Source organism: Methylosinus sp. R-45379, from assembly GCF_001644125.1.
Lineage (GTDB): Bacteria > Pseudomonadota > Alphaproteobacteria > Rhizobiales > Beijerinckiaceae > Methylosinus.
The window spans coordinates 56,483-114,153 of the sequence record NZ_LUUM01000201.1; the positions used below are offsets into that span (position 1 = coordinate 56,483).

Genomic DNA, 57,671 nt, shown 5'->3' on the forward strand with positions numbered 1-57,671 from the left:
GACGGCGCCGTCGCCGCTCGTCGCCGCTTGCGTTCGCGCCGCGCTGCCGATCGTGGAGCAGGCGGAAGGCCGCCGCGTCGCATTGCGCTCGCGCGTCGCGGTCGCCGCGCGCAAATTGGAGGGGGCGGGGCTCGCGCCGCCGCAATCGCAGATCGCGCCCGTCATCGTCGGCTCCAATGCGCGCGCGTTGGCGCTGGCCGCGGCGATGCAGGCGCAGGGCTATGATATTCGCGCGATCCGCCCGCCGACTGTCGCAGAAGGAACCGCGCGTCTGCGCATCTCGCTCACTCTGCATGTGAGCGAGGCGCAGATCGCCACTATGGTCGACGATCTGGCGCATGCGCTCGCGGATTTGCCGGCATGACGCGCCTCGTCGTCGCGGGAACCGACACCAATGTCGGCAAGACGGTGTTTGCCGCCGCGCTCGCCGGCGCGCTCGGAGCCTATTATTGGAAGCCCGTGCAATCGGGCCTCGAGGGCGAGACGGATACAATGGCTGTCGCGCGGCTCTCGGGGCTTTCCGAAGAGAGGCTTCTGCCCGAGGCCTATCGCCTCCGCACGGCGGCCTCGCCGCATCTTTCCGCGCGCCTCGACGGGGTGGAGATCGATCCGGCGCGTCTCTCGCCGCCGGATCGCGCGCCGCTCGTCATCGAGACGGCCGGCGGGCTGATGACGCCGCTGACGGAAGCGTGTCTGACGATCGATCTGCTGGCGCGCTGGCGGCTTCCGGCCGTGCTCTGCGCGCGCACGACGCTCGGAACGATCAATCACAGCCTATTGTCGCTCGAGGCGCTGCGACGGCGCGACATTCCGATCCTCGGCGTCGCCTTCATCGGCGAGGAGAATGAGGATACGCAGCGAATAATCGCGAAATTCTCCGGCGCGCGCGCGCTCGGCCGTCTGCCGTTCGTCGCGCCGCTCGACGCCGGGACGCTGCGCGAGGCTTTTCTCGCGCATTTCCGGCTCGCCGATCTCGATTCGAGTCTTCCGCAATGACGCCCCTTCGTCATTGCGAGCGCAGCCACTCAATCCAGAGCCATGAGGCGGCTCCTGGATTGCTTCGTCGCTGCGTTTCTCGCGCGGACGAACTTCGGCGCTCCGGCTACGTCGCGGCGAACGACAATGCGCGCCGCATCGACGAGCGCGCGGCATGATGGCGCGGCGTTCGTTCCTTTCCATTGCGGCGTCGCTCGGCGGCGCGTTGGCGCTCGCGGGCTGCGACAAGCCGGGTTCCGGCGCGGCGTATCGCTACCGCCTGACGCTGGACGTCGAGACGCCGGAAGGCGCGAAGACAGGTTCGAGCGTCATCGAGGTGCGGACATGGGAAACGCATTTCGAGGGCAAAAGCACCAATCACGAGGTGATAGGCCAGGCGGTCGTCGTCGATCTCGGCGCGCGCGGGCTACTGTTCGCGCTGCTCGCGGGGCGCGGCGAAAATGGCGGGCTCGGCTCAGTGGACCATGCAGCCTATCTGCCGGCGCTTGTGGCGCTGCGCGGGGAAAAACTGCAAGACGCCGATCCGGCATTCCAGAAAAACTTGTCCTCGACGGGCGGCGGCGACCTGATCGACAACGAAATCCCGTTTCTCGTGCGCTTTCGCGACATCGATGATCCGAAGACGGTGGAGGCGGTCGATCCGAATGATCTCGCAGAGAGCTTCGGCCTCAGCGTGCGCTTGAAACGTGCGACGATCGAGATGACCAGCGATCCAGTAACGACAGGTATTGAGAAACAGCTGGGGTGGTTGGCCGCGCTCAAAGGCGGCTACCTTGATGGTCAGTTCGCAGGGGGTGGGCCGGCCCTGTCGAACATCCTTCATGGCGGCAATTTTAAATCATCAGGGGGCCAATGACATGGCGGTCTCCGATAATCTCTTTCTCGCTATTCTTGCGATGGACGCATATAATCGAGGCTATGGTGCCAGAATTCTAATGACGACAGCCAAAGGAGACGGTAATGACATCGCCGGTCTGGCGGCCTTTCACACAGCATGCGCTGCAGAAAGACGCGATCCTCGTCGCGCGCGGCGAGGGGGCTTGGCTCGAATGCGCGGATGGCCGCCGCATTCTCGACGCCATTTCCTCCTGGTGGGTCATCACCCATGGCCATCGCCATCCGAGGATCGTGCAGGCGATCAAGGATCAGGCGGATCGGCTCGATCAGATCATCTTCGCCGGCTTCACCCATGAGCCGGCCGAGTCGTTGGCGCATCGGCTCGTCGCGCTGACGGCGCCGGGGCTCGATCATCTGTTCTATTCCGACAGCGGCTCCACATCGGTGGAGGTCGCGATCAAAATGGCGCTCGGCTATTTCCGCAATCGCGGCGTCGCGCGCAATCGCGTCATCGCTCTCGAGCATGGCTATCACGGCGACACCATCGGCGCCATGTCGACCGGCGCGCGCTCCGTCTTCAACACGGCCTATGAGCCGCTGCTCTTCGATGTGACGCGCATTCCTTTTCCGAGCGCAGGCTACGAGCAGCAGACGCTCGACGCGCTGGAGGCGGCCTGCCGCGGCGCCGACGCCGCCGTTTTCGTCGTCGAGCCGCTCGTGCTCGGCGCGGGCGGCATGCTCGTCTATGGCGCCGATACGCTGCGCGAGATGCGGCGCATCTGCGCCGCGCATGGCGTGCTCTTCGTCGCCGATGAGGTGATGACCGGCTTCGGCCGCACCGGAACGCTCTTCGCTTGCGAGCAGGCGGGGATCGTTCCCGATATCGCCTGCTACGCCAAGGGCATCACCGGCGGCTCATTGCCGCTCGCCGTGACCATGTGCTCGGCGGAGATTTTCGAGGCGCATTATTCCACCGATCGCGCGCGCACTTTCTTTCATTCGAGCTCCTTCACCGCCAATCCCATCGCTTGCGCGGCGGCGCTGGCCAATCTCGACATATGGGAGAGCGAGGATGTGCGCGGCCGCATCGCGCGTCTTTCGGCGATGCAGGAGGAGCGGCTGCTGCGCTTCGCGAATGACGCGCGCTTTACCAATGTGCGGCGCATCGGCACGATAGCGGCGCTCGATCTGCGCGCCCGCGACGCCGGCTATCTCGCGACCATCGGGCCGGCGCTCTATGAATTCTTCATCTCGCGCGGCTTGCTGCTGCGTCCGCTCGGCAACACGATCTATATTCTGCCGCCCTATTGCATAGAGGCGAGCGAGCTCGACGCGCTCTATGCGGCGATCGACGAGGCGGGAGATCGTTTCTGCTGAAAGCGCCGCAGGCGCTCGGGCGGGGGTGAAGCCCCGAGTCTTTGCCATTGAACCCCACCCCGTCCGGCCATAGGGCGTTCTGCGAAGAACGCCCGTCGCAAGCGCCGGGGCTATCGCCAGCCGACCCTCCCCCTGAAGGGGAGGGTGGAGCGGGTTCATTACGGCCTCTTCACCCTCACTCCGCCGCCATCTTCAGATCGGGCTTGATCGCGTAATATTCGCCATAGAGCCGCGCGATTTCGGCGCGGGCCTCCAGCACGCTGCGGGCGCGTATATGGCCAAAGCCGCGAATCTTCTCCGGTATGCGGGCCAGCGCCACAGCTGTCGCATGATTGGCCGGCGACAGACGCGGCAGAATATCGTCCAGCAGCAATTGATAATCGGCGAGCATCTTGCGCTCGGCGATGCGGTCGCTGTCGGGACGGAAGGGATCGAGGATGGTGCCGCGCAGGCCCTTGAAGCGCGCCAGCCATTTCAGCACATGGAACATCCACGGGCCGAAGGTGATCTTGCGCGATCCGCCAATGTCGTTCTTGCGCTGGAAGGCGACGAGATTGGGCGCGAGATGCAGCTCCATGCGCAGATCGCCCTCGAAGATCTCGGCGAGCTGGCGCTGGAAAGAGCCATCCGTGTAGAGCCGCGCCACCTCGAATTCGTCCTTGGCGGACATCAGCTTGAACAGCCCGCGCGCCACCGCCTCGGTCAGCTCCTTCGTTCCCGGAACGCGCTCCTTCTCGAGGCGCGCGACGGCGTCGACGCGTGCGCGATAGCGGGCGGCGTAAGCGGCGTTCTGATAATCGGTGAGGAAGGCGACGCGGCGATCGATCGCCTCTTCCAATGAATGTGACACATCCCGCGCGGGATTGCGCTCGCGCAATGAGGAGACGACGGTCGTCACGCTCGGAAGATCATGCGCGGCGCGGCGGCCCCAGGCGAAAGCGGAATGATTCATCGCCACCGCCTCGCCATTCAGCTCGATCGCGCGCAAGAGCGCGGCCTCGGAGAGCGGCAGCAATCCCTTCTGCCAGGCGTAGCCGAGCATGAACATATTGGCGGCGATGGAATCGCCGAGCAGCGCCAGCGCCAGCTCCGTCACATTCAGGAAATCGACGCGCTCGCCGGCGGCCTCGCGTATTGCGCGCTCGATGAGCTGCGCCGGCAGCACGAAATCGGGATCGCGCTCGATATCGCCGGGAAACACTTCGGCGCTGTTGACGACGACATGGCTGCGCGCAGGATCGATCGCCGCGAGAATCTGCTTGCCGCCGGCGACGACGAGATCGCAGCCGAGCACGAGATCGGCCTCGCCCGCGGCGATGCGGATCGCGTGAACTTCGTCGGGCGTGCGGCCGATCTTCACATGGCAATAGACGGCGCCGCCTTTTTGCGCGAGGCCGGCCATATCGATGACGCCGACGCCCTTGCCCTCGAGATGCGCGGCCATGCCGAGAATGGCGCTCACCGTCACCACACCCGTCCCGCCTATGCCGGCGACGAGCACGCCATAAGGCGCCGCGCCGATCTGCGGAACGGCGGGCTCCGGCGGCGGCGGACATTGCGTCTCGCTGGTCGGCGCGGCTTTCTTCATGCGCGCGCCATGAACGGTGACGAAGCTCGGGCAGAAGCCCTCGAGGCAGGAGAGATCCTTGTTGCAGCTCGATTGATCGATGCGGCGCTTGCGGCCGAATTCCGTCTCCAGCGGCTGCACCGACACGCAATTGGAGGCGCGGCCGCAATCGCCGCAGCCTTCGCAGACCAGCTCGTTGATGACGACGCGCACATCCGGGTCTGGATATTCGCCGCGCTTGCGGCCGCGGCGCTTTTCCGTCGCGCAAGTCTGATCGTAGATCAGAATGGTGACGCCATCCGTTGCGGCCAGCTCGCTCTGCACGCTGTTGATGACGTTACGGTGATAGATGTCGAGACCGGGCGGCCACTGGATATCGGAGGCGTATTTATGCGGCTCGTCGGAGACGAGCGCGATTCTGGCGACGCCTTCGGCCGCCACCTGATGCGCTATGGCCTCGACGGTGAGATCGCCCTCATGCGCCTGTCCGCCGGTCATGGCGACGACGCCATTGAAGAGAATCTTGAACGTTATGTTCGTCTTCGTCGCGACGGCGAAGCGAATGGCGAGCGAGCCGGAATGATTGTAGGTGCCGTCGCCGAGGTTTTGGAACACATGCTTGCGCGTCGAGAAGGGCGCCTCGCCGATCCAATTGGCGCCTTCGCCGCCCATATGCGTGTAGCCTTCGGTCGAACGGTCCATCCATTGCGCCATATAATGGCAGCCTATGCCCGTATAGGCGCGCATGCCCTCCGGAACATGGGTGGATGTCGAATGCGGGCAGCCGGAGCAGAAATGCGGCACGCGCACGCCGACGTCGGTCAGTGATTTGCGCCGCTCCTGCATTTGCTCGAGCCGGCGCACGCGCCCTTCGAGATCATCGGAGCGGACATAATTCAGCAGGCGCCGGCCGATGGCGATGGCGATGTCATTGGCGTCGAGCGAGCCCTTGATCGGGAAGAGCCATTCGCCGACCTCGTCCTTCTTGCCGATGCAGATGGGCTGATGCGAGGAGCCATAGAGCTGCTCGCGCAGCTGCACCTCGATCAGCGAGCGCTTCTCCTCGACGACGATGACGAGATCGAGCCCGCGCACGAACTCGCGCAGGCCTTGCGGCTCCAGCGGCCAGGGGCAGGCGATCTTATAGAGGCGCAGGCCGTAGTCGTTGGCCTTCACCTCGTCTATGCCGAGATCGTCCATCGCCTGGCGCACGTCGAGATAGGATTTGCCGACAGTGATGACGCCGATCTTGGCGGCGGGGCCGCCGGAGGTGATGATGCGATTGAGGCGATTGGCGCGGATGAAGGCGAGCATGGCGTCGCGCTTGCTCTCCTGCATGCGCGCTTCCTGCGTCAGCACCGGATCGCGCGGACGTATGTTGAGGCCGCCCGGCGGCAGCAGAAAATCGAGCGGCGCGATCGGGCGCACGCGATCGAGCGAGCCGTCGATGGAGGCGGTGGACTCCACCGTGTCCTTGATGAGCTTCAGGCCGACCCAGACGCCGGCGTAGCGCGACAGCGCGAAGCCCATGAGGCCGTAATCGAGAATCTCCTGCACGCCGGCCGGCGAGAGGATCGGCATCATCATATCGACGAAGACGAATTCGGATTGATGCGCCGTGGTGGAGGATTCCGCCGTGTGATCGTCGCCCATCAGCGCCAGCACGCCGCCATTGCGCGAGGAGCCGGCGAGATTGACATGACGCAGCGCGTCGCCGGAGCGATCGACGCCCGGACCCTTGCCGTACCAGACGGAGAAGACGCCGTCATATTTGCCGTCGCCGCGCATCTCCGCCTGCTGCGCGCCCCATATGGCGGTGGCGGCGAGATCCTCGTTGAGGCCCGGCATGAAGAGAATGTCGTGCTTGTCGAAGAGCGGCTTCGCCTTGTGCAGCTGCGCGTCCATGCCGCCGAGCGGCGAGCCGCGATAGCCGGAGACGAGGCCCGCCGTGCGCAGGCCGGCGCGACGATCCATCTCCTTCTGCATCAGCAGAAGACGCACGATCGCCTGCGTGCCGTTGATGAGCACATGCGTCTTGGAAAGATCGAAACGATCGGCGAGGGACACGTCGCCGAAGGCGGGGCCGGTTGTCGTGGCGCCGGCGACTACATCCGCCATACGTATTCTCTCCTCGCTCGGCGCGATGCCCTCGCGGGGCGCCCCGCTCGCGCAGGGCCGCGCGACGTCATCGTCTCGGAGAGCGGCGCGAGGCCGGCTCCCCATATGAAGCGTTGCCGCTCGAAAGCTCTCGCGCGAGGCGCTTCCGAAAGAGTCATATTGCGGATTTGCGCGTCGGCGGAAAGACTCCCGTCCTCCTCATCCGTGAAAATCCGTATCCCATCCGCGAGGGACGGCCGCCGCCGCCCCCGGCGCGACCCGCCCGGCTTGTCCTTGCGGCGCCGGGCGTGACATTATACGTCACGACGCGCGACGCCAGCAAGCGAGCCTTCGCGGGCGCCAAAAAAGCTGTCGAAACAGAGCGCCCGGCCCTGTTTCCGCCGCCTTCCGCGACTAGAGGGTCCGCGCGTGGAGCCGGAGCGATTCGCGGGACCGGAGACGAGCGCCGCGGCCCCATCGAGGCGAGAGCCCCTATGCCGAGAAGATTCACATTCGCTTCGCTGACCCTCGCCATGGCGCTCGCCGCCGTCCCGGCCGCTGCGCATCCGCATGTCTGGGTCGCCACGCGCAGCGAGATCGTGTTCACGCCGGACGGTAAGATCAAGGGCGTGCGCCACGCCTGGACCTTCGACGAAATGTATTCCGCCTTCGCGCTGCAAGGGCTCGGCAAGGACGGCAAGCCGCCGAGCCGCGAGGAGCTCGCGCCGCTCGCCAAGACCAACGCCGAATCGCTCGCCGAATTCGATTATTTCACCTTCGCGAAATATCAGAACGCCAAGGCCGCCTTCGGCCCGCCGGAGGATGTGTGGCTCGAGGCCGACGACAAGCGCATCGTCACCATGCATTTCACGCTGCCGCTGGAGAAGCCGCTGCCGGCGCAAAAGCCTTTCTCCTTCCAGACCTATGATCCGACCTACTTTGTCGCCTTCGATCTCGAGAAGCAAAATCCGGTGACTCTCGCCGGCGCTCCGGCGGGCTGCTCGACCAGCGTCGTGGAGCCGAAGCCGCTGCTCGCCGTCGACACGCAAAAGCTGAGCGAAGCCTTTTTCGCCAATATGTCGCCCGGCGCCGATTTCGGCATGAAGCTCGCCGCGCGCATCGTGGTGGCCTGCCCGTGAGGGTTTCTCCGCGGGATCGCGCGCTGCTTCTTCTGGCGCTGGCCGCGCTCGCGCTGTCGCAGGACGCCGCGCTGGCGCAGGCGGCGCGTCATCCTTTCGCCGTCGGCCCTTCGGAAGCTCCGGTCGGCGCGGCGAGCGGCCTCGCCGGGCTGCTGCTCGCCTGGCAGAGCAAATTCCATATGGAGCTGCAGAACGCTGCGCGCGCGCTGAAGACCGACAACGGCGCCTTCTTCACTCTGGCGGCCGCGAGCTTTGCCTATGGCGTTTTTCACGCCGCGGGGCCGGGTCATGGCAAGGCCGTGCTCACCTCCTATATGATCGCCAATGAAACGGCGCTGAAGCGCGGTCTGACGCTCGCCGCTCTGGCGGCGTTGCTGCAGGGCGTGGTGGCCATAGCGCTCGTCGGCGTGGCGGCCATTGTCTTCGGCGTCACCGCGCAGCGCATGACCGAGGCGGCGACATGGATCGAGACGGCGAGCTACGCCGCCATCGCCGCCGTGGGCGCGCGCCTCGCCTATGTCAAAGGGCGCGCGCTGCTCGCCGCGCTGCGGGAGCCGGCGCCCGTCCTCGCCGTCGCGCGCCGCGGCGCCTTCGCCTGCGAAGCGATCGACGACGACATCCGCGACGATCCCGCCCACATCCATGGCCCGGGCTGCGGCCATATGCATGCGATCGACGCCGCCCGCCTCGGCGCCGGCTTTCGCTGGGGGGACGCGCTGGCGACGGTCGTCGCGGCGGGCCTTCGTCCCTGCTCGGGCGCCATACTCGTGCTCGTCTTCACCCTGTCACAAGGCGTCTTCATAGCGGGCGCCGGGGCGACGTTGCTGATGTCCGCCGGCACGGCGATCACCACCGGCGCCTTGGCGGCCACGGCCGTATTCGCCAAGGATTTCGCCGCGCGTCTCGCCGCGCGCAGATCGTCGCGCGCGGAGGCGCTGCTGCGTGCGGGCGAGCTGCTCGCCGCTCTCCTCGTGCTCGCCTTCGGTCTCGCGCTGCTGCTCGGCATGCGCGCGGGAGCCGTCGGCGCCTGAGGCTTCCAATTTCGAAAGTTGCGGCGATGCTGCGCTGCGACGACGATCGTCGCGCGCCCGGGGCTGCGCTCGCGCCCGCGGCGCGCTATATTTTCGTGAGCGGATTGGCGCTATCCCGAGTTGTCGCTATCACGAGCAAACGCTAATCCAATGAGCGGACCGCTGGGCCGCGGTCGATCGCGCCCATGCCCGGAGGCCACGAATGACTGCCGCCACTCTCGCGTCGGACCCTTACGCCACCCGCCCCTGGGTCGCATCCTATCCGCCTTTCGTGCCCGCCGAGATCGACCCGGCGAGCTATTCGACCCTCGTGGACATGTTCCGCCAGAGCGTCGTCGAATTTTCCGGCCGCACCGCTCTCGAGAGCTTCGGCGCCAAGCTCACCTATGCCGAATTCGGCAACGCCGCGCGCTCGATCGCGGCTTGGCTGCAATCGCAGGGAATCGCCAAGGGCGATCGCATCGCGATCATGGCGCCCAATGTGATGGCCTATCCGCCCTTGATCTTCGGCGTGCTTTTCACGGGCGCGATCGTCGTCAACGTCAATCCGCTCTACACGCCCAAGGAGCTCGCGCATCAGATCGACGATTCCGGCGCGCGCATGATCTTCGTGCTGGAGAATTTCGCTCATACGGTCGAGGCCGCATGGCCGTCGATGAACCTCGAGAAAGCCGTCGTCATCGCTCCGGGCGATCTTCTCGGCCTGCGCGGCCCAATCGTGAATTTCGTCTCGCGCTATGTGAAATGCGCGGTGCGGCGCTATCGCCTGCCGCAGAGCCTGCCCTTTTCGCGCGTGCTGCGCGCGGGCGCCCGGGCGCCGCTGCGCGACGCCGACGTCGGCCCGGACGATCTCGCCTTTCTGCAATATACGGGCGGCACCACCGGCGTCGCCAAGGGGGCGATGCTGCGGCATCGCAACATAGCGGCCAATGTCACGCAATCGGCCGCCTGGCTCTGCCCCTATCTGCCGACGCCGCTCGATCAGGTGATGGTGACGGCGCTGCCGCTCTATCACATCTTCGGCCTCACCGCCTGCTGCCTGCTGATTGTGAAGATCGGCGGCTCCTGCCTGCTCATCGCCAATCCGCGCGATATCCCCGGCTTCGTGAAGACGCTGCGCAAATCGCGCTTCACCATGATCTCCGGCGTCAACACGCTCTATGCGGCTCTCGCCAATCATCGCGATTTTCCGCGCGTCGATTTCTCCAATCTCATCTTCTGCATTTCCGGCGGCATGGCGACGCAAGACGTCGTCGCGCGCAAATGGAAGGAGATCACCGGCCATCCCATCATCGAAGGCTATGGCCTTTCGGAGACATCGCCGGTCATCACCTGCAACCGGCCCGATCTCGTCGAATTTTCCGGCGCCATCGGCTATCCCTATCCCTCGACGCAAGTGTCGATCCGCCTGCCTTCCGGCGAGCCCGCGCCTTTCGGCGAGCGCGGCGAGCTCTGCGTCAAAGGTCCGCAAGTGATGGCCGGCTATTGGAACAGGCCGGAAGAGACGGTCGCGGCGACGACGGAGGACGGCTTCTTGCGCACGGGCGACGTCGCTGTGATGATGCCCGACGGACTATTGAAGATCGTCGATCGTCTCAAGGAGATGATCCTGGTCTCCGGCTTCAACGTCTATCCCAATGAAGTCGAGAATGTGCTGACGCGCCATCCCAAGGTCAGCGAGGCGGCGGTGATCGGCATTCCCGATCCGCATTCGGGCGAGGCGCCGCTCGCCTTCATCGTGCCGCGCGATCCCAGCGTCACCGGCAAGGAGCTGCATGATTTCTGCCGCGAGACGCTGACGCATTACAAGGCGCCGCGCCATTTCGAGTTCCGCGACAGCCTGCCCAAGACCAATGTCGGCAAGGTTTTGCGACGCATTCTGAAGGAGGAGTATCTCGCGCGCGGAAAATAGAGTGGCGCCGAGCGCTTTTCCGGTTCAGATCGAACCGGAAAAGCGCTCGATTCCTTTATTTATGTCATGTTTTCTTCACGCGAACCGGTTCCCACGTCGCTCGAAAACACTCCAGCCGCTCACCGCACCCGCGTCCACTCCTCGCCGCCGCAGATATTGGTGCCATTGACGCAGCCCTCGAGGAGCAGCACCTTCTCGCTGCGCAGCGCGAGGCTCGCGGCGTAGCTCTGGCCGTCCTTGGCGTTGTAGATGGTGCCGGTCCATTGATTGTCGCCGGTCAGCTTCAGATTCAGGATCGGCAGGCCGAGCAGAGAGCGCTTGCGCTGGCGGGGGTCGGGATTGTTCTCGTCGACGCCCTTCTCGGACAGCCAGGCGATCTTGCCGCAGATCGCTTGCCCGCAGCGGCTGATCTGAATATGCGCGGTGCCGTCGGCGACGCGCCACTCGCCGATCGGATCGGCGAGCGCCGCGGTCGCGACGACTGAAAAAATCGACGCGCACATCCAGGACCGCTTCATCTCGAGCCTCCGTTTGAATAATCACGGGCGGGAGTATAGGGCTAAGCCATGCCTCAGACCAATACGCCGGCCGCGGCGCCCCTCGCTGCGCTGCGGCAAAAGGCCGGGCCGATCCGGGCGCTCATTCTGGGCGGCACCAGCGAGGCGCGCGCGCTCGCGTCCCGTCTCGCCGGCGACGCGCGCCTTGACGCGGTGGTCTCGCTGGCGGGCCGCACCAGCGCGCCGCTCGCCTCGCCGCTGCCGGTCCGCATCGGCGGCTTCGGCGGCGTCGAGGGGCTGACGCGCTATCTCGTCGAGGAGCGCATCGAGCGCGTGATCGACGCCACCCATCCTTTTGCGGCGCGAATTTCCGCCAATGCGCGCGCGGCCTGCGCGGCGCTGGGCCTGCCGCTGCTGGTCTACACGCGCGCGCCTTGGAGCTCCGTGGAAGGGGATCGCTGGATCGAGGTCGCGGACAATGCCGGCGCCGTGGCCGCGCTGGGCGAGGCGCCGCGGCGCGTCTTTCTCACCATCGGCCGTCTGGGGCTCGCGGATTTTCTGTGTGCGCCGCAGCATTATTATCTGATCCGAACGATCGATCAGCCGCAGGAGAACGATCTACCGCAACGCTACCAATTGATCCTGGAGCGCGGTCCTTTCACAGTCGAGAGCGAATTGTCCCTGATGCGCGCCTCGGCGGTCGATGTCATCGTCTCCAAGAACAGCGGCGGCCGCGAGACCTATGCGAAGATAGAAGCCGCGCGCATGCTCGGCCTGCCGGTCGTGATGGTCACGCCGCCGCGCGGCGGCGAGGCGCACATCGTTCATGACGTCGCGGCGGCCGTCGATTTTCTCTTCTGCGAGGCGGCCTAGATGAGCGTCACTCTGATGTTCCAAGGCACGGGGTCGGATGTCGGCAAATCGCTGGTCGTCGCCGGCCTCGCGCGCGCGCTCACGCGGCGCGGCTTGCGGGTCGCGCCCTTCAAGCCGCAGAATATGTCCAACAACGCCGCGGTGACGGCGGACGGCGCCGAGATCGGCCGCGCCCAGGCGTTGCAGGCGCGCGCCGCCCGTCTCGCGCCGACCGCCGATATGAATCCCGTGCTGCTGAAGCCCCAGGGCGCCGCCGGCGCGCAAGTCGTGCTGCGCGGAAAAATCGTCGGCTCGGCGCGCGCGCGCGAATATCAGCAATGGAAGGCGGGGCTCATGTCCGCCGTGCTGGAGAGCTATGAGCGCCTGCGCGCGAGCTGCGATATCGTGCTGGTCGAAGGCGCCGGCAGCGCGGCGGAGATCAATCTGCGCGCCAATGACATCGCCAATATGGGCTTCGCTCGCCGCGTCGACGCCCCGGTCGTGCTGGTCGGCGATATAGATCGCGGCGGCGTCATCGCGCAGCTCGTCGGCTGCAAGGCCGTGCTCGATCCAGATGATGAAGCGCTGATCTGCGGCTTCATCGTCAATAAATTCCGCGGCGATCCCTCGCTCTTCGACGAAGGCATGCGTTTCATCGCCGAGCGCACCGGTTGGCGGCCGCTCGGCCTCGCGCCCTTTTTCGCGGACGCGGCGCGTCTGCCGGCGGAGGACGCTTTCGGCCTGCGCGCCGGCGCCTCGAGCGGGGAGGGCGGTCTGACGATCGCCGCGCCGCTGCTGCCCAATATCGCCAATTTCGACGATCTCGATCCGCTGCGGGCGGAGCAGGGCGTGCGCTTCATTCTGGTGCGGCCGGGCGAGCCGCTGCCGGCGGAGGCGCGGCTCGTGATACTGCCGGGCTCCAAGGCGACGATCGCCGATCTTTCCGCCTTTCGCGAGGCCGGCTGGCACATAGACCTCGCCGCGCATATTCGTCGCGGCGGGCGCGTTTTCGGCATTTGCGGCGGCTATCAGATGATGGGCCGCCGCATCGCCGATCCGCAAGGGCTCGAGGGGCCGCCCGGCGCGGTGGAGGGGCTCGGCCTCCTCGATATGGAGACGGTCTTCGAGACCGAGAAAGTGCTGAAGCAGGTGAGAGGCGCGACCATCGCCGAAAATATCCCCTTCTACGGCTATGAGATGCACGCCGGCCGCACAGAGGGGGCCGATTGCGCGCGTCCGCTGCTGCGCTTCGAGGATGGGCGGCGCGACGGCGCGGCCTCAGTGGATGGGCGCTGCGCCGGCGTCTATGTGCATGGCTTTTTCGCCGATGATTCTCTGCGCGCCGGTTTTCTGCGCGATCATGGCGCGAGCGCCTCGGACCTCTCCTATGAGCAGTCGATCGAGGCGACGTTGGACGGTCTCGCCGAGCATTTCGAGCGTCATTTGGACGTGGACGCGCTGTTGGAGCTGGCGCGATGAGCGTTTCGCCGCCGATCCTGCCGTCGATCCTGCATGGAGGCCGGCTCGATCTCGCGCGGGCGCATTTTCCGCAGGCGCCGGAGCCCTGGATCGATCTCTCGACCGGCGTCAGCCCCTATCCCTATCCGTTTCCGCCGCTCGCGCCGGAAGTCTTCACCCGCCTGCCGGATGTCGCCGCTCTGGCGGGGCTGGAGCGCATCGCCGCCGCCGCCTATCGCGCCGGGCCTGGGGCGCAGGTCGTCGCGGGGGCGGGGACGCAGGCTTTCATTCAAAGCCTGCCACGCTTGCATTGGCTGCCGCGCTCGAGGCCGGCGACGCGGGTCTCCGTCCTCGGCCTCACTTATGAGGAGCATGCGGCCGCCTGGCGCGCCGCCGGCGCCGAGGTCGCGCGCGTGGAAACATTGGAGGAGATCGCGGCGGCCGAGGTCGGCGTCGTCGTCAATCCCAATAATCCCGACGGCCGCCTCGAGCTCGCCGCGCGCCTCGCCGAGACGGCGCGGGCCATGGCGGCGAAGGGCGGGCTGCTCATCGTCGATGAGGCTTTCGCCGATTTTCTTCCCGCCGAGGCGAGCCTCGCGCCGCACGCGGGGGAGGATGGCCTCGTGCTTTTGCGTTCTTTCGGCAAGGCCTATGGGCTGCCGGGCGTCCGGCTCGGCTTCGCCCTCTGCGGCGCGGCGCTCGCCGAGCCGTTGCGGGCGACGCTCGGACCCTGGAGCGTCTCCGGCCCGGCGCTGGCGATCGGCGCGGCGGCGCTCGCCGATGCGCCCTGGCTCGCGGGTCGCGGCGTCGCGCTCGCGCAGGAGGCCGTCCGGCTCGACGGGCTGCTCGCCGCCGCAGGCTTCGAAATCATTGGCGGAACGTCGCTTTTTCGGCTCGTTCGCCATGCGGCGGCGGATCGATGGTTTGCCCATTTCGCCCGGCGCGGCATATTGACGCGTAGGTTCGGCGAGCGGCCGGATCGGCTTCGTTTCGGCCTGCCGGCTGCGCCCGCGGCCTGGGAACGACTGGAGCGCGCATTGGAGAGCGGACGAAATGGTCTTTGATCCCGAGCCGTCGCTCGTCGCCAGCGCGCCATTCTCGGAGGAGGAGCGCGCCGCCGTCTATCGCGCCATCCACACGCGCCGCGACGTTCGCGACGAATTCCTGCCCGATGAATTGTCTCACGAGGAGGTGCTGCGCCTGCTGGACGCCGCGCATCACGCGCCATCCGTGGGCTTCATGCAGCCTTGGAACTTCCTGCTCATCCGCGATCGCGGCTTGCGAGAGGCCGTGCATGCCGCCTTCGAGCGCGCCGCCGAGGCGGAGGAGGCGTTGCTGCCGCCGGGGCGGCGCGCGCAATATCGAAGCTTGAAGCTGCAAGGGATTTTGAAAGCGCCGCTGAATATCTGCATCACTTGCGACCGCTCCCGGCAGGGCCAGACCGGGCTCGGCCGCACCCAGCAGCCGGAGGCCGATCTCCTCTCCACCGCTTGTGCGGTGCAGAATTTCTGGCTGGCGGCGCGGGCGGAAGGAATCGGCGTCGGCTGGGTGAGCATATTGAGAGAGCAGGATTTACGTGCGATTTTCGACATCCCTGCGGAAATCGCCATTGTGGCCTATCTCTGCGTCGGCCGCGTCGCCAAGGCCTATGCGCAGCCGGAGCTCGAAATTCGGCAATGGGCCAAGCGCCTGCCGCTCGAGGAATTGATCTTCTCCGACCGCTGGGGAAATCGCATAAATAATTCCGAGGGTTGAGGTGGTTACAAAATTGACACGCTTTTGTGATTTTTTGGACCCTGAAAGCCGCGCACTCCTTTTGACCTTCGTCTTGAGGGGTCTATAGTGAGCGCAAGGCGCAGGGCGGATGCGCTGCAGCATGGTCTAGCTGCTCCGCCTGCGGTATGCGTCTTGCTTGCCATTAGGCCGGCAATCGTGGGGTCGGATTTATGAAACCAGCAGATTATGAGCTCGTTTACGATAAGGCCCGCCCTCTCTCGAACACGACAACGCTCACTGTCGCGGAAGTGCCGGATCGACTGGAAGATCTGCTGCATCTGCTCGGCGAGGCGATGATCGAGGGGCGTGACAATCATTCGCGACTGACGGAAATTCATCTTCCCATGTCGCGCTTTCCGCAGATGGACTCGAAATTCTGGCACATTCCGGTCGAGGATTGTGGCGAGCATCCAGTCCTGCGGCTGTTCTTCGAGACGCAGGGCGACTTCACGCACTGATCTTAAAAGGGCTTCTCGCAACCTTCGCAGTCTTCCTTCTCCCCGCATGCGGGGAGAAGGGGACGTCGCGATGATCGGTCGGACATCAGACGCCGCCGCGCTGCAAGTCCGATGTTTCGGTGGAGCGACGACCGCGCTTCACGAAGCTTTCGCCGTCTGCGGCTCTGGGATCGCAGCCTCGCGGCTCGGCGTTTCGGGCGCCCGCCGCGGCCGCCGGCTCTCCAGCTTGCTCATCAATAGATAGATCACCGGCGTCGTGTAGAGCGTCAGCATCTGGCTGAGCAGCAGCCCGCCGACGATGGTGACGCCGAGCGGACGCCGCATTTCCGCGCCGATTCCGCCGGCGAAGGCGAGCGGCAGGGCGCCGAGCATGGCGGCGAGCGTCGTCATCAAGATCGGCCGAAAGCGCTCCACGGCCGCCTCCAGCGCCGCATCGCGCACGGAATAGCCCTTGTCGCGCTCGGCGTGCAGGGCGAAGTCGACCAGCATGATGCCGTTCTTCTTCACTATGCCGATCAGCAGCAGAATGCCGATGAAGGCGATCATCGTGAATTCCGTGTCGAAGGCCTCGAGCGCCAGCAGCGCGCCGAGCCCGGCCGAGGGCAGGGTGGAGATGATCGTCACCGGATGGGCGAGGCTCTCATAGAGCACGCCGAGGATGATGTAGACGGCGAGCAGCGCGGCCAGGATCAGCCACGCCATCCCCGATGAGAGCTTGCGAAAATCCTTGGCGTCGCCGGCGAATTCCGCCTGCACCCCATTGGGGAGCTGCATTTCCTCGGTCGCCGTGAGAATGGCTTTCGCCGCCGCGTCCAGCGTATGGCCAGGCGCTATGTTGAAGGTGATGGTCGCCGCCGGCAGCACGCCCTGATGATTGACGACGAGCGGCATGGTCCCGCGCTCTATGCGGGCGACAGCGGTGAGCGGAACCTGGGTTCCGTCGCTGGCCGAGACATAGAGGCCGGAGAGATCGCGCGGATCGCGCTGGCGCGACAGCGGCGCCTCGACGATGACGCGATATTGATTGCGCTGCGTGTAGATGATCGAATCCTGACGCTGGCCGAAGGAGCTGTTGAGCGCCGCGTCGATCGCCTGAATAGGCACGCCCATGCGCGAGGCGGCGGTGCGGTCGATGACGACATTGGCCTTCAGCGCGCCCTGCTGCCGATCGGTGGTCACGTCGGCGAGATCGGGCAGCCTTTGCAGCCGCGCGAGCAGCTTGGGGGTCCATTCTTCCAAATCGTCGACCGTGGAGGCGGTGATGGTGAACTGATATTGCGCTTTGCTCTGGCGCCCGCCGGAGCGCAAATCCTGCGACGGCGTCATATAGACGGAGAGGCCGGCGATCTTGCCGAACGCCTGGCGCAGGCGCGCCAGCACCTCGAAGCTCGACGCCTTGCGTTCGGTGGCGGGCTTCAGCGCCAGAAACAGCCGGCCCTGATTGCCGGACATGCTCTGATTGGAGCCGCCGATAAAGGAGCCGACATTGACGACGTCCGGGTCGGCGGCGGCGATGGCGGCGGCCTTCTTCTGCAGCGCGACCATATCGCCGAAGGAAATATCCGCCGAGGCTTCGGTCGTGCCGTTGAGCAGGCCGATATCGTCCTGCGGCAGATTGCCCTTGGGGACCGAGGCGTAGAGGTGAACTGTCCAGCCGATCGTCAGCACGATGACGCCGAGCGTCGCCCAAGGATGGTCGACGACCGGCCGCAAGCTGCGCGCATAGAGGCCGATGAGCCGCGCCAGAGCGCCCTCGACCAGACGGTCGAAGCGGGACGGCGTCTCTCGCTTGGGCGAGGGCAGATGCGCGCAGATCGTCGGCGTCACCGTCAGCGAGACGATGGTCGAGATGACGATGGCGAAGGTGAGGGTGAAGGCGAATTCGCGCAGCAGCCGCCCGAAAATGCCTTCCATCAGCAGCAGCGGAATGAAGACGGCGATCAAGGACAGGCTGATCGAGACGACGGTGAAGCCGATCTGCTTCGCGCCGGTGAGCGCCGCCTCCAGCCGGTCCATGCCGCGCTCGACATTGGTCTCTATGTTCTCGATCATGACGATGGCGTCGTCGATGACGAAGCCGACCGCGATGGTGAGCGCCATCAGCGACAGATTATTGATCGAGAAGCCGGCGAGCCACATGGCCGCGCAGGAGCCGACGAGGGACAGCGGCACTGTCACCGCCGCGGCGAAGACCGGCGTCGCCCGGCGCAGGAAGACGAACACCACCGCCATGACGAGGGCGATGGAGACGAGCAGCGTGTTCTGTATTTCCGAGACGCTGGCGCGGATCGTCTGCGTCCGATCGGAGAGGATGGAGACGTCGACGCCGCTCGGAATCCATGTCCGCAGCTCGGGCAGCAGCGCCTTCACCTGATCGACCATGGCGATCACATTGGCGTTGGGCTGCCGCGTCACGATGATGATGACCGCCGGCTTGCCGTTGAACCAGCCGGCCGCCAGTCGATTGCGCACGCCGCGCTCGACAGTGGCGATATCGCCGAGCTTGACCACGGCGCCATTGCTCGCCGAGACGACGACATTGCGAAAGTCGCGCGGCGTCGCCAGCTGATCGCTGGCGCCGATGGTGCGGCCGAGCTGCTCGCCATTCAGCGCGCCGAGCGGCGAGAGCACATTGGCGGAGACGATGGCGTTCGCCACCGCATCGACGCCGAGGCCCATTGCGGCGAGGCGCGCCGTATCCATCTGCACGCGGATCGCCGGCTGCTCGGCGCCGGCGATGCGGACCTCGGCGACGCCGGGCACTTGCGAGATGCGCTGGGCGATGACCGTATCGGCGGCGTCGAAAATGGCGCTGGTCGGCAAGGTCTCCGAGGTCAGAGCGAGGACGATGGAGGGCACCGTCGCCTGGCTCGCCTTGCGGAAGACCGGCAGCAGCGGCAGATCGGAGGGCAGATCGGTGGCGGCGGCGTTGATCGCCGCCTGCACGTCGCGCGCGGCGGCGTCGATGTTCCGGCCGATGTCGAATTGCGCGACGATCTGCGTCTGGCCGAGCGAGCTGACCGAGGTGAGCTCGGTGACGCCGGAGATGCCGGCGAGGCGGCGCTCCAGCGGCGCGGCGACGGACGCCGCCATTGTCGCCGGATCGGCGCCCGGCCGCGCCGCTATGACGCCGATCGCCGGAAAGTCGATCGCCGGCAGGCTGGCGACGGGCAGGAAGAAATAGGCGACGGCTCCGACCATGAACAGCGCCGCCGCGAGCAGGCTCGCGCCCACCGGCCGGCGGATGAAAGGCTCGGAGATGTTCATGGCGTCGGGGCTCGATCGGCGCGTGGGTGGGCGAGCCTGAAGGCTCGCGGTCCGAAGCGCGCCCTGGACCGCGAGCCTTCAGGCTCGCATCGCGCGAAATCGCTGGGAAACCCCATCACTCCGCCGCCTCCTTGCGCTCGGAGGGCGGCGCTGTCGGGGCGGCGGCCTGCGGCTGCGACGCCGGCGATCCATGCAGCCATTCGCGCAGCCGCGCGCGCAGGCGATCGACGGCGAGATAGATGACCGGCGTCGTATAGAGCGTCAGCAGCTGCGACAGAATGAGCCCGCCGATGATCGAGACGCCGAGCGGAATGCGCAGCTCGCTGCCCGGACCATGCGCCAGCGCCAGCGGCAGCGCGCCGAGCAGCGCGGCCAGCGTCGTCATCATGATCGGCCGAAAGCGCAGCCGGCAGGCGCGCACGATGGAGTCGAAGGGCGTCAGAGCCTCTGCCTTCTCCGCCTCCAGCGCGAAGTCGATCATCATGATGGCGTTCTTCTTGACGATGCCCATCAGCAGCACGACGCCGATCAGCGCCACCAGCGACATGTCGAGCCCGGTCGCCATCAGCGCCAGCAGCGCGCCGACGCCGGCCGAGGGCAGCGTCGTCAGCACGGTGAAGGGATGCGCATAGCTCTCATAGAGCACGCCCAGCACCACATAGATGGCGATGGCCGCCGCCAGAATGAGCCAGGGCTGACCGGCGAGCGATTTGCGGAACTCCGCCGCATCGGCGCTGAACATGCCGATGATGGAGGAGGGCAGGCCGATCTCACGCTCTATGCGGGCGATCGCCTCCACCGCATCGCCGAGCGCGGCGCCGGGCGCGAGGTCGAAGCTGATCGTCGCCGCCGGAAACTGCTCCTGATGCGCGACGGCGAGAGGCGCCGTCGTCTGCTCCACCGAGACGAAGGTCGAGATCGGCGTCTGCGGTCCGCCATTGGAGGGCGAGACATAGAGCTTGTCGAGCGCGGTCGGGTCGCGCTGATATTGCGGCGCCGCCTCCAATATCACGCGATATTGGTTGGACTGGGCGTAGATGGTGGAGATCTGCCGCTGGCCGAAAGCGTCGTTCAGCGTGTCATCGACATTCTGCGCGGTGACGCCGAGCCGCCCCATCAGCTCGCGGTCGATGTGCAGGAAGGTGCGCAGCCCGCCGTTCTGCGTCTCGGCGGCGACATTGCGGAACACGCCGTCGCGGCGGATCGCGTCGATCAGCTTCTGCGACCAGTCCTGCAGCTCGGCCTGATCGGGCGCGGTGAGCGTATATTGATATTGCGAGCGGCTGGCGCGCGTCGTGATCTGTATGTCCTGCACCGGCTCTATGTAGACGGACGCGCCGGGAATGCGCTCGGCCGCCTTCTTCAGCCGCTCGGCGATCTCATCTGCGCCGACGCTGCGCACATCACGCGGGCGCAGCGTCACCGACATATGGGCGACATTGGTGGTGGCGTTGAGCGGGCCGACGCCGAGCACCGAGGCGGTCCCCGTGGCCTCCGGCTCCGCCTCGAAGATTTTCGAGACCTCGGCCTGCAGCCGCGTCATCGCCTCGAAGGAGGAATCGGGCGAGGCCTCCAGCACGACATTCAGCTGGCTCGTGTCCTGGCGCGGCAGGAAGCCCTTGGGGATGAAAGCGTAGAGCGCGATGGTGAGCGCCAGAGTGCCGAAGGTGAGGACCAGCATCAGCTTTTGCCGGCCGAGCGCAATGGCGAGAGTCTTGGCGTAGAATTCGTCGAGCCAGGCGGAAAAGCCGCTCGCCGGCGCATGGGCGGCGTGGCCCGCGCCCGGCTTCAGCAGCTTGGCGCAGAGCATGGGCGTCAAGGTCAGCGAGATGATCGCCGAGACGACGACCTGCGCGGTGAGCGTCAGCGCGAACTCGCGGAACATGCGGCCGACGAGGCCGGTCATGAACAGAAGCGGGATGAAGACGGCGATCAGCGAGACGGTGAGCGAGATCACCGTGAAGGCGATCTCCCGCGCGCCGTCCAGCGCGGCGCGATGCGGCGTCTTGCCGAGCTCTATGTTGCGGACGATGTTCTCGATCATCACGATGGCGTCGTCCACGACGAAGCCGGCGCCGATGGTCAGCGCCATCAGCGACAGATTGTCGAGCGAGAAGCCGGCGAGCGACATCAGCGCGAAAGTGGCGATGATGGAGAGCGGCAGGCTGACGCCGGCGATGACCGTCGCCCGCCAGCTGCGCAGAAACACCAGCACCACCAAAATCACCAGCGCGGTGGCCAGCACCAGGGTGAATTCCACATCCTCGATCGAGGCGCGGATCGTTTGGGTGCGGTCGTTCACCACCTCGAGCGACATGCCCTTGGGCAGCGCGCGCATGACATTGGGCAGCTCCTTATGGAGCTGATCGACCGTGCTGATGATATTGGCGCCCGGCTGGCGCTGCACGTCGAGGATGATCGCCGGCTCGCCGCGATACCAGCCGCCGACCCTGGCGTTCTCCAGCCCATCGAGCACCGTCGCCACATCGCGCAGCATGATCGGCGCGCCATTGCGATAGGCGACGACGACGGTCTCGAACTGCCGCGCCGCTTTCAGCTGGTCATTGGCGTCGAGCGTGTAGGATTGGTGGAGCCCGTCGAGCGAGCCCTTGGCGCCGGCGACATTGGCGGCGGCGATGGCGGCGCGCAAATCCTCCATGCTCATGCGATTTGCGGCGAGCCGGGCGAGATCGGCCTGAATGCGCACCGCCGGGCGCACGCCGCCCTCCACCGCCACATGGCCGACGCCCGGCACTTCCGAGAGGCGCGGCGCGATCAGCGTGTCGGCGACGTCGCTCATCTGCCGCATGCTGGCGGTCTTGGAGCGCAAGGTGAGCGTCACCACCGGCGTGTCGGCCGGATTGACCTTCGAATAGACGGGCGGATAGGGCAGCGTGCGCGGCAGCGTCGAGGCGGCGGCGTTGATCGCCGATTGCACATCCTGCGCGGCGGCGTCTATGTCGCGATCGAGCTCGAATTGCAGCGTGATCTGCGAGAGGCCGAAGGAGCTCTGCGACGACATGGTCTGCAGCGACGGAATCTGCCCGAACTGCCGCTCGAGCGAGGCCGTCACCAGCGCCGCCATCGTGTCGGGATTGGCGCCCGGCAATTGCGTCGTGACCTGAATGGTCGGGAAGTCGACCTGCGGCAGCGGCGAGATCGACAGACGCGCATAGCCGAGCAGGCCGAACAAGAGCACGGCGAAGCTCAGCAGCGAGGTCGCCACCGGCCGTTCGATGAAGGGCGTCGACACGCTCATCGCGGGAGCGTCACCTCTGTTGCGGCGGGCCGCCGACGTCGCCGCGCTTCTCGCCGCCGGCCTCGCTCTTTTGTTCCTTGCGCGGACGCTTCGCAGCATCCGCGCCGCGATCGGCCGTCGGCTCCATCACCTTGACCTGCGATCCGTCGACGAGCCGCGAGAAGCCGGTCGTCGCCACCTTCTCGCCCGGCTCGAGGCCGGAGACGACCACCGCCTGAACCTCGTCCTGCCGTCCGACGGAGACCGCCTTCATCGAGACGGTCTCGTCCTCGTTCAGCGCATAGACGAAGGCGCCATTGGGGCCGCGTTGAATGGCCGAGCTCGGAACCACACGCGCATCGTGTAGCACATCGACTGTCAACCGGACGTTGACGAACTGGCCCGGCCACAGCGCGAGGCCCTTATTCTCGAAGGTCGCCTTTATCTTCACCGTGCCGGTGGTCTGGTCGATCTGATTGTCGATCACCGTCACCACGCCCGTGTCCAGCACGCTGGAATTGTCCGGGCCGAGGGCGGCCGCCGGCGCCGGGGCGCGGGACTGCGCCTTCTGCACCGCGGGCAGAAACTGCTGCGGCACGGTGAAGACGACATAGATCGGCTGCAGCTGGGTGATGACGACGATGCCGGTCGCGTCCGAGCTGTGCAGAATATTGCCGACGTCCACGAGCCTTATGCCGGTGCGGCCGTCGATCGGCGAGCGTATGGTGGCGTAATCCAGCGTCGCCTTGGCGTTGTCGATCGCGCCTTGATCGGCGCGGATCTGCGCCTCGAGCTGGGTGACGAGCGACTCCTGCGTCGCAAATTGCTGCTGAGAGCCGAAATTGCTCGCCGCGAGCTTCTTATAGCGCGTCACATCGACGCGGGCGTTGGCGAGATTGGCTTCGTCCTGCGCCTTTTTGGCGACGGCCTGGTCATAGGCGGCCTGATAGAGCGTCGGATCGATGAGGGCGACAATATCGCCCTTCTTGACGCTCTGCCCCTCGTCGAAGCCGAGCTTCATCAGCCGCCCATCGACCTGCGTGCGGACAGTGACCGTGTTGAGCGCCTGCGCCGTGCCGACCGCGTCGATCGTCACCGGCACATCGGCGATCCGCACCGGCGTCGCCGTTATGGAGACGGGACCATCCAGGCTGCGGCGGCGCCCCTCGCGCTTGCCGCCCGACACTGCGGCCGATTCTTGCGCCCCGTCGCCGAAGATCCAGGGACGGGCGACGTAATAGCCGGCCGCGAGCGCGGCGATGACCCCCAGGGCGACCAGCGGCGACGGCCGCTTCGCGCGCCAGCCGGCCGGCCAGGAGAGCGGCGGTTTCACGGCCAGGGACCCTTGTCCGACTCATAGGCGCCATCTTCGGCGGCGATCTCGAGCGCGCGCGTCGCGCCGGACCAGCCGCCGCCGAGCGCCTGATAGAGGCTGGTGGCCGCCTGGAAATATGCGAGCCGAACCACGGCCAGCGCGTCCTCGGTCTGGAACAAGGTGGTCTCCGTGGTCGAGAGGGTGATGATATCGATCGTTCCCTCACGGAGCCGCGCTTCGGCCACCTCATAGGCCCGTCGCGCCGCGGCCGCCGCCTCGCCCTGCAGCTTCAGCTGGCGAGAGGTCTCCTGTATGGCGATGAGCGCATTCTCGACGTCCGAGAAGGCCGTCAAAATTTGTTTTTTGTAAGCCTGCGCCAGCTCGGCGAACTTGCCCTGCTGCAGCAGATATTGGCCCTGCAGATTATAGCCGTCGAAGACCGGCTGCGTCAGATTGCCGGCGATCTGCCAGGCGATCGCCTCCGGGCGGAACAGCGAGCGCAGCGCGATGCTCTGCACGCCGTAATAGCCGGTGATCTTGATCGACGGGAAGAAGGAGGCGCGCGCCTGCAGCACCGAGAATTCGGCGGATTCGAGCTTGGCCTCGGCCTCTGCGATATCCGGGCGGCGCAGCAGCAGCTCGGAGGGCAGGCCGGGCGAGACTTTCGGGAAGCTGAGCCGGGTCAGCGAGCCGCCCTTGATGACGGCGCTCTCCGGCGGGACGCCGAGCAGCACGGCCAGCGTGTTCTTCGTCTGGCGCAAAGTCTGCTCCAGCGGCGGCACGGAGGCGCGCTGCTGCGCGACGACCGAATCCTGCTGCGAAAAGTCGAGCGCCGTGGCGGTGCCGACGTCGAGCCGGGCCTTGATGGCCTTCAGCACGGTTTCGGCGATCTTGATGTTGTTGTGGGCGATGCGTAGCCGGTCTTCCGCCGTCAGCACCTGAAAATAGGCGTTCACCACCGAGGCGATGGTGGAAATCTCGACCACGTCGCGATCGAAGCGGCTGGCGTCGGCGAGCAGCCGCGCGGCGTTGGAGGCGTCCTGATTCTTGCCCCAGAAGTCGATCTCATAGCTGGCGTCGAGCTGCAGCTGCAAGAAATTGGCGCGGCGCGTGCGCAGCACGCTCGAGCCGGCGGCGCCGGTCGTCGTCGTGGCGCTGGTCGAGGCGCTGGTGCTCGTCGCGCTGGTGATGGTCGCCGGCGTCTGGGTGCGCCGCGCTATGTCGTTCATCGTGAGCGACGGCCACAGCGGCGAGCTGTTGATCCGCGCGGTCGCGTCGGCTTGCTGGATGCGCGCCACCGCGGCGGCTATGTCCAGATTTTGCTCGAGCGCCTTTTCGACGAGGCGGGTCAGCTCCGGCGAGCGGAAGCCCTGCGACCATTCCTTGGCGGCGCGAATCGGCGCGGCCGAGCGGGCCGGCTTGGCGGCCTTGAAGGCGGGCGGGGTCTCGACCGTGGCGTCCGGCTTCTCCCAATCGAGCACGCAGCCGGAGAGGGCCGTCGCGGCGGCGAGCGCCGCGGCGCGACCGAGGAACAGGGGCGGCCGTGGTCGTCGTCTCGGAGACAAGGACAATTCCGTTCTATCCGCATCTGCGCCCGGGCGGGCGCGTGGCCCTGTGACAGGGCCTAGACCAATGAGCGCCGCCGTTAAAGCGGGCGCGTGAATTTTCCACCGGCGCGACTCGATCGAGAGCGCCGATCCCACTCGACCCCGCAAAAATGGCCTCGCGAGGGCGCGTGGAAGAGCCGCCGAAAACCGATTCCTTCGCCGCGGCTCCGCTCGACCCTGCGAGGCGAGGCCGTTATGGTCAAGTTACGGATTGTTAATTTCTTCGCCGCGGCGTCGGCGTCTTTTGGGAAGGCGTCGGCTCGCCGGGCATTTTGTTCCAGCTTTCGCTCTGACACAAGAATGCGATCAGGCAGCCGGTGAGCGTGAGCTGGGTCGGGCTGTCCAAAGTGATGATCCCGATATAGATTTTGCCGTTCTCTGGATTGAAGAGATCGCCTTTCCAGCGATTGGCCTCGATCCGCGCCGCATGGCGCAGAATCAGCATCGGCTGCTGGCCGGGCGGGGGCGGCGGAAACACGCCGCGCGCGCAGAGCTTGCCGTCGCAATCGAAGAATTCGAGCTTTTGCTGATGGCCGCCGCGCATCCATACGCCATAGATCGGCTCGGTCGGCGCGGCGGGGGCCGGCGCCGCCTCCGCGGGGGCCGCCGCCGCAGGAGCGGCGGAAACGAGGGCGAGAAGCAGGGAAAAAGCCGCCTTCTTCATCATGGCTCCGAGCCTAACACGCCGCGCGGCGGCTGCACAGGCGAAGCCGTTCGCTCGGTCGCTTCGCTCGCGCCGAGGGCGGCCTCCTGCGGATCGCCGATCGCCTCCGCCTCCTCCTCCATCCGCGGCGGGCCGAGGAAGGCCGGCACGATGATGAAGGCGGCGAGCAAAGTGAAGAACAGCGAGATGGCGAGCAGCGCGCCCATGCTGGCCGTGCCCGGATGGCTCGACAGGAACAGGCTGCCGAAGGCCGTGCCCGTGGTGAGCGCGCTGAAGAAGATGGCGCGCGTCAGGCTCGAGGCGAGCATGTCCGAGACGCCCTTGCGCCAGGCGATGACGTAATAGATGTGGAAGGCGACGCCGACGCCGAACATCAGCGGCAGCGCGATGATATTGGCGAAGTTGAGCGATAAGCCGAGCAGATCGGCCGCCTCGAGGCTCATGATTCCCGCGAGCACCAGCGGGCCGAGCGTGAGCGCGACGTCGCTCGCCCGCCGCAGCGCGACGACGAGAATCAGGAATATGGCCACGAAGGCCAGCACGCCGGCCTGCAGAAAGGCGTCGACGACCGTCTTGCCGGCCTCGGCGACGATCACCGGCGGGCCGCCGGCGTCCGGGGCGAGCGTCTGCACCGCTTCGGCGAAGCGCGTCATCACCTCGCGATCATTGCTGTCGCCCTTGGGCGTCACCTCGACGCGCACCTCGCCATCGGCGGAGATCCATTCCGAGCGCAGATCCTCCGGCAGCGAGTCGGGCGTGATCTTCTGCGCGGCGAGCGCTCTGCGCAGCTCGCCGAAGAGGCGCTCGAGATCGGAGAGAGCGGCGGTCTGCGCCTCCTTGCGAATCTCCGGGCTGGCCTTGACCAGCGCATCCAGCGAATCGGCGAAGCGGATGAGGCCGGCCGGGGCCTTGGGCGCGGAGCCGGCCTTGCGGATCGTCTTGGCGGCGCGGGCGAGGGCTTTCTTCACCTCCTCGTCGCTCGGCGCGGGCTTGACCGTCGGATCGAGAATCTTGCGCAGCTGATTGGCGGCGTTTTCGAGCAGCGGCAGCTTCTCGTCCTGATCGGCGGGAATCAGCTGGTCGATCGTCGTCACATGATCGACCTCCGGCAGCGCCGCGATTTTTTTGGCCAGCTCGCGCGCGGCGGGCAGAGAGGGCGCGAGCGCCTCGATCTTATTGGGCGCCGTCTGCGGGTTTTTGGAGAGATCGAGGAAGGTCGCGACCGATTCGACAGTTTGATCGCGCAGATTCATCGGATTGGAGTCGAAGCGCAGATGTAGCAGGAAGGGCGCGCCGGCGAGCACGACGATCGCCGTCGCGACGAGCACCAGCACGCGATGGCGGGCGATCCAATGATCGACGGCGGCCAGCGAGGCGGTCTCCACCGGCGCCGTCTCCGCCTTGGGGCCGAGAATGCGGATCAGCGCCGGCAGGAAGGTGAGCGTCGCCAGATAGGCGATGATCATGCCGAGGCCGGCGATGAGGCCGAGCTCGGCCACGCCGAGAAACTCCGTCGGCAGGAAGCAGAAGAAGCCGGCGAGCAGCGAGACGGCGGCGAGCGTCAGCGACCAGCCTATGCCGCGCGTCGCCGCCAGCAGAGCTTGCGGCAGATCGTCGACATTGTGGCGCTCCTCGCGATAGCGCGTGGCGAACTGAATGCCGAAATCGACGCCGAGGCCGATGAACAGAACCGCGAAGGCGACCGAGATGAGGTTGAAGCGGCCGATCAGCGCTATGCCGAGGCCCGAGGTCATGGCGAGGCCGGCGATGATGGTCAGCAGCACGGCGAAGATGAGCCGCTTGGAGCGCAGCGCCGCCCAGAGAATGAGCGTCACCACCGCCAGCGTGGCCGAGACATTCAGCCCGGTGTTCTCGGCGACGGTGGCGAATTCCTCATCCGCCAGCGGCACTTGGCCGGTCAGCCGCACGGTCACGCCCTTGTCGGGAACGAGGCCGAGCGATTTCGCCGTGTCGCGGATGATCTGCACCGCCTCATGGCCGGGCTCCAGCGCCGAATAGTCGATGATCGGCTTGATGAGCACGATGCGGCGCGGGTCCGCGCTGGGGCCGACCGAGGGCGCCTCCGGCTCGCGGCCGCCGGCCAGCAGCTTCTCCCAGGAGACCTTGGCCGGCTTTCCGGCGAGCACGGCGTCGAAAGCGTCGGTGAAATTATCGAGCCCCTTGGCGAAGGAGGCGAGGCCGCGCTCGCTCGTCGCCACCTGCTTGAGGCCGAACAGCAGAGCGTCCGACAGGCCGCGCAGGCTGGGGTCTTCCGCCAGCGGCTGCAGAAACTCGCGCTGCGCGACGAGCGAATTCATGTCGCGGCGAATCTCGTCGACGCCGAGGAAGAGAATGCCATTGTCGCGAAAATATTTATTATCGTCCGGGCGCCAGACGCGGGACATGAGCGGCTTGCCGGTCAGCGCGTCGCGCAGCTCATTGGCGCTTTTTTCCGCCTGCTCGCTGGTCTTGGCGTCGACGACCGCCACGATGATGTCGTCGATCTGCGGAAAGGCTTTGTAGAGGCGCGTCTCATTGGCGCGCCAGGGAACCTCGGGCGAGAAGAGATGCGCCGTATCCGTGTCGATGGCGAAACGCGTGGCGGTCACATAGGCGCCGGCGACGGTGAGCGCGAGCGTGACGATGACGACCGTCCAGGGCCGGCGCAGACACCAGGCCACGAGCTTTTCCAACATCAAGGGTCCTCGAATTGTTCAAAGCGCCGTGGGCGGCGCTCGTCGCGCCCGTCTCGAGCATGGGCTCGGGCCGGGCGTTCAGAAGTCGCTGGCTATTCCTTTGCTCTCCCAGTCGCCGTAGCGAGCGGGATCGAGCCCTCCGCGGCCGCCGAGCTCGCGCTGCGTCGAGACGCGATCACGCCTCTGCCGTTCGCGGCGCTCCTCGGCTTCCGCCAGCGCGCGTTGCGCTTCCGGCGGAAGGGTCCGCTCGGTCGCGGCTCGTTCCGAGCGTGTCTCCGCTTCGTCCATTCATCCTCCTCGGAACGCGACGCTCCCGGGAAATTGTCCCGGGAAACTCTCCCGACAAGAGCTGGTTCTCGGGCGCGCGATCGGCGCTCGCCTCGGGTCAGCTCCTTATGTGATATAAACGACGATTCGATCCCCGTCGAAGGTGTGAATGCGCGACAATAGACCTTTCTCCGCCAAGGCCAAGGCGCGGGCCGGCTTCCTTCCGGCAGACGCCGCGCGCGAGGCCGAGGCCACTCGAGTCCCGGGGCTGCAGGCGCGCATCGCCGCGGCCAATGTGATCGCGGATGTCGCGCAAGGCGGCCACCGGCTGGACGAACGTTTTTCTCCGCAGGCGGTTCCGTACCGCCTCGCAGGAATGGAGCCGCGCGACATCGGGCTCGCGCGCTCCATCGCCTATGTCGGCGTTCGCCGTCTCGGCGCCATTCGCCACGCGCTCGCGCTTCTGCTCGAGAAGGGCCTGCCCAAGCAGGCCGCGCGGCTCGAATGGCCGCTCGTCGCCGCGGCGGCGCAAATCCTCTTTCTCGACGTTCCCGATCACGCCGCCGTCGATCTCGCCGTGCGCGCGGTCCGGCTCGAGCCGAAGACCACTCCCTTCGCCGGCCTGGTGAATGGCGTGCTGCGCAATCTCATCCGCCGCCGCGAGGAGTTTCTCGGCGCCGATCCGCTCGATCTCGACACGCCCGCCTGGCTCGCGCAGCGCTGGATCAAATCCTATGGCGAGGCGCAGGCGCGCGCCATCGCCGCCATCCATATGCAAGAGCCGCCGATCGACCTCACGGTGAAATCGGACGCCGAAGGCTGGGCGCAGCGTCTCGATGGAATCGTTCTGCCGACCGGCTCGGTGCGGCTGCGCGCGCGCACGCCGATCGTCGAGCTCGACGCTTATGCGGAGGGCGAATGGTGGGTGCAGGACGCCGCCGCCGCTCTGCCGGCGCGCTTGCTCGCCGTGGAGCCGGACGAGCGCGTGCTCGACATGTGCGCAGCGCCCGGCGGCAAGACCGCGCAGCTCGCTCTCGCCCGCGCGCAGGTGACGGCGCTCGATCGATCCGCCGAGCGGCTGAAGCTGCTCGCCGCCAATCTGCAGCGCGTCCGCCTGCACGCCGACATAGCGGTGGGCGACGCCGCCTCTTATTCCGCCGCGCGTCCCTTCGACGCCATTCTGCTCGATGCGCCCTGCTCGGCGACGGGGACGATCCGCCGTCATCCCGACGTGCCCTGGATCAAGAAGCCCGGCGATCTCGATTCCCTCGTCGCGCTGCAATCGCGCATATTGGAGCGCACCGCCTCCCTGCTGCGGCCCGGCGGGCGCCTCGTCTATTGCACCTGCTCGCTGGAGCCGGAGGAGGGCGAGGCGCAAATCGCGAGCTTCCTGCGCCGTCATCCCGAGATGCGCCGCGCGCCGATCGACGCCGCCGCCGATCGCGTTCCGGCGGAATTCGTGACGCCGGACGGCGATTTGCGCACGCTGCCATCCTATTGGCCGAATGAGGACGCGCGCCTCGCCGGGCTCGATGGCTTCTTCGCCGCGCGGCTCGTGCGGCGGGACTGACGGAAGGCGCAGGATCGCGCATCCGCCGCTTTCCTGCTTTTGCGATTCGTGTCATCCCAATCATGATTCGCTTTGCTCCGCGCCAAATCGCGGAGCGCGAGGAGGACGCTCTGAGCGAGACGGCCAAAGGCTCCGGACAGCGATTGGCGAATGCCGCCGCGCGTGGCGTCGCCTCTTTCGCGCGCGCGGTGCGCGGGCCTTATTACGCCGTGCAGGCCATGGGCGTTCGCGCGCCGGAGCGGCTCTATGTGGCGCCGCAGGACATTCGCACAGCCGATCCAACCGTCGCGGATGAAATCTACGCCGGCTATTTCTCCTTCGACGGCAAGGTGGTGGAGACCAATGGGCGCTCGCCCTTCTCCATCGCGCCGCCATCCGTCGCTTGGCGGCGCTCGCTCGCCGGCTTCTCGTGGCTGCGCCATTTGCGCGCCGCCGATCGCGCGCTCGCGCGCGCCAACGCCCGCGCGCTGGTCGACGAATTTTTGCGCACGCGCACCGATTTCATCGACGATCCCGCCTATGAGCCGCGCATCGTCGCGCGCCGCACGCTGTCCTTTCTGGCGCAATCGCCGATCCTGCTCGAGGGCGCCGATCAAGATTTCTACGAGCGCTTCATGCGCGCGCTGGCGCGCAACATTCGCTTTCTGCTGCGCGCCATGGGCTCCGAGCGGCGCGCCTCGGACCGGCTGCTCTGCGCCGTGGCGCTCGCCGCTTTCGGCGTCTGCGCCGACGCCGGCCGCAAATTCGAGATGCGCGCCACCGCGCTGCTGGACGCCGAGCTGTTCCGCCAAATCCTGCCGGACGGCGGCCATATCGGCCGCAATCCCGAGACGCCGGTGGATCTGCTGCTCGATCTATTGCCGCTGCGCCAAGCCTATGCCGCGCGCGGGCGCCGGCCGCCGGAGCGGCTCACCGCCTCCATCGCCGCGATGATCTCCTTCCTGCGCGTGCTGAAGCATGGCGACGGCTCGCTGGCTTTGTTCAACGGAATGGGCCAGGCGCCGCCGGATCGTCTGGCGACGATCCTCGCCCATGCCGACGCCTCGGGCGCGCCTATTCTCGACGCCCCGCATTCGGGCTATCGGCGGCTGCAGGCGGGCGCGGCCGCGGTCGTCGTCGACGCCGGCGCGCCGCCCCCGCCGATCTTCTCCTCCGCGGCCCATGCCGGCTGTCTCTCCTTCGAATTTTCGATCGGCGCCGAGCGCATCGTCGTCAATTGCGGCGCCCCGCCCGCGGGCTCGGAGGCGCTGCGCCGCGTCGCGCGCTCGACGGCGGCGCATTCCACCCTCGTCGTCGAGGATCGCTCCTCCTGCCGCATAGAGGCGCGGCCGGGACGCGGCCGGCCGGAGGAGCGCATCGTCGCCGGCCCCGTGCAAGTGAAGGCGGCGCGCCGCTCCACCGACACGAGCCATGAGCTCGAGCTTTCGCACGACGGCTATGCGCGCGAGCTCGGCCTATTGCACGAGCGCAGGCTGGCGCTGGCGCATGACGGCTCGCAGCTGCTCGGCGACGACAGGCTCATCGCGCTGCGCCATGGCGCGCGGGCCGAGAATTTCGTGCTGCGCTTCCATCTGCATCCCAATGTGCAGGCGAGCGCGGCCGGCAAGCGCAAGGTGCTGCTGCGCAGCCTCGGCGTCGATCTCGTCTTCGAGGCCAACGCCGATGTGAGCGTTGAGGAGAGCGTCTTCTTCGCCGGCCCGGCCACAGCGCGCAAAAGCGCGCAGATCGTGGTGGATGGCCGCGGCGTGAAGGACGCGCATTTGCGGTGGTCGTTTTCGCGGGTGGAGGAGGGCGCGGTATAACAAGCTTAACCGCTGATTGCGTCGTGGCCGTATTTCCAGTATGAACGATTTGTCGCGTGAATGAGACATCAAAGTTGGTGACACATCGAGGGGCAGTCTCGTGCATTCTGTGGCATTTTTTAATAATAAAGGCGGGGTAGGCAAGACAACCCTGCTGTGCAATGTTGCTGCTTGTATTAGCTTATACCTGGGCAAAAGTGTTTGTGTTGTTGACGCTGATCCGCAGTGTAATGCGACTCAGTATTTTTTTGATCAAGAAACAATAGAATCTCTTTACTCTAGTGATGATGCCTTCACTATTTATAACGTCATCGAGCCGCTGGCTATTGGGGACGGGTATAACAAAGAAATTTCCGTCAAGAGAGCTGGGCGTTTCGGGGTGGATGTTGTGCCTGGGGATCCTCGCCTTGCTTTGACGGAGGATTTGCTTGCTAAGGATTGGGGCGACGCGCGTGGTGGAGAAATACGAGGTATAAGAACAAGCTTGGTATTTTCGGCGCTTTTGGAAAAGTTGCAGGGATATGATTATGTATTTTTTGATGTAAGCCCATCCTTGGGTGCTATTAATAGGTCTATAATGCTAAGTTCTGAATATTTTATAAGTCCTGTTTCTTTGGACATTTTTTCGTTGAAGGCGTTTGAGAATATTGCGCGCTGGATTGATGACTGGTGGAAAGACTGGGAGTCTGGTCTGGCAAATGTAAAAAGAAAAGAGAGGATACCGCGTCTATTCTATAGTAGGCCGATTTTTATCGGCTATGTGACTCAGCAGTATCTCGCGAAAAGGGATAGTGACGGTCAGCGGCGAGCAGTGAGTGCCTACGAGCAAATCAGAAAGCAAATTGATCAAGTAATTATAGCAAACGGGCTCGCGGATAGCTTGGTTGATATGAATTTTGAAATCGGCACCGTCCAGAATCTCTTTAGTCTGGTGCCTATGTCTCAAAGCCATAACACGCCAATATTTGAGCTTAATGCTGGAGATGGTGTAGTTGGCGCGCATTTCTCCAAGGTAAAAGAGTCTAAGCTCATCTTCATGAGTGTCGCTCAAGAATTGCTGGAGCGCGCCAGATAATGATCGATTGGCCAGACAGCCTCGTTGGCGATCTAGCGCGAAGGCGTGCGATCGTCGTTATTGGAAGCGGCGTATCTCGGCATTCCATGGGGGACACGGGAGTCCGGCCTCCTACTTGGAAGGCCTTTTTGGAAAAAGCTGTGCTTGATTGTCCGGATAAGCACTTTTTGGCTCCGGTAGAGAGGGCGATTGAATCAGGTGATTACCTGCATGCCTGTGAATGGCTCAAGAAGCGCTTTGATGAAAGCTGGGTTACTTATCTGCGCAAGACATTTTCGCAACCAATGTTTGCCTCAGCGGACGTGCATCAAGAAATTCTGAAGCTCGATAGTCGGATTGTTTTCTCTCTAAATTTCGACGACATTTATGAGAGGCACGTCAACGGGATTCATAGAGGATCTTACATTATAAAAAACTACTCCGATCCTGATGCCGCTGAGTTTTTGCGGGGTGACGGGCGTTACATAATTAAAGTCCATGGTAATCTTAACTCTCCCGAACACTTGATTTTTACTCAAAAAGACTATTCTAGGGCGAGAGTGTCGTACACGTGATTTTATCAAGCGTTTGATGCGGCGTTGTTGACGCATACATTTGTTTTTGTTGGATCTGGGCATTCTGATCCTGATATAAATTTATTACTTGAGAATCAGAACTTTGGATTTCCTTCGCAGCTTCCGCATTATTTTTTGAGTGCCACAGGTTTCGAACCAGATAGAAAATTATCTCTACGTGAGAATCGAAACCTTAAGGTCTTAGAATATGATCCGGTTGATGAGAACCACACAGGATTAGTTACAGAGCTGCAATCTTTGAATGATCGCGTGGAGGCAGAAAGATTCGCAATGTCGAAATCAGCGGCGTGGTGATAGACCTTGAGGAAGGGCGGCCGTCCGCGAGCGCGTGTTTCGATTTTTATAGATTTGGTATGGCTTTTTTCTGTGCCTAGCCAACATAGCGTTTCGTAAACGCATTGTAGAGTCCTCGAAGGCTCAGCGCGAGAGATCGTTCGTCACGCCCGTGTAGAGCGCGTCCGTTCAGTCGGTTGGTCATGATGTGACCCCATCCTCCAGCCATGCTGCAGTTTGAAAGGCGTGGATTGCCGCGACAAGCCCAGCCAGGACGGCGGTCTTCGAAAAACGAGGGCTTCGCGCTGGTGAAACGGGGGAACGCGGAGGCGATGACCCTGAACGCCAGAGCCGAGCCCCCCCTTGACGCTAGCGGATTAAATTCCTATCTTCCTCCCTGCCTCCGCCGGTGGGGCGTCGCCTTGAAGGGTAGGCGGCGTCGGCGGAGGCGCGGTTCGCAAGGGCGGGGGCAGACCCTCTCTCGTCTCGAGCGACGCCACGCCGCCGGCACGGCTTCTCCTTCGTGCGGAGGCATGTGGGAACACATGCGAAAGCTGCGCCGAATTTCCGAGGCTCGCGCGGGGATAGACTACCCGAAAGGGGAAAACAACCCTGAGCCCGCAGGCGGCGAACAGAAAAGGCGGCCGTGGTCCGGGATGCTTCCGGCTTCGATGCGCGACTTTTTTCAACGCTGCGGCCGAACGGAGCCGCTGCGTCCCGGACCTCCCATCCTCCCGCGCCGAATTTCGGCGCCGGGCGCGAAAGCGCGCGCCTCCTGCGAGAGGGCGCGGTCGGCGCGCTTTGGTTTCTCCCCCGGGCGATCTATGATAAGCGCCGGGTCGACACCCTTTCCCCGCGACATCTTCGCTCCATAACGAGGGACCTGAATGCCGGTCGATCTGCGCCGTATCACGAGAGCTCTGCTGTCCGTCTCCGACAAGACCGGACTCGTCGAATTGGCGAAGGCTCTCGCCGCGCATGGCGTCGAGCTGATCTCCACCGGCGGCACGCGCAAGGCGCTGGCCGAGGCGGGCCTTGCGGTGCGCGATATCGCCGATGTCACCGGCTTTCCGGAGATGATGGACGGGCGGCTGAAGACGCTGCATCCAAAGGTGCATGGCGGCCTGCTGGCGATCCGCGAGAATCCCGAGCATGAGGCGGCCATGCTCGCCCATGACATTCCGCAGATCGATCTGCTCGTCGTCAATCTCTACCCCTTCGAGGCGACGCTGGCCAAAGGCGCGCCTTTCGAGACCTGCGTCGAGAATATCGACATTGGCGGGCCGGCGATGATTCGCGCCGCCGCCAAGAATCACGACGATGTCGCCGTGCTGGTCGAGCCGGCCGATTATGATGGGTTTCTCGCCGAGCTTTCCGCCAATGGCGGCGCCGCCACTCTGGCGACGCGCCGGCGCCTCGCGCAAAAGGCCTATGCCCGCACGGCGGCTTATGATGCGGCGATCTCCAATTGGCTGGCCGGCGCGCTCGGCGAGGCGACCCCGCCCTGGCGCGCGATGGGCGGCCATTTGTCCGAGCCCATGCGCTATGGCGAGAATCCGCATCAGAGCGCCGGATTCTATCTGACGGGAGAGAAGCGCTTCGGCGTCGCCACGGCGAGGCAGCGCCAAGGCAAGCAGCTCTCCTACAACAATGTCAACGACACCGACGCGGCCTTCGAGCTGGTCGCGGAATTCGATCCCGCGCGCACGGCGGCGGTGGCGATCATCAAGCATTCCAATCCTTGCGGCGTCGCCGAAGGCGCGAGCCTCGCCGAGGCCTATCGCAAGGCGCTGCGCTGCGATTCCGTCTCGGCTTTTGGCGGCATCGTCGCGCTCAATCGCAAGCTCGACGCCGAGGCGGCGCGCGAGATCGTGAAGATTTTCACCGAGGTCATCATCGCGCCGGAGGCGGATGAGGAGGCGATCGGCATTATTGCGGCGAAGAAGAATTTGCGTCTGCTGCTCACCGGCGGCCTGCCCGATCCGCGCGCGGGCGGTCTCACTTTCCGCAGCGTCTCGGGCGGCTTTCTGGCGCAGTCGCGCGACAATAGCGTCGTCGACGACCTGACCCTCACCGTGGTGACGAAGCGCGCGCCGACTTCGAGGGAGCTGGCGGATTTGAAATTCGCCTTTCGCGTCGCCAAGCATGTGAAGTCCAACGCCATCGTCTACGCGCGCGATCTCGCGACGGTGGGCGTCGGGGCGGGGCAGATGTCGCGCGTCGATTCTTCGCGCACGGCGGCTTTCAAGGCGGAGGAGGCGGCGCGCGAGGCCGGCGTGCGGGAGAGCTTCGCCGTCGGCTCGGTGGTCGCCTCGGATGCGTTCTTTCCCTTCCCGGACGGGCTGCTGGCGGCGGCCTCGGCCGGCGCGACGGCGGTCATTCAGCCGGGCGGCTCGGTCAATGACAAGGATGTGATCGCCGCCGCCGATGAGGCCGGCCTCGCCATGGTGCTGACCGGCGTGCGCCATTTCCGGCACTGAGCCGGCGCGCGCTGCGGCGCAATATGTTTCCGTAATCTGTTGTTTTAGCGCGGGGTGCGCGACATCGTGCCGCGTCCCCCGCGCTGCGCATATTGTCGCGCTGTCGCATTTTGCGGCGAAACGCGGGGAACTGTCGCAGCCTGCGCCAGTCTTTGCCGCCGACCAGCCGATGGCGTGACAATTCCGAGGCGATTTCAGGCAGTTCTAATTGCCATTGTGCGACGCACGGCGCCTAATGATCCCGACAATGACGACGCTCTCCTCTTTCGAGACGAGCATAGATCGGGAGCTGTGCTTGATATCGAGACGACAATAATCTGATCGAAAGTCTTTCGATCGCCCGTCTGTCGTATTTTGACGCGCCTTTCCTTCTCGAATGGCGCTCATGCCGCAGCTCTCCCGCAATTTCGGTCAGATCTCGTCGCGCTGCTCTCACGAGCGGCGTCGCTGGGTCGCGCCGTCACCTCACTTTCCTTCCCAGGGAAAGAGGCCCGCGCCGCTGGGTCGATGACGAGCGGTCACTCAATCCTCCCTAACTTTCCCGGCCGTCTCTTCGAAGGGCGGCCGGGACTTTTCGAAAAAAAAAAGACGGAAACGCCAATGACAGGAACCGGCGATGTGGCCGCCCCGCGTCCACAGCGGCTCGAGGCGGCGAGTGTGGTGGCGGCAGGACTGGCCTTCATTTCTATTTTCGCCGGACCGGCGCGCGCAGACACCACCGACCAGCTGCTCGACCAGCTGAAGGCCAAGGGAATTCTCACCAAGGGCGAATATCGCAAGCTCAAGGCGCGCCACGCGGCCGAGACCGCCGCGCCGGCCCGCGCGGCTGTGGCGAGCCGCGCTGCGCAGCCGCTCGCGACGCCTTCGGATCGCTACATCACGCGTCTCGACAAAGGGATCGGCGCGCGCGTCGGCGCGGTCGACGTGCGTCTGTCCGGGCAGCTCGCCTTTTTCGCGACCGAGCAATTCAAGCAGGCGGGAACGGCGAGCATCGCCGGCGGGCTCGGCGGCGGCAGCCTCTATAATAACTCCTCCGCCATTCGCTCCGGCCTGCTGCCGAGCGCTTTGGCGCTCAATCTCTCGACCGAGCAGGAGGGCTATAAGGTCTCCTTCTCGCTCGGCCTCTACGCCGGCGGCAATAATATTCGCGTCGGCCTGCTCAATGGCAATAGTTCCGGCGCCTCGGTGGCGCTCGGCACGCCGGGGGTCGATCTGCGGCAAGTGTTCGGCGAAATCAGCTCGCCGGACTTGGGCTCGCTGAAGGTCGGCCGCGATCTCGGCCTCTTCGCCGCAGACGCCATTCTCAACGACTTCACGCTATTCGGCGCCGGCACCATCGCCGCCAACGCCAGCCCCTCCAATACGAGCCTCGGCCGCATCGGCTTCGGCTATGTCTATGCGGATTGGATTCCGCAGCTCACCTATACGACGCCGGATTTCCACGGCGTCACCGTTTCGGTCGGCGCCTTCTCGCCCTATCAGCAATTCGACAACGCCGGCTCCTATGTGTCGGCCGCCGGCGTCCTTCCCTATTCGGGCGTTATCACCGGGCATGACCAGCCGGGCTTTCAGGCGCGCGTGAAATATATCGGCGAGCTCGCGCCGGGGATGAAGCTCACACTGTGGACCTCCGGCCTCACCCAGCGGCATCGCGTCGAATCCGGCGACGCCATATTGCTGCCGCGCGGCGCGGGCGTGCGGTCCATGGCGATAGACGCCGGCGGGCGGCTCGACGTCGGCCCTGTGACTCTGGTCGGCTATGGCTATAAGGGCGTCGGCCTCGGCACGACGGGGCTCTATTTCGATGGCGTCGGCTATGATGGCGAGCGGCGCAAATCCTCCGGCTATTACGCCCAGGCCGGCTATACGATCTTCGAGCGCCTGACTTTCGGCGGCAGCTATGGCGTCAGCTATCTCGACGCCAATCTCGCCGATTATCCGGGCCGGCTCGGCGATGGCGCGCTCGTCTCCGCCAACGCCTCGACGATCGGCTTCGTGAAATATCGCTTCACCGATTGGGTCACCTTCCAGAGCGAGTTCGTGCGCTCGGTCTCGCATAATCTGCTGGGGCAGGGGGTGAGGACCAACGCGCTCGTCGCCGGGACGATTTTCTCTTTCTGATCGAAGGGATAGCGGATCTGGCTGCGACAATTTGTGCGGTGCACAAAGTAAGTGTGCTCTCATAATAAAGGGTGGCGGTCGGCCCGGCGACGGTTCGGCTGCCGCCGCCGCGTGTTCGGGCGGCCGTGAAAAGGCGTCTCAAATGCCCCTCTATTCCGCCAGCCTGACGGAGGCGGCGCGTGATAAATTCTTCGGCCGCGGCGAGCTGCCGACAGTCGAGCTGAAACAGCCGATCCTGCGCTCCTGGCTGCGCTGCGCCGAGCTCGGCCTCGACGCCGCCCGGCCGCCGCGCGTCGCGCCGCTCGAGCGGAGCGAGCTGCAGACGTTTCTCGCGCGGCACGAGCGGCTTCGTCGCTTGTGTCGGCCCGAGCTCGACGCGCTGAACGCCGAGGCGCATGAGACGGGCGCGATCGTCATTCTCGCCGATGCGCAGGGCATGGTGGTCGACGCCATAGGCGATATCGGCTTCGCCGGCTATGCGGCGCAAATCGCGCTCAAGCCCGGCGCGCATTGGAGCGAGGCCGCCGCCGGCACCAACGCCATAGGCGCGGCGCTGGCCGAGCGGCGGGCCACGGCCGTGCATGGCGGCGAGCATTTCTACGAGAGCCATAATATTTTGAGCGGCGCGGCGGCGCCCATCGTCGATCCGCGCGGCGTCGTCGTCGGCGCGCTGGCGCTCGCCGCTCACGCCGCCGTGCATCGCGTGCATGCGCTAGGGCTCGTGCGCTTCGCCGTGGAGCAGATCGAGCATCGCTTCTTCGGCGGCGGCGCTTTCGCGGCGGCCACCTTGCTGCGCTTCCACACCGACCCGGCCGTCGTCGGCGCGCCGCGCGAAGGGCTGCTCGCCTTCGACGACGACAAGCGCCTCATCGCCGCCAATCGCCGCGGCCTCTCCTTCGTGCAGCGCGATTGGTGCGCGCTCGATGTGGCGCGATTGGAGGAGCTGTTCGAGCCGCTGCGATCCGGGCCGCAAATGGGGGAGATCATCGGGACCGACGGAAGGCGCTATTACGGCCTCGCCAACACGCCCGGCGCCTGCCGCGCGCGGCCGACCGATTGTCCCTGGGAGCTGCAGGACATCTGCTTCGAGCCGCCCTCGGCGCGGCTCGCGGAGCATAGGCTGCGCGACGCCGAGCTTTCGGCGATGCGCGCGGCGCTCGACGCCTGCGACGGCAATTTCAGCAAGGCCGCTCGCGTGCTCGGCGTGCATCGCAGCACGCTCTATCGCCGCTTGAACGAGCGGGCGGGGGAGAGGGCGCGGTAGCGCTCTCCGATCGAACGATAGGCGCAGCCGCTTCGAGATCGAAGGGCCGCGCCTTTTCGGACTCATTCATCCGCGCTGGCTCACTCGCAGACGCGCATGCGGCGAAAATAGAGGACATTGCCCCAATCATCGGTCACCGGACGGCGGGCGATGTAGCAATTGCTGGGCGCCTCGGAGGCGGCGATGGCGCCGAGCGTCAGAGCGGTCAGCGCGCCCGCGGCGGCGACGCCGCCCCAGTAGTGGCCGTGATGACCGTGATGCCAATAGGGGTCCGCCTGGGCGGTGGAAGCGGTGAAGTTCGAGGCGGCGATGGTGGCGGCCAGCAGGCCGGCGGTGAGGAATTTTTTGGTCATCTTGCGCTCCGTGGCTCGGTGTCGTTCACGCGTCTCGTGAACGTCCCGAACTTACGAAGCGCCGAGCGCCATGGATGTGCGCCTTCGCACCGAGCGGTTCACTCCTCGCTCTGCGCGAGCAGCTTGGCCTGATGATCCGTCGTCAGCGCGTCGAAAATCTCGTCCATCTCGCCTTCCATCACGCGATCGAGCTTGTAGAGTGTGAGATTGATGCGATGGTCGGTGACGCGGCCTTGCGGAAAATTATAGGTGCGGATGCGCTCCGAACGATCGCCCGAGCCGACCTGCGCCTTGCGATCGGCGGAGCGCGCGCTGTCGAGGCGGTGGCGCTCGGCGTCATAGAGGCGCGAGCGCAGCACCTCCATCGCCTTGGCCTTGTTGCGATGCTGCGAGCGCTCCTCCTGCATCATCACGACGATGCCGGATGGAATATGCGTGATGCGGATCGCCGATTCGGTCTTGTTGACATGCTGGCCGCCGGCGCCGCCCGAGCGCATCGTCTCTATGTTGAGATCCTTGTCGTCTATGGCGATATCGACATCCTCCGCCTGCGGCAGCACGGCGACCGTCGCTGCGGATGTGTGAATGCGCCCCTGCGTCTCCGTCGCCGGCACGCGCTGCACGCGATGCACGCCGGATTCGAACTTCAATTTCGCATAGACGCCGCGGCCGGCGATCTCGGCCACGATCTCCTTATAGCCGCCGAGCGCGCCGTCGCTGGCGGAGAGAATCTCGACGCTCCAGCCCTTGACGGCGGCGTAGCGCTGATAGGCGCGGAAGAGATCGCCGGCGAAGAGCGAGGCCTCGTCGCCGCCGGTTCCGGCGCGCACCTCGAGAATGACGCCCTTCTCGTCGGCGGAGTCTTTCGGCAGCAAAGCGAGCTTCAGCTCTTGCTCGGCGCTGGTCAGCGCTTCCTGCGCGACATCGAGCTCGCCTTCGACGAAGGCGCGCATATCGGGATCGATCGCCGGATCGGCGAGCATCTCGCCCGCGCCGGCGATCTCGGCCTGCGTCGCGCGATAGATTTTGATCTTGGCGACGACATCGTCGAGCATGGCGAGCTCGCGAGACAGCGCGACGAAGCTCGCCGCGTCCGGCCCCGAGCTGAGCCTGTCGGCGATCTCCTCGTGACGACGCAGAATGAGGTCGAGCTTGTCTTGGGCGAACATGGGGCTTGCCGAGCGAGAGGGTAGGGGATGGCGTGGAGCGAGGCGCGAGCGTCGCTAGCGGCCCCGGTCTTTCGCGGCGATTGCCGAAATCGACGCGTTCACCCTCGGGAGGGTCGGATGGCGAAGCCATCCGGGGTGGGGTTCCCCGCGAAAGACTCGGCGGAAACACCCCCTCCCGATCGCCTTCGGCGCTCGACCTCCCCCCTCGAGGGGGAGGTGGAAACGCCTCTCCCGGCCAGCTTTCGCGTTTTGGCGCATGCTCAAACCGGAATATCGCGTGCGGCGGCGAATTCGCGCAAAGTCTCGCGCAGGCTCGGCGCGCCGTCCTCCCTGGCGAGCAGCGAGGCCAGGAAAACCTCCGCCTCGTCGAGATTGACGGCGAGAATCATCGCCTTCACCGGTCCGATCGACGACGGCGACATGGACAGCGAGCGATAGCCGAGCGCGAGCAGCGCCAGCGCCTCCAGCGGACGGCCGCCCATCTCGCCGCAGAGCGTCACCGTCTTGCCGGCGCGCTTGCCCGCGGCGGCGATGCGCTCCAACGCGCGCAGCACGGGGGTGGAGAGCGTGTCGTAGCGCTTGGAGACGCGCGTGTTGTCGCGATCGGCCGCATACATATATTGCACGAGATCATTGGAGCCGACCGACAGAAAATCGGCGCGCGCGGCGATGCTGTCCAGCTCCCACAGCAGCGAGGGCACCTCGACCATGGCGCCGAGCTGCACATCGGTCGGCGGCATATGGCCGTGGCGCTGGAGATGCGCGAGCTCGCGATGCGCGATCGCTTTGGCCGCCTCGAATTCCGCGACATTGGCGATCATCGGAAACATGATGCGCACGTCGCGTCCGCCGGCCGCTTTCAGCATGGCGCGGATCTGCATCCGCAACAGGCCCGGCCGATCAAGGCCGATGCGGATGGCGCGCCAGCCGAGCGCGGGATTCTCCTCCTCGATCGTCGCCATATAGGGCAGGATTTTATCGCTGCCGATGTCGAGCGTGCGGAAGGTCACGGGGCGGTCCTGCACGGCGTCGAATACCGCCTTATAGAGCAGGAACTGCTCGTTCATGCGCGGGAAGCGTGGCGCCAGCATGAATTGCAGCTCGGTGCGGAACAGGCCGATGGAGCGCGCGCCGGTCTCGTGCAGATGCGGCACGTCGACGATGAGCCCGGCATTCATATGCAGCGCGATCTCGACGCCGTCCTTGGTGACGGCGGGCACGTCGCGCAGCTTGGCGTATTGCTCCATACGGCGGGCGCGCAGCCGCGCCTTCTCGCCATAGGCGGTCTGCACATCCGGCGGCGGGCGGATGTGGACGTCGCCGGTCACGCCGTCCACGATGACGGCGTCGCCCGCCTCGACGAGATCGGTCACATTGGCGGCGAGGCCGACCGTGGCGATGCCGAGCGCGCGGGCGACGATGCCGACATGGCTCGCCGGGCCGCCTTCCTCGAGCACGAGGCCGCGCAGCCGCGAGCGGTCGTAGTCGAGCAGCGCGGCCGGCCCCATGTTGCGGGCGATGAGAATGGCGTTCTCGGGGATCGATTCGCGCTCGGCGACATAGCTCTGCCCGGTGAGCTGATGCAGCAGCCGATTGGCGAGATCGTCGAGATCGTGGAGCCGATCGCGCAGATAGGGGTCGGTCTGGCGTTGCAGCTTGGCGCGGGCGTCGTTCTGCACGCGCTCCACCGCGGCCTCGGCCGTCAGGCCGCTCAGCACGGCCTCGTGCAGGCGCCGCACCCAGCCGCGGTCATTGGCGAAGATGCGCACCGCCTCCAGCACCTCGCGATGCTCGCCGGCGCCCATGCGGTCGCCATGGGCGACCAATTCATCGATGGAGAGGCGCATCGCCTCTATCGCCGCATCGACGCGCTGGACCTCCGCGGCGATATCCTCGGCGATGAGCTGCTTCACCACGACGCGGGGCTCGTGCAGCACGGCGTAGCCGAGCCCGACGCCCTCGCACATGGGCGCGCCCTTCACCGCCACCGGGCGGTCGAGCGCGAAGCTCTCCGGCGTCTTGGCGATGGAGCGCAGCTCGCCCGAGGCGATCATCTCGGCGACCAGCATCGCCGTCGTCTGCAGCGCCTCTATCTCCTCCTCGGAATAGATGCGCCGCACGCGGTTCTGCACGACGAGCACGCCGAGCGTGTTGCCGCCGCGCAATATCGGCACGCCGAGGAAGGAGTGGTAGATCTCCTCGCCCGTCTCCGGCTTGTAGGAGAAGGAGGGGTGCTCTTGCGCCTCGGAGAGGTTCAGAGGCTCGGCGCTTTTGGCGATGAGGCCGACGAGGCCCTCGCCGGCGTGCATTGTGGTGAGATGCACCGCCTCGCGATTGAGGCCTTCGGTCGCATAGAGCTCGAGCCGCTGATCGGCGCGCAGCACATAGACCGAGCAGACTTCCGCCACCATATTGGACGCGATGAGCACGACGATCTTGTCGAGCCGCGCCTGCGCGCTCACCGGCTCCGCCATGACCTCGCGAAGCCGGCGGAGCAGCAAGCGGGGTCCGCCGAGAGCGCTACGCATCCAGTTTCCTTAGTTTTCGACAGGCTGTAGTCGCCAGACGAGGGCTCTGCGCGGACGCATCTCCCAAATCTAGAGAACTTCTAAATTTCTGCCCTGTTCCTGTTTCAGCGTATATTGGCCCCGTCCGGCCTCCGCAAGCGCGGCCGCTCGGCCGCCCGCGACACGCAAAGACCATACCGGCTTGCAGAGCGACGACTTAGCCGGTACCAGTCAAAATTCAGACAAGAAGAAATCCGAAAGCCGACCGGTCCGCCCCGCGACAATCGGACTTTTTGGGCCTGCGCGCCAGAGACGAGATTCGTGCCGCTATCCAGATATCTGATCGCCCTAATGTTTCTCGTCCTTTGCGGGTCGCGGGCGCTCGCCATCGATTCCGTGCGCGTGCCGCAGGACGCCGCCGCCATCGACCTCACCCATGCGGTCGAGAAATATTCCTCCGAGGGCGACCGACTGCAGGTGTCGACCGCCCCCGGCTCCGATGGAATCATCCGACGCATCGAAGTGGGCGCCAAGGAAGCAGGCACCCGCCCGAGCTGGATCGTCTTTGCGCTCACAAATGATACGGACGAGCAGCTGGAGCGTCTGATCGTCGCCCCGCATTTCCGCCTTCAGGGGTCGGGAGTGATCTGGCCGGATCTCGGCGCGACGCGCATTTCGGCGATCACCGCGAGCCAAGGGTTCCCGCCGGAGCATGAGGAAAGCGGGGACGCCGATGTTTTTCGCCTGACCCTCGATCCCGGCACGACGATCACCTATGTCGCCGAGCTGCGCACGCCCAATCTGCCGCAGCTCTATCTGTGGGAGCCGGACTCCTACAAGGACAAGGTGACGAGCCTCACCCTCTATAAGGGCATCGTCATCGGCATCGCCGGCCTGCTGGCGCTGTTCCTGACCATCGTCTTCGTCGTCAAAGGCGCGGTGATCTTCCCGGCGGCGGCAGCGCTCGCCTGGTCGGTGCTGGCCTATGTCTGCATCGATTTCGGCTTTTGGGCCAAGATTTTCGGCGTCGATCCCAACGCCGACCGCATTTGGCGCGCCGGCGCCGAGACGGTGCTGTCGGCGACCTTGGTGGTGTTTCTCTTCGCCTATCTCAACCTCAACCGCTGGCATGTGCGCGCCTGGCATGTGGCGGCGCTCTGGCTGCTGATTCTCGCCGATCTCGTCGGCCTCGCCATTTTCGACGCGCCAGTGGCCGCGGGCGTCGCCCGCATCTCGCTGGCAACCGTCTCGGCCGTCGGCTTCGTGCTGGTCCTGTATTTGGCGACGCATGGCTTCGACCGCGCCATCATGCTGATTCCGACATGGTTTCTGCTGCTGCTCTGGGTCTGCGCGGCGGGCTTCACCGTGGCCGGCTGGCTGACCAATGATCTGGTCTCGCCGGCGCTGGTCGGCGGCCTGGTGCTGATCGTCATGCTGATCGGCTTCACCGTTATGCAAAATGCCTTCGCCAGCGGCGGCCTCGCCCATGGCGCGATCTCCGACACGGAACGCAAGGCGCTGGCGCTGACCGGCGCCAATGAGATCGTCTTCGACTGGGACGTGCCGGCCGATTACATCTATGTGAGCCCGGAGGTGGAGGAGCAGCTAGGCCTCGACCGTGGCGGGCTCGAGGGGGCGGCCTCCTCCTGGCTCGCTCTGCTGCATCCTTTCGAGCACGACCGCTATCGCGCCTGCCTGGACGCGCTGCTCGAGCAGCGGCGCGGGCGCATTAATCAGGAATTCCGGCTGCGCGCCGCCGACGGCCATTATTTCTGCTACCGGCTGAGGGCGCGGCCGGTCATCGGGCCGGACGGCGAGGTCATCCGCGTCGTCGGCACGCTCATCGACGTCACCGACGAGCGCAACGCCCGTGAGCGGCTGCTGCATGACGCCGTCCACGACAATCTGACCGGCCTGCCGAATCGCGAGCTGTTTTTCGACCGGCTGGAGGTGGCGCTGGTCTTCGCCGGTCTTGAGGCTGGGCTGCGTCCGACCGTGCTCGCCGTCGATATCGACCGTTTCCGCCAGATCAACGAGCAGGTGGGCGTCGCCACCGGCGATTCGATCCTGCTCACCATCGCCCATCGACTGACCCGGCTCTTGCAGCAGCAGGACACTCTGGCGCGGCTCGACGGCGATCGTTTCGCCATCATCCTCGTCTCCGAGACCGACGTCGACCATGTGATCACGCTCGCCGATTCGGTGCGGCGCACGCTGGCGACGCCGGTGCGCTTCACCGATCGCGAGATTTCGCTGTCGGTGTCGATCGGCGTGGCGCTCTTCGACAAGGAATTGCATCCCGACCGCCACGAAATGCTGGAGGACGCCGAGATCGCGCTGCGCCACGCCAAAAAGCTCGGCGGCAATCGCATAGAGGTGTTCCGCCCGGCGATGCGCGCGCAACGCTCCGATCGGTTGACCCTTGAGGCCGATCTGCGCCGCGCGCTGGAGCGCGGCGAGATCAAGGTGTTCTTCCAGCCCGTGGTGCGGCTCGAGGATCGCACCATCGCCGGCTTCGAGGCGCTTCTGCGCTGGGACCATCCGCGCCTCGGCCAGCTCGATCCGAGCGAGTTCGGCCAGGTCGCCGAGCAGACCGGCCTCGTCGTCGATTTCGGCCTTTTGGCGCTGGAGCGCACGGCCCGCGAGCTGGCCGCCTGGCAGCGCGCGCTCGCCGTCGATCCGCCGATCTTCGCCTGCGTCAATATCGGCTCGCGGCAATTGCTGCGGCACGATCTCTTGCGCGATGTGAAGAGCGTGCTGATGCGCAACGACATCGTCAAAGGCAGCCTCAAGCTCGCGCTCGGCGAGGGGCTGGTGATGGAAAATCCCGAATATGCCGCGCAAATGCTGGGCCGCATCAAGGAGCTGGGCGCCGGCCTCGCGATGAGCGATTTCGGCTCCGGCTATTCCTCGCTCGCCTATCTGCAGAGCTTCCCCTTCGACACGATCAAGATCGGCCGCTCCTTCACGCGCCAGACCGGCAAGGGCTCGCGCGCGGTGATTCTGCGCTCGCTCATCTCGCTGGCGCATGATCTCGGCATGGATGTCGTCGCCGAGGGCGCCGAGACGGAATCGGACGCTATCGAGCTCTATCAGCTCGGCTGCGCCTATGCGCAGGGCTATGCCTTCGGCCGCCCGATCAGCCCGATGGAGGCGCGAAGGCTGGTGGGCGCGGCGCCCGAGGCGGCGTAGGGCTGGGACTCTCCTTCTCCCACTCGGGGAGAAGGTGGCCCGACGAAGTCGGGTCGGATGAGGGTCCTTTCGAATATCCATACGCTTTGCGTCATCGCGCAAATAATCGTAAACGGCGAGATCGGCGCGAGCCCTCATCCGACCCTCGCTGACGCGAGGGCCACCTTCTCCCACAAGTGGGAGAAGGGGCGCGCGCTGGTTTTTGATGCTCGGATGTTGTCATGGCCTCTGATGACGCTCCTTCCCGCAAGCGCGGACCAAGACCGCTGACGCCGATCGAAGATCTCTCGCCGCGGCGGGCGAAGCTCGAATATTCGCGGCTCGCGGAAGAGCTCGCCGAATATGACCGCCGCTATTATCAGGAAGACTCCCCCGCGGTCAGCGACGCCGACTATGACGCGCTGCGCCAGCGCTATGAGGCTTTGGAAAAAGCCTTTCCCGAGCTTTCGTCCGACGTTTCGCTGACCAAGAAGGTCGGCTCGGCGCCGGCGGAGAAATTCGCGAAAATAAAACATGTCGTGCCGATGCTCTCGCTCGGCAACGTCTTCGCGGAGGAGGAGGTCCATGAATTCGTCGCGCGCGTGCGGCGCTTTCTGGGCTTTTCCGACGAGGCGCCGCTCTTCTTTACCGCCGAGCCGAAAATCGACGGCCTCTCCTGCTCGCTGCGCTATGAGAAAGGCGCGCTCGTCTATGCCGCGACGCGCGGCGATGGCTATGAGGGCGAGGACATCACCGCCAACATCCGCACGCTCGAAGAAATTCCGCAGCGCCTGCATGGCGAGAGCTGGCCGGATGTGCTGGAGGCGCGCGGCGAGGTCTATATGCGGCGCGAGGATTTCTTCGCGCTCAATGAGCGGCAGGCGGCGGCGAATAAGCCGCTCTTCGCCAATCCGCGCAATTCCGCCGCGGGCTCGCTGCGCCAGCTCGATCCCAAAGTGACGGCGAGCCGGCCTTTGCGCTTCTTCGCCTATAGTTGGGGCGAGGTGAGCGTCATGCCGTCCGACACGCAATATGGCATGGTGCAGGCGCTGGCGAGCTTCGGCCTGCCGACCAATCCGCTCACCAAAATTTGCGTCAGCGCCGAGGAGATGCTCGCGCATTTCCGCGACATAGAAGCGCGCCGCGCCACGCTCGGCTATGACATAGACGGAGTCGTCTACAAGGTGGATGACATTGGCCTGCAAATCCGTCTCGGATTCGTCTCGCGCGCGCCGCGCTGGGCGGTGGCGCATAAATTTCCCGCCGAGCAGGCCAAGACCATCGTGCGCGGCATAGACATAAATGTCGGCCGCACCGGCGCGTTGACGCCGATCGCGCGGCTGGAGCCGGTGACGGTCGGCGGCGTCGTCGTCTCCAACGCCACGCTGCACAATGAGGACGAGATCGCGCGCAAGGATATTCGCGTCGGCGACACGGTCGTCGTGCAGCGCGCCGGCGACGTCATTCCGCAGATCGTGGAGGTCGTTCTCGACAAGCGGCCGGAGGGGACGAAGCCTTATGAGTTTCCGCATGTCTGCCCGGCCTGTGGCTCGGCCGCGGTGCGCGAGATCGATGAGAAGACCGGCGAGGCAGATGTCGTGCGCCGCTGCACCGGCTCGCTGGTTTGTCCGGCGCAGGCGATCGAGCGGCTGAAGCATTTCGCCTCGCGCAACGCCATGGACATAGAAGGGCTCGGCGACAGGCAGATCGAGGCTTTCTTCGAGGAAGGCCTTATTCGCACGGCCTCCGAAATCTTCACTTTGGCCGAACGAAACCGAGCGAGCCTCACCAAGCTCGAGAATCGCGAGGGCTATGGCGAGACCTCGGTGCGCAATCTCTTCGCTGCGATCGACGCCAGGCGCAGCGTTCCGATCAATCGCTTTCTGTTCGCGCTCGGCATTCGCCATGTCGGCGAGACCAACGCCAAGCGCCTCGCGCGGCATTTCGCCGATTTCGCCAGCCTTCGCGATACTGCGCGCGAGGCCGCGCCGGGAAGCGAAGCGCGCGAGCGCATCGAATCGATCGAAGGCATTGGCGGCGTCGTCGCCGAGGCGCTCTATGACTTCTTCGCCGAGAAACACAATGAGGACGAGATCGAAGCGCTTCTCGCGCATGTGACGCTAGAGCCCATGCCGCAGATCGAGAGCGCCTCGCCCGTCGCCGGCAAGACGGTGGTCTTCACCGGCGCGCTGGAGCGGCTGACGCGCGATGAGGCCAAGGCGCAGGCCGAACGTTTCGGCGCGAAAATCTCCGGCTCCGTGTCGAAAAAGACCGATCTCGTCGTGGCGGGGCCGGGCGCGGGCTCCAAGCTGGCCAAGGCCAAGGAGCTCGGCGTCGAGGTCATCAGCGAAGAGGAATGGTTCACGCGAACGGGACAGTAGGGGCGCGGTCGACCGCCGTCGCGCGAAATGGTAAGACGAGCCGCTATTTTAGATGCGCGCGGCGAGATTCGTTTGTGAGGACAAAGATGAGCCAGCTCTCACCGGAAAAAATCCTCGGTCTCGGCTTCGCCTTTTGGAACTCGAAAGTCTTGCTCTCGGCGGTCGAGCTCGGCCTGTTCACCGTTCTGGCGGAAGGCCCGGCCGACGCCGAAACGCTGCGCGCCCGCCTCGGCCTGCATCAGCGTTCGGCGCGCGATTTCTTCGATGCGCTGGTGGCGCTCGGAATGCTCGAGCGCGAAAACGGCCTCTATCGCAACACGGCGGAGACGGACCTCTTTCTCGATCGCGCCAAGCCGAGCTATGTCGGGCAAATATTGGAAATGTCCAATCTGCGTTTGTTCTCGAGCTGGAACCGCCTCACCGATGCGTTGCGCACCGGCGCGGCGCAGAGCGAGAACGCCGCCGAGGGGGATTTCTTCGGCGCTCTCTACGCCGATCCGCAAAAGCTGCGCGGCTTCCTCACCGCGATGAGCGGCATAAGCGCCGGTCCGGCGCAGGCCATCGCCGCGAAATTCCCGTGGAAGGATTATGCGAGCTTCGTCGATGTCGGCTGCGCGCAGGGCATGGTTCCCGTCACGGTCGCGCGCGCGCATCCGCATCTGACGGGCGGCGGTTTCGATCTGCCGCAAGTGCAGCCGGTGTTCGACGATTTCGTTGCGCAGAACGGCCTATCGGATCGGCTGCGTTTCTATCCGGGCGATTTCTTCAAGGATGAGCTGCCCAAGGTCGACGTCATCGTCATGGGGCATATTCTCCATGATTGGAATCTCGAGGAGAAGCGCCTGCTGCTGGCGAAGGCCTATGAGGCGCTGCCGAAGGGCGGGGCGCTCATCGTCTATGAGGCGCTGATCGACGACGAGCGCAAGACCAACGCCTTCGGCCTGCTGATGAGCCTCAACATGCTGATCGAGACGCCCGGCGGCTTCGATTACACCGGCGCGGATTGTCAGGGCTGGATGCGCGAGGCCGGCTTCTTCGAGACGCGCGTCGAGCATTTGCTCGGGCCGGATTCGATGGTCGTCGGCGTGAAGTGAGCTTTGCGCGAAGCAATCCGGAGCCGCACGACGTCCCTTGCGACGCCGCCTCGTCAATAAGCGAGATATTTTTGGTTGAAGATGTAGACAAGGCCAGAATATCGTTCATCGACCCAGGCGTAGGGTTGATGGATGCCCGCCTGTCCACGACACAGTATCTCGACGAGCCAACCATTCTGGCTCAGCAATCCCGAGCGCGGATCGACGGTGTCGGACGTCGAAAACAGATTGAAAATATTTCTAATTTCATCGAGATCGCAGTGCATGAAAAAGAAGCTGCTATGATCTAATAGCAGTCGAGGTATCGCATTCGAGGTTAGGTTATCGACCTCGATAAATCCGCTGAACAAAATTTCATGCGCTCGGCTGCGCATAACCTCTTCAGAGCGAACGCCATCCGGTAGGGCGACGCCGGCATCCGCCAGACGTCTCCAAAGTTTTTTGTATCGGGTAATGCGGTTGTCTTCCAACCACCCACTATGCGCAAAAAGCACGTGACGTCCGTTGGGGTGTGTCGCCGCTACTCGTGGCGCCATGATGTCCAGTATCTCTGCAGTTACAATTTCTTTGTCCGACCAGTTGTTGTCGACGTATCCGACTGCGCTCAAGCAGCAAGGAAGCTTGTCCGCTATGAAGAATTCGTTGTCCTTCCGAAGATCCTGAACGCTCAAAAATCGCTTGGCGGCCATAACGACGACCTTGTAGAACTAAGTTGAATTTTAGGCTTCGCGTCGAGCCTAAAGCCGCGACAACCCATTATCATTGGCGTTCGTCTCAAAGGATCGATACGCGCTGATCGTGGCGCCGGGTGCCCCGTCGCGCTCGCCTACGGGCATTCCTTCTGCACGCGGCCGAGCGCGTCCGAGAGGCCCTTCAGCGAGTAAGTATCGGTCGTGGCATTGCCCTTGGCGGAGGGCGCCTTGACGATGAGCTTGGAGCCGTTCTTCAGAGCCTCGACGAATTCTTTCTCCTTCGCCGGATTCTTCACCCAGGCGTTGGCGCCTTTGGTCACGAGCTCGAAATTGTCGCCGTCTATGTCGGCGCTGGCGGCGCCGCCGTCCTTGGCCGCGAAGCCCAGAATGATCGCCACCTCATTGCGAACGCCTTCGGCCGGCCGCGTCGAGATGAAGACATAGGCCTTGTCGCGCTGCAGCTTCGCCGGCTGGCGATCCTTCGGCTCGGCGAGCGCATAGCAGGTCTTGTCCTTGCCCTGCCCATGCGCGGTCATGGCGTTCCAATCGCCATAGGAGCCGATGGCGGTCGGCGTCTTGGCGCCGGCCTTCTCCTTCTCGGCCGGCTTGTCCTTGCCGGCTTTGGCGTCCTTGTCCTTGCTCGCCTGGTCCTTGCCGCCTTTGGCTGGCTTGCCGTTCTTGTCCTTGGCGGGCTTGGCGTCAGGCTCCTCGGAATCATCCGCGGCCGCGGCCTTTTTCGCGTCCGCAGGCTTCTTCGCCTCGGCGGTTTTTTTCGCGTCCGCGGGCTTTTTGGCGGCGTCCGGCTTTTTTGCTTCGCCCGGCTTGGCGGGCTCGGCCTTTTTCGCCTCCGGCTTTTTTGCCTCCGACTTGGCGGGTTTCTTCTTATCGGCCTTGGTTTCGGCGGCCGCATCCTCGGCCGCCGGCTTTTCTTTGGCGAGCGCCGGCGCCGCGACAGTGAGGCCGAGGCCGGCGGCGAGAAGGAGGGGGAGGACAGAAGGGCGAATCATAGCGTGAATTCTATCGTCCGAGCCTGTGGCGAACCAGTGGCGGCGTCGCAGATGAAAGCCGATCGCTGGAATGTTTCCTGCTTGGCGCGGGCGCGCGAAAGACGCGCGCGAAACGGGATGTTTCCATGGCCAGACGGCACATTCTCTATATCGAGCGCGGCAAATTGCCGGACCGCGCCGCTCATCAAAAGGCGATCGACGCCGCCAAGATCGGCGTCGCGCTGGATCACGACTACGCGCCCTTCGCCGTCGAGGGTTATCTGCCCTGCACATACGACGGCGAGGACGCCGGCTTCGACATTCGCTTCTCGGAGCGCGACACCGCTGCGGCGCTGTCGTCGGAACTGGCCGCGGCGATCGGCGGCCGCGATGCGCAGATCGCTATCAAATGGTCCAGCGATCCCCGCGAGAAGATCGCGGCGCTGGCCTTCAGCGCCGCGCTCGCCAAGGATTTCGACGCGATCGCCCATGATCCCGACAAGGACAAGATCATCGCCGCCGACGCGCTGCTGAAGCAGGCGAAGGCGGCGCTCGACGAATTATAGAGTTTCGCGCCGCCGCAGCAGGACCAGCCGGCCATCGACCGGCTGGTTGGCCTCTATGCGGATCGTCGTCGCCCGCGAGACGAGCGGGACGAAGTCCTTCTGAGAGAGCGTCTCGATATAGGCCGGGTCATGCGTGAAGCGGCCTGCGGGATCGAGCGTGTAATCCGCGCCGGCGCCGGTCTCGAAGCTGAACGCGAAGACGCCGCCCGGCGCAAGATGCGCCGCCACGCCGTCGAACAGCGCCGAGAGATCGCCGAGATAGATCAGCAAATCCAGCGCGACGACGAGATCGAAGCGCTCGTCGCAGTCGGCCAGGAACGCTTGCGCGTCCTGTTCCACGAGCTGCGCATAGAGCCCGCGCTCGCGCGCTTTTTCCAGCATGCGCGGGGAGAGGTCGACGCCGACGATCTGCGCGCCGAAGCCGGCGAGCATGGGCGCCGCGAGGCCGGTGCCGCATCCGAGGTCGAGAATGCGCGGAAAGCTGCGTGCGGTTTCCGCCAGCAGCGGCTGCAATGTCTCCGGCAGCCGATAGCCGAGCGTCTCTGTGAGATGACGGTCGAAGTCCGGCGCATAGAGATCGAAGCAGGCGGCGATATAGGCCGGCGAGGCGCGCTCGCGCGGCGTCCCGCGTAGCGCGTCGAGATGGAAAGGGATGATCTGATCCTCAGGCGCCGCGCGCAGCAGCGCCTCGCCGAAGCGAATCGCCGCCTCCTTATGGCCGAAGCCGCAGAGAGCGCGGAAGACGGTGCGGCCGATGCGCGCATCCTCCTCCGCGTGAAGCCCGGCGGCGCGCCGGTAGGCGGCGAAGGCTTCTTCGGGCGAGGCTTCCAAAGCCGTTTCCACGCAAGCGGCGAGCGCATATTTGCGGACGATCGCGGCTTCCTCCGGTAGAGCGGCGGCGGCCTGTTCCAGAGCGGCGCGCGCGGCGGCGAACTCGCCGATCAGATAGAGCGTCTGGCCGTAGCAGGCGTAGAGGCCGGGCGTGGCGACGCCGCGATCCAGCGCGCCGCGCAGCAGCGTGACGGCCTCGTCATAGCGGCGGCTCTCGAGGCAGATGAGGCCGAGCCCTGTCGCCGCCTCGGCGCAGGCGGGGTCGAGATCGAGCGCTGCGAGATAGGAATGCTCGGCGGTGGCGGTCTCGCCGATCTCGTTGCAGAGGCTGGCGACGGTGAGCCAGACCTGCACCCGGCTCGGATCGCGCTCGAGCGAGGCGATGAAGCATTGCAGCGCGTCGGCCTTGCGGCCGTCGAGCCAGAGCACAGCGCCGAGATCGGCGAGGAGATGGGCGTCCTCGGGCGTCAGCGAGGCCGCCGTCGTCAGAGCGGCGACGGCGCCGGTCACATCGCCCTCCTGCCAGAGGCCGAGGCCGAGATAGCGCAATGCTTTGACCGGTGATTCGCCGGCGTCCATCATTTCAGCGAAACGAGGAAAGCGCGCGCGCCAGACGCCGAGCGTGTCGATGAGGTCCGGCGGCGACGGCGGAGAAATATGCAGACTCATGCGGCTATGCTCCCGAAACAAACGGGACATAGTCTGCCGCGCGGAGCTGTCGTCAGGCTTGCCTGGCGCGTCATCCGCGCCGAGGCTCGCTCGGACGCGGAACGTCAGCCGTCCTTTTTCGCCGCCATCATGTAATTCACATCGGTGTCGTGGCTCTTGCGCCAGCTGCGCGTCAGCGGCTGGAAGCTCATGCCGGAGCGGTCGATCTCGCGCAGTCCGGCGCGGCGCAGCCAGGCGGATAATTCGTCGGGCCGGACGAATTTGTCGTGGTTGTGCGTGCCGCGCGGCACCCAGCCCAGCACATATTCGGCGCCGAGAATTGCCAGCGCATAGCTCTTCAGCGTGCGGTCTATCGTGGCGAGAAACAGCATTCCGCCGGGCTCGACCAGCGAGGCGAGCGTCGCGATGAAGTCGCTCTGTCCTTCGACATGCTCCAGCACCTCCATGGCGACGACGATATCGAAGCGCGCGCCTTCCGCGGCCAGCGCCTCGGCGGTGCTGTTGCGATAGGCGATGTCGAGGCCGGAGCGTTCCGCATGGCGGCGCGCCACCTCTATATTATTGGGCGCGGGATCGACGGCTGTCACCTTCGCGCCCAGCTCAGCCAGGGATTCGCTCAATATGCCGCCGCCGCAGCCGATATCGACGAGCCGCAGCCCTTCGAGCGGTTGCGCGTCATGACGGTCGCGCGGCGCACCATCCGTGCGGAAATGGCGGCATGCGTGGTCGCGGATGTAGTCGACGCGAACCGGGTTGATGTCGTGCAAAATGCCCATCTTGCCCGAGGCGTCCCACCACAGCTCGCCGAGCCGGTCGAAACGGTCGACGTCTTTCGGGTCGATGCTGGCGGAATGGGGGCGGTCATGATGCTGCGGCACGCTTGTCCTCTTTTGTTCGGCCTCGGCGGCCGCTCTCGCGATCTGGAGCTCTCCCTCGTGCTTCGAGACGGCTCCTTCGGAGCCTCCTCAGCATGAGGGAGAGGATTGCTCCCTTCACCAGTGGCGCTCCTCATGCCGAGGAGCCCGCGTAGCGGGCGTCTCGAAGCACGCGGAACCCCGCCGCGGCGTTGACACCGGCGGCGGGGGCGTCACATATACGCCCGCTTTTGGTCGGATGCGAGCGGCCATCCGGCTCGCCCGAGCCGGGCCCGTGTTTCCAATCTAGGTCGGTCATGGCTCGTCTGGTGATGAAATTCGGCGGCACCTCGGTCGCCAATGTGGAGCGCATCCGCAATGTCGCGCTCCATGTGAAGCGCGAGGTGGAGGCGGGATATAAGGTCGCTGTCGTGGTCTCGGCCATGTCCGGCAAGACCAATGAGCTGGTCGCCTGGTGCAAGGACGCCGCCGCTCTGCACGATCAGCGCGAATATGATTCCGTCGTCGCCTCGGGCGAGCAGGTGACTGCCGGCTTGCTCGCCATCGCCTTGCAGAATCTCGGTCTTCCGGCGCGCTCCTGGCTCGGCTGGCAAATCCCGATCCTGACCAGCGACGCCCATGGCTCGGCGCGCATCCAATCTATCGACGGCTCCGCTTTGCGCGCCGGCTTCGATCGGGGCGAGGTCGCCGTCATCGCGGGCTTCCAGGGAGTTCACCAGCCGAGCGGCCGCATCACCACGCTCGGCCGCGGCGGCTCGGACACCAGCGCCGTCGCCGTCGCCGCCGCCATAGAGGCGGATCGCTGCGACATTTATACGGATGTCGACGGCGTTTACACCACCGATCCGCGCGTCGTTCCCAAGGCGCGGCGCATGGAGCGCATCGCCTTCGAGGAGATGCTGGAGATGGCCTCGCTCGGCGCCAAGGTGCTGCAGGTGCGCTCGGTCGAGGTGGCCATGGTGCATGGGGTCCGCACCTTCGTCCGCTCGTCCTTCGACGATCCGGCCCGTCCCAACAGCGGCACGCTGATCTGCAAAGAGGAGGATATAGTGGAAGCCCAGGTCGTGACAGGCATCGCCTTCTCGCGCGACGAGGCGCAGATCACGCTTCGCCGCGTCGCCGACAAGCCGGGCGTGGCGGCCGCCGTCTTCGTGCCGCTGGCCGAGGCCGGCGTCAATGTCGACATGATCGTGCAGGTCGCCTCCGACGCGACCATGACCGACATGACCTTCACCGTGCCGGCCGCCGAATATGAGCGCTGCCTCTCCATTCTCGAGAAGGCCAAGCCCTCGATCGGCTATGCCGGGCTCACCGGCGCCAAGGATGTGGCGAAGGTCTCGGCGATCGGCATCGGCATGCGCAGCCATGCCGGCGTCGCCGCCCGCGCCTTCAAGGCGCTCGCCGACAAGGGCGTCAATATTCGCGCCATCACCACATCGGAGATCAAATTCTCCGTGCTGATCGACGCCGCTTATACAGAACTCGCCGTCCGCACGCTGCATTCGCTCTACGGCCTCGACGCCGAGTGAGGCCGGCTGCGAATTCGTCGCAATCGCCGCGTAATTGTCGAGACTGAGCTTTTTAAAAATAGGAGCCGAGCATGGAAGAATTGATCGCCCGCATTTCCACAGCGCTCGGCGTCGAGCCCGAGACGGCGCGCCTCGCCGCCGGCCATGTGCTCGGCTTCTTCCGCAAGGAATTCCCGGACGGTCCGGCCGCCGATCTCATCGCCAAGCTGCCCGGCGCCGAGGAGGCGATCGCCGCGGCCGAGGCGGCTCCGGCTGCGGATGGCGGGCTGCTCGGCGGCTTGCTGGGCGGGCTCGGCGGCCTCGTTGGCGGCTCCAAGGGCGATCTGATGGCGCTCGCCGGACGGCTCTCCAGCGTCGGCCTCTCCATGGATCAGAGCCAGGCGCTCGCCAAGGAGTTCTTCGCTCACGCCGAGGGGCTAGTCGGCAAGGAGAAGCTGAAGGAAATTACCGATTCGGTGCCGGGGCTGTCGCAGTTTTTGTGAGACGGCTCTCGTCCGAGCGTCCAGCCGGTGGACAGAAGCGAGTTAGCGTTGTCTGCGTCGCAGCTGCGACAGGCGCAGACCGAAGGCGCGCAGGCAGACGGCGAGAACGCTTCCATAGACGAGCGCTCCCGCCGCGCCGAGCAGCAGCAGCGCGG

The 57,671-nt window shown here is 65.5% G+C and carries 42 protein-coding genes and 1 pseudogene (2 of these 43 running past the window's edge); 26 read left to right on the forward strand and 17 right to left on the reverse strand.

All coding sequences use genetic code 11. The annotated features are described in order from the left end of the window. The 4 genes from A1351_RS08595 to A1351_RS08610 form a co-directional block, all read left to right on the forward strand. A protein-coding gene (locus tag A1351_RS08595; RefSeq protein ID WP_064032769.1) for an 8-amino-7-oxononanoate synthase crosses the window boundary here: on the forward strand, positions 1-364 show its 3' portion. It extends 767 nt beyond the left edge of the window; only the last 364 of its 1,131 coding nucleotides appear in the window; its start codon lies beyond the left edge, outside the window; the stop codon is at positions 362-364. Next, on the forward strand, positions 361-996 hold the full coding sequence (bioD, locus tag A1351_RS08600) for a dethiobiotin synthase (protein ID WP_064032770.1): 636 nt from the start codon (positions 361-363) through the stop codon (positions 994-996). Before A1351_RS08595 ends, bioD begins: the two co-directional genes overlap by 4 nt. A gap of 154 nt (positions 997-1,150) precedes the next feature. Next, complete coding sequence (locus tag A1351_RS08605) at positions 1,151-1,852, forward strand: hypothetical protein (RefSeq protein ID WP_157096211.1); 702 nt, start codon at positions 1,151-1,153, stop codon at positions 1,850-1,852. Positions 1,853-1,956: 104 nt separating this feature from the next. Next, complete coding sequence (locus tag A1351_RS08610) at positions 1,957-3,210, forward strand: adenosylmethionine--8-amino-7-oxononanoate transaminase (RefSeq protein WP_064032772.1); 1,254 nt, start codon at positions 1,957-1,959, stop codon at positions 3,208-3,210. A 175-nt stretch (positions 3,211-3,385) separates the two neighbouring features. Here A1351_RS08610 and A1351_RS08615 read toward each other — a convergent pair whose 3' ends face one another. Further along, positions 3,386-6,895, reverse strand: coding sequence for an indolepyruvate ferredoxin oxidoreductase family protein (locus A1351_RS08615; protein ID WP_064032801.1), 3,510 nt, complete (start codon positions 6,893-6,895; stop codon positions 3,386-3,388). A 473-nt stretch (positions 6,896-7,368) separates the two neighbouring features. Here A1351_RS08615 and A1351_RS08620 point away from each other — a divergent pair, with 473 nt between their 5' ends. The 3 genes from A1351_RS08620 (at position 7,369) to A1351_RS08630 (ending at position 10,956) form a co-directional block, all read left to right on the forward strand. Further along, positions 7,369-8,013 carry a DUF1007 family protein gene (locus A1351_RS08620; RefSeq protein WP_024880494.1) on the forward strand — a complete coding sequence of 215 codons (645 nt, stop codon included), beginning with the start codon at positions 7,369-7,371 and terminating at the stop codon, positions 8,011-8,013. Continuing rightward, complete coding sequence (locus tag A1351_RS08625; RefSeq protein WP_083967239.1) at positions 8,010-9,044, forward strand: nickel/cobalt transporter; 1,035 nt, start codon at positions 8,010-8,012, stop codon at positions 9,042-9,044. Before A1351_RS08620 ends, A1351_RS08625 begins: the two co-directional genes overlap by 4 nt. A 202-nt stretch (positions 9,045-9,246) precedes the next feature. Continuing rightward, positions 9,247-10,956 carry an AMP-binding protein gene (locus A1351_RS08630; RefSeq protein ID WP_064032774.1) on the forward strand — a complete coding sequence of 570 codons (1,710 nt, stop codon included), beginning with the start codon at positions 9,247-9,249 and terminating at the stop codon, positions 10,954-10,956. A 119-nt stretch (positions 10,957-11,075) separates the two neighbouring features. Here A1351_RS08630 and A1351_RS08635 read toward each other — a convergent pair whose 3' ends face one another. After that, entirely contained in the window at positions 11,076-11,474 is a 399-nt protein-coding gene (locus A1351_RS08635) for a DUF2147 domain-containing protein (RefSeq protein ID WP_024880491.1), read from the reverse strand. Between the two features lie 48 nt (positions 11,475-11,522). Between A1351_RS08635 and A1351_RS08640 the strand changes: the two genes are divergently transcribed. From A1351_RS08640 to A1351_RS08660, 5 genes are all read left to right on the forward strand, one after another. Next, positions 11,523-12,326, forward strand: coding sequence for a cobalt-precorrin-6A reductase (locus tag A1351_RS08640; protein ID WP_083967240.1), 804 nt, complete (start codon positions 11,523-11,525; stop codon positions 12,324-12,326). Beyond that, positions 12,327-13,784: a cobyric acid synthase gene (locus A1351_RS08645; protein ID WP_198162313.1), complete on the forward strand. Its 1,458-nt coding sequence runs from the start codon at positions 12,327-12,329 to the stop codon at positions 13,782-13,784. Then, positions 13,781-14,827 (forward strand): threonine-phosphate decarboxylase CobD, encoded by a 1,047-nt coding sequence (gene cobD, locus A1351_RS08650; RefSeq protein WP_064032775.1) that lies wholly within the window; start codon positions 13,781-13,783, stop codon positions 14,825-14,827. The genes A1351_RS08645 and cobD overlap by 4 nt, the downstream gene beginning before the upstream one ends. Continuing rightward, entirely contained in the window at positions 14,817-15,518 is a 702-nt protein-coding gene (bluB, locus tag A1351_RS08655; protein WP_064032776.1) for a 5,6-dimethylbenzimidazole synthase, read from the forward strand. Before cobD ends, bluB begins: the two co-directional genes overlap by 11 nt. 191 nt (positions 15,519-15,709) lie before the next feature. Then, complete coding sequence (locus A1351_RS08660; RefSeq protein ID WP_024880486.1) at positions 15,710-15,997, forward strand: hypothetical protein; 288 nt, start codon at positions 15,710-15,712, stop codon at positions 15,995-15,997. A gap of 138 nt (positions 15,998-16,135) precedes the next feature. Here the strand turns inward: A1351_RS08660 and A1351_RS08665 are convergent, their stop codons facing one another. From A1351_RS08665 to A1351_RS08695, 7 genes are all read right to left on the reverse strand, one after another. Beyond that, complete coding sequence (locus A1351_RS08665) at positions 16,136-19,264, reverse strand: efflux RND transporter permease subunit (protein WP_024880485.1); 3,129 nt, start codon at positions 19,262-19,264, stop codon at positions 16,136-16,138. A 115-nt stretch (positions 19,265-19,379) separates the two neighbouring features. Continuing rightward, positions 19,380-22,523 (reverse strand): efflux RND transporter permease subunit, encoded by a 3,144-nt coding sequence (locus A1351_RS08670; protein WP_064032777.1) that lies wholly within the window; start codon positions 22,521-22,523, stop codon positions 19,380-19,382. Positions 22,524-22,533: 10 nt separating this feature from the next. Then, positions 22,534-23,835: an efflux RND transporter periplasmic adaptor subunit gene (locus A1351_RS08675; protein ID WP_024880483.1), complete on the reverse strand. Its 1,302-nt coding sequence runs from the start codon at positions 23,833-23,835 to the stop codon at positions 22,534-22,536. After that, positions 23,832-25,388, reverse strand: a complete 1,557-nt coding sequence (locus tag A1351_RS08680) for an efflux transporter outer membrane subunit (protein ID WP_024880482.1) — start codon at positions 25,386-25,388, stop codon at positions 23,832-23,834. The genes A1351_RS08675 and A1351_RS08680 overlap by 4 nt, the downstream gene beginning before the upstream one ends. Before the next feature lie 250 nt (positions 25,389-25,638). After that, the gene (locus tag A1351_RS08685; RefSeq protein WP_245267336.1) at positions 25,639-26,091 is read right to left on the reverse strand and encodes a DUF2147 domain-containing protein; all 453 of its coding nucleotides are present in this window, start codon (positions 26,089-26,091) and stop codon (positions 25,639-25,641) included. Beyond that, complete coding sequence (locus tag A1351_RS08690) at positions 26,088-28,784, reverse strand: MMPL family transporter (protein WP_064032778.1); 2,697 nt, start codon at positions 28,782-28,784, stop codon at positions 26,088-26,090. The genes A1351_RS08685 and A1351_RS08690 overlap by 4 nt, the downstream gene beginning before the upstream one ends. Positions 28,785-28,862: 78 nt before the next feature. After that, entirely contained in the window at positions 28,863-29,072 is a 210-nt protein-coding gene (locus tag A1351_RS08695; protein WP_024880479.1) for a DUF1674 domain-containing protein, read from the reverse strand. Between the two features lie 148 nt (positions 29,073-29,220). Between A1351_RS08695 and A1351_RS08700 the strand changes: the two genes are divergently transcribed. The 8 genes and pseudogenes from A1351_RS08700 (at position 29,221) to A1351_RS08730 (ending at position 40,211) form a co-directional block, all read left to right on the forward strand. Then, the gene (locus A1351_RS08700; protein ID WP_064032779.1) at positions 29,221-30,621 is read left to right on the forward strand and encodes an RsmB/NOP family class I SAM-dependent RNA methyltransferase; all 1,401 of its coding nucleotides are present in this window, start codon (positions 29,221-29,223) and stop codon (positions 30,619-30,621) included. Positions 30,622-30,764: 143 nt separating this feature from the next. After that, positions 30,765-32,423 (forward strand): heparinase II/III family protein, encoded by a 1,659-nt coding sequence (locus A1351_RS08705; protein WP_245291621.1) that lies wholly within the window; start codon positions 30,765-30,767, stop codon positions 32,421-32,423. Positions 32,424-32,523: 100 nt separating this feature from the next. Continuing rightward, positions 32,524-33,498 (forward strand): ParA family protein, encoded by a 975-nt coding sequence (locus A1351_RS08710; RefSeq protein ID WP_064032780.1) that lies wholly within the window; start codon positions 32,524-32,526, stop codon positions 33,496-33,498. Then, positions 33,498-34,052 (forward strand): hypothetical protein, encoded by a 555-nt coding sequence (locus A1351_RS24630; protein ID WP_157096212.1) that lies wholly within the window; start codon positions 33,498-33,500, stop codon positions 34,050-34,052. Before A1351_RS08710 ends, A1351_RS24630 begins: the two co-directional genes overlap by 1 nt. Positions 34,053-34,067: 15 nt before the next feature. Next, positions 34,068-34,367 (forward strand): annotated as a pseudogene (locus A1351_RS24635) (hypothetical protein); the annotation flags it as partial. Positions 34,368-35,233: 866 nt separating this feature from the next. Further along, entirely contained in the window at positions 35,234-36,826 is a 1,593-nt protein-coding gene (purH, locus tag A1351_RS08720; RefSeq protein ID WP_064032782.1) for a bifunctional phosphoribosylaminoimidazolecarboxamide formyltransferase/IMP cyclohydrolase, read from the forward strand. Between the two features lie 600 nt (positions 36,827-37,426). Further along, a complete protein-coding gene (locus A1351_RS08725) occupies positions 37,427-38,947 on the forward strand; it encodes a hypothetical protein (protein WP_051592510.1) in 1,521 nt (506 codons plus the stop codon). 142 nt (positions 38,948-39,089) lie between these two features. Further along, the gene (locus A1351_RS08730) at positions 39,090-40,211 is read left to right on the forward strand and encodes a helix-turn-helix domain-containing protein (protein ID WP_024880470.1); all 1,122 of its coding nucleotides are present in this window, start codon (positions 39,090-39,092) and stop codon (positions 40,209-40,211) included. A gap of 80 nt (positions 40,212-40,291) precedes the next feature. Here A1351_RS08730 and A1351_RS08735 read toward each other — a convergent pair whose 3' ends face one another. The 3 genes from A1351_RS08735 to ptsP all read right to left on the reverse strand — a co-directional run bounded on the left by A1351_RS08735 (position 40,292) and on the right by ptsP (position 44,261). After that, complete coding sequence (locus A1351_RS08735) at positions 40,292-40,564, reverse strand: hypothetical protein (RefSeq protein WP_024880469.1); 273 nt, start codon at positions 40,562-40,564, stop codon at positions 40,292-40,294. A 98-nt stretch (positions 40,565-40,662) separates the two neighbouring features. Beyond that, positions 40,663-41,733 carry a peptide chain release factor 1 gene (prfA, locus tag A1351_RS08740; RefSeq protein WP_024880468.1) on the reverse strand — a complete coding sequence of 357 codons (1,071 nt, stop codon included), beginning with the start codon at positions 41,731-41,733 and terminating at the stop codon, positions 40,663-40,665. A 260-nt stretch (positions 41,734-41,993) separates the two neighbouring features. After that, a complete protein-coding gene (gene ptsP, locus A1351_RS08745; RefSeq protein ID WP_024880467.1) occupies positions 41,994-44,261 on the reverse strand; it encodes a phosphoenolpyruvate--protein phosphotransferase in 2,268 nt (755 codons plus the stop codon). 330 nt (positions 44,262-44,591) lie between these two features. On the opposite strand from ptsP, the gene A1351_RS08750 reads away from it, so the two are divergent. The 3 genes from A1351_RS08750 to A1351_RS08760 all read left to right on the forward strand — a co-directional run bounded on the left by A1351_RS08750 (position 44,592) and on the right by A1351_RS08760 (position 50,886). Continuing rightward, positions 44,592-47,432 carry a sensor domain-containing phosphodiesterase gene (locus A1351_RS08750; RefSeq protein ID WP_051465428.1) on the forward strand — a complete coding sequence of 947 codons (2,841 nt, stop codon included), beginning with the start codon at positions 44,592-44,594 and terminating at the stop codon, positions 47,430-47,432. Positions 47,433-47,653: 221 nt separating this feature from the next. Beyond that, a complete protein-coding gene (gene ligA / locus A1351_RS08755; RefSeq protein ID WP_064032783.1) occupies positions 47,654-49,792 on the forward strand; it encodes an NAD-dependent DNA ligase LigA in 2,139 nt (712 codons plus the stop codon). Between the two features lie 86 nt (positions 49,793-49,878). Next, complete coding sequence (locus tag A1351_RS08760; protein WP_064032784.1) at positions 49,879-50,886, forward strand: methyltransferase; 1,008 nt, start codon at positions 49,879-49,881, stop codon at positions 50,884-50,886. A 53-nt stretch (positions 50,887-50,939) separates the two neighbouring features. On the opposite strand, the gene A1351_RS24640 is transcribed toward A1351_RS08760, so the two are convergent. Continuing rightward, positions 50,940-51,575: a hypothetical protein gene (locus A1351_RS24640; RefSeq protein WP_157096214.1), complete on the reverse strand. Its 636-nt coding sequence runs from the start codon at positions 51,573-51,575 to the stop codon at positions 50,940-50,942. Between the two features lie 137 nt (positions 51,576-51,712). Continuing rightward, on the reverse strand, positions 51,713-52,585 hold the full coding sequence (locus A1351_RS08770) for an invasion associated locus B family protein (RefSeq protein ID WP_064032786.1): 873 nt from the start codon (positions 52,583-52,585) through the stop codon (positions 51,713-51,715). A gap of 125 nt (positions 52,586-52,710) precedes the next feature. Between A1351_RS08770 and A1351_RS08775 the strand changes: the two genes are divergently transcribed. Next, entirely contained in the window at positions 52,711-53,130 is a 420-nt protein-coding gene (locus A1351_RS08775; protein ID WP_064032787.1) for a hypothetical protein, read from the forward strand. Here A1351_RS08775 and A1351_RS08780 read toward each other — a convergent pair. After that, a complete protein-coding gene (locus A1351_RS08780; protein ID WP_064032788.1) occupies positions 53,125-54,630 on the reverse strand; it encodes a methyltransferase domain-containing protein in 1,506 nt (501 codons plus the stop codon). The two genes, A1351_RS08775 and A1351_RS08780, sit on opposite strands and share 6 nt — an antisense overlap. A 104-nt stretch (positions 54,631-54,734) precedes the next feature. Continuing rightward, positions 54,735-55,508, reverse strand: coding sequence for a bifunctional 2-polyprenyl-6-hydroxyphenol methylase/3-demethylubiquinol 3-O-methyltransferase UbiG (gene ubiG / locus A1351_RS08785; RefSeq protein ID WP_024880460.1), 774 nt, complete (start codon positions 55,506-55,508; stop codon positions 54,735-54,737). A gap of 293 nt (positions 55,509-55,801) precedes the next feature. Here ubiG and A1351_RS08790 point away from each other — a divergent pair, with 293 nt between their 5' ends. Beyond that, positions 55,802-57,034, forward strand: a complete 1,233-nt coding sequence (locus A1351_RS08790) for an aspartate kinase (protein WP_024880459.1) — start codon at positions 55,802-55,804, stop codon at positions 57,032-57,034. A gap of 71 nt (positions 57,035-57,105) precedes the next feature. Beyond that, the gene (locus A1351_RS08795) at positions 57,106-57,516 is read left to right on the forward strand and encodes a DUF2267 domain-containing protein (RefSeq protein WP_024880458.1); all 411 of its coding nucleotides are present in this window, start codon (positions 57,106-57,108) and stop codon (positions 57,514-57,516) included. A 42-nt stretch (positions 57,517-57,558) separates the two neighbouring features. Here A1351_RS08795 and murJ read toward each other — a convergent pair whose 3' ends face one another. Next, positions 57,559-57,671: the end of a murein biosynthesis integral membrane protein MurJ gene (gene murJ, locus A1351_RS08800; RefSeq protein ID WP_024880457.1), read on the reverse strand. The gene runs 1,426 nt beyond the window's last position; only the last 113 of its 1,539 coding nucleotides appear in the window; the start codon falls outside the window, past its right edge; the stop codon is at positions 57,559-57,561.

Coding starts and splice junctions, on each gene's coding strand:
- A1351_RS08605 (WP_157096211.1), top strand. CDS start 1,151: ATGATGGCGCGGCGTTCGTTCCTTTCCATTGCGGCGTCGCTCGGCGGC.
- prfA (WP_024880468.1), bottom strand. CDS start 41,733: ATGTTCGCCCAAGACAAGCTCGACCTCATTCTGCGTCGTCACGAGGAG.
- A1351_RS08630 (WP_064032774.1), top strand. CDS start 9,247: ATGACTGCCGCCACTCTCGCGTCGGACCCTTACGCCACCCGCCCCTGG.
- ptsP (WP_024880467.1), bottom strand. CDS start 44,261: ATGCGTAGCGCTCTCGGCGGACCCCGCTTGCTGCTCCGCCGGCTTCGC.
- A1351_RS08645 (WP_198162313.1), top strand. CDS start 12,327: ATGAGCGTCACTCTGATGTTCCAAGGCACGGGGTCGGATGTCGGCAAA.
- bioD (WP_064032770.1), top strand. CDS start 361: ATGACGCGCCTCGTCGTCGCGGGAACCGACACCAATGTCGGCAAGACG.
- A1351_RS08660 (WP_024880486.1), top strand. CDS start 15,710: ATGAAACCAGCAGATTATGAGCTCGTTTACGATAAGGCCCGCCCTCTC.
- A1351_RS08670 (WP_064032777.1), bottom strand. CDS start 22,523: ATGAGCGTGTCGACGCCCTTCATCGAACGGCCGGTGGCGACCTCGCTG.
- A1351_RS08775 (WP_064032787.1), top strand. CDS start 52,711: ATGGCCAGACGGCACATTCTCTATATCGAGCGCGGCAAATTGCCGGAC.
- A1351_RS08735 (WP_024880469.1), bottom strand. CDS start 40,564: ATGACCAAAAAATTCCTCACCGCCGGCCTGCTGGCCGCCACCATCGCC.
- A1351_RS08700 (WP_064032779.1), top strand. CDS start 29,221: ATGCGCGACAATAGACCTTTCTCCGCCAAGGCCAAGGCGCGGGCCGGC.
- A1351_RS08760 (WP_064032784.1), top strand. CDS start 49,879: ATGAGCCAGCTCTCACCGGAAAAAATCCTCGGTCTCGGCTTCGCCTTT.
- A1351_RS24630 (WP_157096212.1), top strand. CDS start 33,498: ATGATCGATTGGCCAGACAGCCTCGTTGGCGATCTAGCGCGAAGGCGT.
- A1351_RS24640 (WP_157096214.1), bottom strand. CDS start 51,575: ATGGCCGCCAAGCGATTTTTGAGCGTTCAGGATCTTCGGAAGGACAAC.
- A1351_RS08620 (WP_024880494.1), top strand. CDS start 7,369: ATGCCGAGAAGATTCACATTCGCTTCGCTGACCCTCGCCATGGCGCTC.
- ligA (WP_064032783.1), top strand. CDS start 47,654: ATGGCCTCTGATGACGCTCCTTCCCGCAAGCGCGGACCAAGACCGCTG.
- A1351_RS08750 (WP_051465428.1), top strand. CDS start 44,592: ATGTTTCTCGTCCTTTGCGGGTCGCGGGCGCTCGCCATCGATTCCGTG.
- A1351_RS08690 (WP_064032778.1), bottom strand. CDS start 28,784: ATGTTGGAAAAGCTCGTGGCCTGGTGTCTGCGCCGGCCCTGGACGGTC.
- bluB (WP_064032776.1), top strand. CDS start 14,817: ATGGTCTTTGATCCCGAGCCGTCGCTCGTCGCCAGCGCGCCATTCTCG.
- A1351_RS08790 (WP_024880459.1), top strand. CDS start 55,802: ATGGCTCGTCTGGTGATGAAATTCGGCGGCACCTCGGTCGCCAATGTG.
- A1351_RS08665 (WP_024880485.1), bottom strand. CDS start 19,264: ATGAACATCTCCGAGCCTTTCATCCGCCGGCCGGTGGGCGCGAGCCTG.
- A1351_RS08725 (WP_051592510.1), top strand. CDS start 37,427: ATGACAGGAACCGGCGATGTGGCCGCCCCGCGTCCACAGCGGCTCGAG.
- A1351_RS08795 (WP_024880458.1), top strand. CDS start 57,106: ATGGAAGAATTGATCGCCCGCATTTCCACAGCGCTCGGCGTCGAGCCC.
- A1351_RS08640 (WP_083967240.1), top strand. CDS start 11,523: ATGCCTCAGACCAATACGCCGGCCGCGGCGCCCCTCGCTGCGCTGCGG.
- A1351_RS08780 (WP_064032788.1), bottom strand. CDS start 54,630: ATGAGTCTGCATATTTCTCCGCCGTCGCCGCCGGACCTCATCGACACG.
- purH (WP_064032782.1), top strand. CDS start 35,234: ATGCCGGTCGATCTGCGCCGTATCACGAGAGCTCTGCTGTCCGTCTCC.
- A1351_RS08770 (WP_064032786.1), bottom strand. CDS start 52,585: ATGATTCGCCCTTCTGTCCTCCCCCTCCTTCTCGCCGCCGGCCTCGGC.
- A1351_RS08685 (WP_245267336.1), bottom strand. CDS start 26,091: ATGATGAAGAAGGCGGCTTTTTCCCTGCTTCTCGCCCTCGTTTCCGCC.
- A1351_RS08610 (WP_064032772.1), top strand. CDS start 1,957: ATGACATCGCCGGTCTGGCGGCCTTTCACACAGCATGCGCTGCAGAAA.
- A1351_RS08615 (WP_064032801.1), bottom strand. CDS start 6,895: ATGGCGGATGTAGTCGCCGGCGCCACGACAACCGGCCCCGCCTTCGGC.
- cobD (WP_064032775.1), top strand. CDS start 13,781: ATGAGCGTTTCGCCGCCGATCCTGCCGTCGATCCTGCATGGAGGCCGG.
- A1351_RS08635 (WP_024880491.1), bottom strand. CDS start 11,474: ATGAAGCGGTCCTGGATGTGCGCGTCGATTTTTTCAGTCGTCGCGACC.
- A1351_RS08695 (WP_024880479.1), bottom strand. CDS start 29,072: ATGGACGAAGCGGAGACACGCTCGGAACGAGCCGCGACCGAGCGGACC.
- A1351_RS08730 (WP_024880470.1), top strand. CDS start 39,090: ATGCCCCTCTATTCCGCCAGCCTGACGGAGGCGGCGCGTGATAAATTC.